We start from the raw sequence: 57,671 nt of genomic DNA, 5'->3' as shown, positions 1-57,671 counted from the left end.
AGCTGGTTTGATGGTATGATTTACATGAATCATCCCGAGAATTATCCGCTGCAGACCTTCCTGCAGACGATCATTATCAAAATGGATTTCCGCTTTATTAAACCTGAGAGGGCAGAATTAATGATCAAATTGTCCGATCGTACGAGCAGGGCAGCTCAAATATTCGTAGCAGCATTTCCGATTCTTATCGTGTATCCGTTCTTGCAGCGGTTCTTCATTAAAGGAATTGTGATGGGGAGTGTCAAAGAATAAAATAGGGCACTCAAACTATGACATTGCATTGCAGGAGAACAAACGATGAAAATCCGATTCTTGATTAAAGATTCCTCTATATTCCAGAAAATAATGGCTGCCTTTCTGGCAGCCTTGTTTCCGCTCATGGCGATTACCTGGTTGATTAATGAGAAGGGTTCGGACAATATTCGGAGTGAAATTTCCGAGTCTATTCTAAATACGACTCGCTTCTATCTGGATTCACTCGACAAGGAAGCAGACCGGATCAGCCGTTATTTGCCGAACTATGTGATGGACAAAGACTTGATGGAAATTGCAACTACAGGCAATTACATGAGTTATTACGATCGTGCGCAAAAAATATTAGATATCCAAAGACGGCTTGAATTGATGAAGAACTCAAGTCCATTTATTCAAGAAGCAAGGGCGTATATCCCTCTTATCGACCGAACGATTCTTAGCAATAAATTTGAAACTTCGATGAATAAGCAGGAATATGCTTCTATGCAGCAAAACAAGAGATTATACGAAGAACCTTTCATTTACTGGAACGATCGATTATTTATTTCCATGCAATACCCCATTAATACCGTTAAAAATCCGATTTATATCGTAGCGGTTGAATTATCGACTATCAAAATCAGAGAAACGTTATCTCAAATCGGCAGCTCGCGTGGTGGACAGAGCGTATTGCTCAATCTGGAACGTGGTTGGGAGATCGAGAGTGACATGGATCCGGAACTGCTGGAACAAATGAAATCCTTCGCTGCGGATAAGCGGGAATTGCAAAAAGACGAAGGATACGAAACGATTATGTATAATGGTAAGCGGTTTCTTACGGTATATAAATACTCCAGTCTCTGGAATTCCTATTCGATTATGTGCATTCCCGAAGAGACGATTTTGGGTTCTCTTGAGATCTATCGAACATTGTTCTGGTGGGCTTGCGCGCTAGCTGTGGGTATTGTCGTTTTCTTCTCCTACTTTCTATTACGATTTATCTATCGGCCATTAATGAAACTTGTGCATTCCTTTCGGCGCGTTCAGCAGAATAGGCTGGAACCGATCGTGATCGATCGTGGAGCAGATGAGTTCGGGTATTTGTACCAAGCTTTTAATAATACGATCCGATCCTTGAAAACACTAATCGAGGAAAATTACGAGCAGCAAATCAGGAACCAGCGTTCCGAACTGAAACGATTGCAATCGCAAATTAATCCTCATTTTTTATATAACTGTTTTTTTGTATTGTGCCGGTTAATTAAATCCGAGAATCAGAAGGAAAAGGCTTATCAATTCTGCCTGTACATCGGACAATATTTTCAGTTCATTACTCGTGATGACGAGGATGATATTCCGCTGGGGCTGGAGGTCAATCATTCTCGCACGTATGTAGACATGCAAACCATATGTTACGGAGACCGTATTCAAGTCAAGTTCGAAGGTGATGTTCCCGATCTCTTCGTGCCGAGGCTGATTCTGCAGCCGATCATCGAAAATGCTTATAAGCATGCCTTGGGCAATATGATTCAGCAGGGTGAGCTATGGGTTCATTGTGAGCGGGTGGGTGATGTCTTCTCCATCTATGTCGAAGATAATGGCCGAAGCATCTCCGATGCGGAGATCGAACAGCTTCAGAAGCGACTGCGTCAATCCACCACTCGGATGGAGGAAACAACCGGAATCATAAATGTGCATCGCAGAATACAGCTGCGGTACGGTGAGGAATATGGCATTACAGTGTCACGTTCTGCTCTTGGTGGACTTCAAGTAAGAATCAATCTAAGCGCGAACTAGAGGAGGAATCAGCATGTACCGACTGCTAATCGTCGATGACCTTCCCATTATTGTCGATGGTCTTCTGGAGCTATTCAATGAGACCGATCATTTACAACTCGAGGTTATGAAGGCATATTCAGGTGAAGAAGCACTGGAGGTACTGTCTCATCATCGTATTGATATCGTGATTTCCGACATTAAGATGCCTGGACTGGAAGGGATTGAGCTGCTTCGGGAAATCAAATCCCAGTGGCCGGCCTGCAAAGTTATTTTCTTAACAGGATACAATGATTTTCATTATGCTAAGAGCGCAATTACGTACGGTGGGTTCGATTATATTCTGAAGGTCGAAAGTGATGAGAAAATTATTCAGTCCGTAGAACGGGCGATTGAGAAAATTGAAGAAGAAAATAACCAAGAACAGATGATCGCTAGAGCGCAATCCAAAATGAGACTGGCATTGCCCTCCCTGCAAAAAGAGTATGTGTGGGAGCTCTTTCAAGGCAAGCATGTATCGGATAGCCAATTAAAGCAGGCGTTCAAAGAAATCGATATCCGGCTTGATGCGACATTGCCGGTTTACTTGCTCATAGGCAGGGTAGACGCATGGAAAGAAATGTTCACGACGCCGGATAAAGCGTTATTGACTTACGCCGTACAGAACATTTGCGATGAGTATTTGTCCACGCAGGTCAGATGCTATTCCGTTGTATTCGAGTTATCCAAAATCGTCTGGATGATTCAACCGAAAATCCCGGATGGATCGTCTATCGAATATGGGGATCAGGATTGGATCAGAGCTCATCGGTATACGAGCGGAATTCTGGAGACTGTGCAGGGAAATTGCAAGAGATTGCTGAGTTTATCGGTTTCTTTCCTTCTTGGAAGTGAAGCAACGACATGGGATAACATATCTGATCGGTTTCACTCGATCAAATACGGCCTGGTACAAGGACATGGATTATTTAATGAGGTCATATTGACCGATAAAGACATTCAAAGAGAAGTGAACGGTGATCTGAGTGGGAACTACCACGATGCCTTCTATCACGCCCGTGTTCAATTGCTGATGTCTTGTCTCGAGAATAATCATCGGGAGCAATTCAACAAGCTGTATGCCGAACTAACGTCTATTTGGAATGATGAGGAGTCGCCGAATGAGCGGAAGATCGAACTGTATCATTCGCTTTCAGCTATTTTTCTGTTCTATATCCATAAGAATCGGGAAATTCGGGATTACATCAATACGCTGATGGATCTGGATAAGTTATATCGCTATGGAGATTCCGCATCATGGTCGGAGCTGATTCAATACTTCTCGCAAATGGCGGATTGCTTCTTCGAATGGAATGCGCTGCGGGGTACGCAATTGCCGACAGAGGTCGTGAATAAGGTGCATCGATATATTGAAGAACATATTTCCACTGATATTTCCTTAAATGCGCTGGCCGATTACGTGAGCTTGAATCCATCGTATTTGTCCCGACTTTATAAGCAAATCACTGGAATGGGTTTATCTAAATATGTGAACGACTATCGTAACCTGATCGCCAAAGATATGCTGCTCAACACATCGATGAAAGTGAATGAAATTGCTGCTGCCCTGGGGTACAACTCAGCACTTGCATTTATTCGCTTCTTCAAGAAGCAGAATGAAACAACTCCGCAAGATTTCCGTATGGCAAGGACTCATATACAGAATCAAGGTCAATAAATGTATATGAAATGTCAGTAACGATCTCTTTTGCCTCCGTTCCTACCGCCTTACAATGGAAGTACACTAGGTGCGCAAGAGGAGGAGTAGTCTTGAGAACATTAACAGCTGTATTACTTGGCGCTGGCAGTCGAGGAAGATATATTTATGGGCCCTACGCGGAGAAGTTCCCGAATGAATTAAAGATTGTTGCCGTAGCTGAGCCGGATGATGAACGTAGAAATCGATTTGCAGAGATTCATAGAATTGCCCCAGAACATGTCTACGATTCTTGGGAGAAAGTATTCGATCAGGGTCAAATTGCGGACGTGATGATAATTGCTACGCTCGATCGGATGCATTATATACCAGCGATGAAAGCGATGGAGCTAGGCTATCATGTCATGTTAGAGAAGCCGATGTCTCCTTCCATGGAAGAATGCATCGAATTGGAGCAAGCTTCGCTTCGGTATAAGCGATTGCTCGTCGTAACCCATGTCCTGCGATATTCCCCGTTCTGGTCTGGGATCAAAAAATGCATCGAAGACGGTGAACTCGGAACGATAGGTACGATTCAATTAACCGAAAATGTGGGCTACATGCATATGACACACAGTTATGTCCGCGGGAATTGGCGCAATTCGGAGGAGACTAGTCCCATGATCCTGGCCAAATCATGCCATGATCTGGATCTCATCTCATGGCTTATGAATCAACCGTGTACAAGCGTGAGCTCGTACGGATCATTACTGCATTTCAGGGCGGAGAACGCTCCGGAAGGCTCTGCGGATCGCTGTATCAACGGCTGTGAGGTTGAGAAGGAATGCGCCTTCTCGGCGATGAAAATATATATTCAGCCCCCGGAACACCCTTGGGCACGCTATATGACGAATGATTTGTCGCAAGAGGGGATCTTGAAGGCGCTGAAGGAAGGACCGTGGGGTCGCTGCGTGTATCGCTGCGATAATAATGTCGTGGATCACCAGGTAGTCAACATGGAGTTCGAGAACGGAGCGAATGCATCGTTCATCATGTCAGGGCTGACACAGAGCGGCACGCGCCGGGTTCAAATTATGGGAACACAAGGCGAGATCATCGGGGATATGGACAAAGGATCTTTCACGCTGTACCGCTATGTATCGGGCGAGAAGGTTGAGATTGGCTGCAATGTGGAAGGCGATGGCCATGGAGGCGGCGATGACCGTATGGTAAGCTCATTCCTGCGGAATGTGCGTCAATTCGACAGCAATCCATCGCAAGGTTTGACCTCGGCGACGGCATCCCTGCAGAGTCATTTGATCGCATTCGCGTCGGAACATTCGAGATTGAACGCAGGTCAGGTAGTCAAGCTTTCGGACTTGCAGAAGAAAGGAGAAATGTCTGTATAAGATCAAATGATACTAGGAAGCCTCTTTCGAAGTGATGGGATGCCGTCATGGAGAGGGAGGTTTTTTTGGTACATAATCTCAAGGCATAATAAAAGACCGCTCTACTGGAATGACTTCCGGATCTGCGGCCTTAGGACAAGATTCTATTATAGGGTCAATCTGTATCTAAAGGTGGTGAGATTAATGGAATTTAACAGTCTTGATACGAGCTTCTTCTTCATAGGTGAGTGGTTTTGGGGATCTTGGAGTGTGCAAGTGGCGTTGCACAGAATATTCCATTTTTTGATAATCCTCATTACCTGAATTCATCGTTGGATTCCAATTTTCCGTTACCCAATTTTTAAGTTCTTTAAGACCTGCTAGCATTTCCTCCAGCCTCCTTTGGCGAAGAAACAATATATTTTGTATTGTTCTGGTTACGCTTTCATTATATCATAGAAATTAGTTTTTTAAAGCTGTGTCCACGTGAAAAACACAGTTTTTAAGTGAACATTGTGTGTTAATTAGGGTTTGTGCTTCCTATGGAGAAAAGTGTCTCCTTGTAGGAGACACTTTTATTAGATTTAAAAGGATAATCTATTGCCCTTGCGAATCGCAAAGGATTTCTAATAATTACCAATTTGGCAGATGACTTTAAGGTCGTAGATAGTGTTACTCTGATCATAACTAGAGCTGCATATATCGTTCGATATTCTATTTTTAATTGGAAAATAAGGTCTTATTTTATGGGCGTTCACTTAAATGAAACTATTTTTCTAGTATGATTGTTATTCTGGTGGAAATAAATTTTATTTTTAAAAAAATAGAGAAAATAATTTACAGAACCAAATTTAAGTGATATCTTGAATATGTAGAAAAGAAACCGTTCACATCTTAAGGGGGATTATCAATGACACTCAACAAGTTCCACGGAATTATACCTGCCTTCTATGCTTGCTATGACGATCAAGGAAATATTTCCGAATCCCGGACACATGCCTTATGTGATTACTTATTTGAAAAAGGAGTTCAAGGTGTTTATGTGGGAGGTAGTTCTGGAGAATGTATCTACCAGAGTCTGGACGAACGCAAAGCGGTACTTAGCTATGTAGCTAGTAACCTGAAAGGTAAAATGACACTGATTGCTCATGTAGGAGCCCCTTCTACTAGAGATAGTATCGAATTAGCAAAACATGCGGCGAGCTTAGGATATGATGCACTATCCGCAATCCCACCTATATATTTCAAATTACCTGATAGTGCAGTAACTAAATACTGGAGCGATATTATGGAGGCAACTCCTCTACCGTTCATTATCTACAACATTCCTCAGACTACGGGATATACACTAACTCCAGCTTTATTCGAGAAACTGCTTACTAATAAAAAAGTTATCGGCGTTAAGAATTCTTCTATGCCATCTATGGATATTGAACGCTTCAAAAGAGTGGGTGGAAAAGATGTAGTGGTCTTTAATGGACCGGATGAACAGTATGTTGCGGGAAGAATCATGGGAGCCGATGCTGGCATTGGTGGTACTTATGCAGTTATGCCGGAGCTGTTCTTGCAAGCTAATACATTTGTACTTGCCGGCAAGTTTGAGGAAGCAGGACAACTTCAAAGTGAGATCAACGATATCATCATCGCGCTTTGTTCCCTCAAGGGTTCTATGTATGCGGAAATTAAAGAGGTTCTGAGATTAAGAGGCGTAAACATTGGTAGTGTAAGAGCACCGCTTGAAGGGGTAGCCGCTGAAGATGCTGGTCCAATCGCAGATATTATGAAATTGATTGATCAAGCGATCGAAAAATATTGTGGTTAATGCAATGAAGAGAACCATCGTATGCTTTGGTGATTCCAATACTTGGGGCTACGACGCAAAGACGGACCAAAGGTTTAATGATGAAATACGTTGGACCGGACTTCTACAATCAGAACTGGGCGACGCTTATCGTGTCATAGAAGAAGGGCTTCCTGGTAGAACCAGTGTTAGTGACGATCCGCTATTTGAAGGGTTAGCCGGAATAGCTTATCTCTATCCATGCCTCATGTCACATGCACCACTTGATTTGGTAGTGATCATGCTTGGGACGAATGATACGAAAGAAAGATTTGCACTAACTTCTTATAACATCGCACAAGGTATTGTTAGACTCGCTCATAAAGCTAGAGGGAGCGGGGCAGGTCCAGCCGGAAAAGCTCCAGAAGTGCTTGTGATCGCTCCTCCTCCCATTGGGGCAGAGTATTTGAATACTCCTATTGGTAAGCCAATGGGAAGTAATTGTAGCGAGAAATCTTTGGAGCTCTCTCAGCATCTTGCAGCTTTGCTTTCGGGGACAGATATCCACTTTATTGATTCCAGAGAATATGTATCGATGAATGAAATAGATTACATGCATCTTGATATACAAGGACATCGGAACATGGCTGATTTAGTGAAATATCATGTCAAACGGATACTAGAATAGGGGAGGATTTAAAATGAAGAAGAAACGTTTACTCTCGACAATGGTTGCATTAATGGTAATTATTTCACTGATTTCAGGATGCTCTGGTAACAACGCAGCAAGCTCTAATACATCCGATAATACGGCTAAATCTGGCAAGGAAAAAGTGGCGATTAAAGTATGGCTGACCCCTCAGTGGAAGGGTGTTGTGGATGCAACGGAACAAGGAGCTGACTATGATAGCTTCCTTAAGGCTGCAGCTGAGAAATTCAAGGCACAATATGATAAGTATGATGCTGACATTCAGGTAGAAGTCATTGCCGGAGATCAGCGCGACCAACTCCTCAATGTTAACTTGAGCGGAGGAACGCCACCAAATGTCTTCTTTGAAAGCGTATTCCCAATGGGCGATTATGTTCACCGTGGAGCTTTGGAGCCTTTGACTGACATCATCGATGAGGACGCGAAAAGTGATATCGCACAAAATTACTGGGATGCAGTAACGTTCGGAAAAGATGTGTACTTCTACCCATTCCAACACAATCCAGGCACTTTGGTCTACAACGCAGACATGTTTAAAGCGGCTGGTTTAGAAAAGTTCGTCGGTGGAGAGTCCGAAATTAAGACTTGGAACTTGGATGAATATCAACAAATCTTGGATGGTCTGAAAAATAATCTTCCGAAGGACAAATATTCTAATGCCTATCCAATGGCACTGTACGCTGTGAATAACCAAGGAGATACGTGGAACCTTGCATACTTAAGAATGTTCGGCAACAAGTTCTTCGATGACCAAGGGAACATTGTTCTGAATGATGCGAATGGAGTTAAAGCTGCTACATGGTTGAAAAAATTATATGACGGTGGATATACAAATCCGGGTGCTGAATCTGTATCCTCCAATGATGCCAATGCCATGTTCCAGAATCAGCAGCTAGCGATCAGTTTTACCAATCCAATCTTGTTCAATGGAACAAAAGCAAATATGGAATCCGGCACGTCTCCAAAGTTTGATATGCGTCTTGCTAATATTCCGTCCGAAAGCGGAGATCCTCTATCCTTTACTTATGTAGTGGGTGCAAGTGTATTCAAGTCCAAAGATGCGAAAAAGACTGAAGTCGCTAAAGATTTCGTGAAGTTCTTTTCAAGTGATCCTGAATTAGTTAAATCCTCTAAGAATGGTATTCCTGTGAGAAGCTCCGTGGCTGAACAACTTAAGTCAGAGAATCCTCTCTTTGCTGCTTATGATGCCAATTCAAAATATTTGTTCAACTTCACGGGCAACGTTCCAGGATATAGCCAATTAAGAGAAGTTTTGTACCCTGATCTACAGGCGCTTTACATGGGAGCAAAGACACCAGAACAGTTTGTACAAGATTATCAAACCAATGGTAATAAAGTGATTGATACGAATAAAGCTAGCTCTGTCATTTTCCAATAATCTAAGAACAGGTAAACAATAAACGATTAACAGCCTTTAGAGTCTAAAGAGGCTCAAAGGGCTGTTAATTAGAAAGGTAAACGATATGAAACTACGTAGTAATTACCTAAAAGAGAATATTACAGGTTATCTGTTTATTTTACCTCAGATGATAGTATTCTTAGCCTTTCTTGTCTATCCGATCTTAGAAGGGATGCGCCTGAGTTTATACCAAATTAATTATGATAGTGAGAAGTTTGTGGGTCTGGCTAATTACACCACATTGTTTAATGATCCGGTATTCTTCAAGGCGATCTTCAATACGATTATATTCGTAGTCTTTATCGTCCTACTTACAGTGGGCTTTGCATTATTTGTAGCCTCGGCTGTATTTGATAAGAACGCTAAGTACGTTTCCTTTATAAGAGGGAGCTATTATATCCCGGTCATGGTATCCATGGTTGTAATGAGTATGGTGTGGAGTTTCCTGCTGAATCCTGCTAATGGACTTATTTCTTTTATATATAAAGATATGGGTCTTGGGACAATCAATCTTCTAGGAAATCCAAAGACAGTTTTGCCAGTGGTGATCTTTGTGACCTTCGCGACTAACGTGGGCCAAGCCATTATTCTGTATATTGCTTCGATGATTGGTGTATCTAAAGAGCTTTTTGAAGCAGCAGAAATCGACGGTGCAAGCAGATGGCAAGTAATTTCGAAGATCCTCATTCCTTCTGTAGGACCAACAACGACCTATATTACGATTATCAATATTATTGCTGTTCTAAAAATATTTGTAGTCATCCAGTTATTAACCGGCGGCGGACCGAACAACTCATCGGTAACTTTGATGTACTACCTCTATAATAATGCCTTTAAGTACAACCAACTCGGCGTAGCTTCTGCGGTAGGCGTTATCATGTTCGTGATTACTTTGTTATTATCTGTGCCTCAGCTACGAAGCATGATTAAGGTGAAGTGAGGGGGAATACAACATGTCGAAAATAAGAAATAAGAAGAAGAGAGAGAAGTTTGATGTGATATCGAATGTGATCATTGTCCTCTTCGCGCTCCTTAATCTTTTTCCATTGTATTGGTTATTCACTAGTTCGCTTAAGAACAGTTCAGATGTTGTGAAGATGCCTCCAGACTGGTGGCCTAAATCGATTACATTCTCCAACTATGTGGATGTGTTTCAGAACCAACCGGCTTTGAGATGGACGTTTAATAGTATTTATGTCTCAGGCGTATCTACGATTATCGTTATTATTGTAGGCGCTATGGCTGCCTATGCATTCTCAAAGATCAATTTTAAAGGTAAAGATATCATCTTCATTATTTTCATATCGAGCTTGATGATTCCTAAGGAAATTATGATCGTGCCTTTATTCCGGATTACACAGCAATTTGGAATGGTGAATTCGTATAACGGTATGATTTGGCCGAACGTTGCGGGTGCATTTGGAGTCTTCCTATTAAAAGGATTCTTCGATTTAACCCCTAACGCTTTAAGAGAAGCCGGAAGAATAGATGGTGCAAATGAATGGAGAATCTTTACTCGCATCATGGTGCCTATTATTAAACCTGGTATTGGAGCCTTATTTATTCTAAATTTCGTGCAAGTCTGGAATGATTATTTGTGGCAGCTGGTTATAGGCCAAGAGAACAAAATGAAAACATTAATGGTTGGTACTGCAACCTTAATGCAGGATCTGAATCCTAATTTCGCATATAAAATGGCCGGAGCCACCATTGCTGCAATTCCGATGTTGCTAGTGTTCATGTTATTCCAACGTTTCTTCACCAATGGAATTACAGCAGGAGCAGTCAAAGAATAAATAAAAATGTGGAGTGGGTTACTGATGAATACTGAAAATAATGTACTTAAAAAGATAAAACATAAACTAGTCGTCTCCAGTCAAGCCTTACCCGAAGAACCGCTGCATAGTCCGTTTATAATGGGAAGAATGGCTTATGCAGCATACTTGGGCGGTGCTTCAGGCATTCGGGCAAATAGCGTAGCGGATATTCAAGAAATTAAGAAAACAGTGGATCTACCTATCATTGGGATCATCAAAAGGGTATACGAAGGTTCTGAAGTGTTTATTACACCAACCCTGAAGGAAGTAGATGAGCTTTACCGCGAAGGGGTAGATATCATTGCTATGGATGCGACAGACCGGACTCGTCCGGATGGATCAACCATCTCAGAACTATTTCCTCACATAAGAGAGACCTATAAAGATCAACTGTTTATGGCAGATTGCTCTACATTTGAAGAAGCTGCTAAAGCCGTTGAGCTGGGGTTTGATCTTGTGGGAACTACCTTAAGCGGATATACAGAATACACCAAAGAGCGGTCACTTCCAGATTTCGAGCTAGTTAAACAAATCGTAAGCAACTTCTCTGTGCCTGTGATAGCTGAAGGCGGTGTTTCCACTCCTGAAGAACTGAAGAAAATGTTTGATCTAGGTGTTTTTTCAGCAGTAGTCGGCTCAGCGATTACAAGACCAATGGAGATTACCAAAAGGTTTGTAGACGCTATTCAGTAGATTGCCGGAGAGGGTAGATAAGGATGAGAATTCTCGCTGTAGATATTGGCGGTACCAATACCAAGATGTGTATATGCGATAAACTTGGGAATGTTCATAACTTTAAGGAGCATGCAACTGAGAGCCACTTGGGAGGGCCGCATGTAATCTCAAGATTGCTTGATAAAATTGCAGAAAATGATGATTTTGATGCCATTGCTATAAGTACGGCCGGTCAAGTCAATGCTGAAGAAGGAATTATAGTCTATGCTAACGAAAATATACCTAGATATACAGGGATGAAGATTAAGGAAATTGTAACTAATCATTTTCATAAACCTGTTATGGTAGAGAACGATGTGAATTCAGCAGCATTAGGCGAGGCTCATTATGGTGCTGCCCAGAACTTTAACAATTTCTTATGCTTGACGTTTGGCACGGGCATTGGTGGTGCCATTGTATTGAACCGCCAAATCTATAAAGGAGCAGATGGGGTGGCGGCCGAATTTGGTCATATCCTGACACATCCATTGTCAGATGCGGTGGAGGGACTGCCTTTTTATGAGAAGTATGCTTCAACCACTGCTTTAGTCAAGATGGCTCAGCAGGCAGATCCCGAATGTACAGACGGAAAAGTCCTTTTTGATAAAATTCACAAAGGGGACGAAGCTCTGAAACAGATCTTGGATTCATGGGTAACTGAGGTGTCCGCGGGTTTAGCCTCAATTATTCATATTTTCAATCCATCCGCTATAATTATTGGGGGCGGTGTTATGGAGCAAGAAGATTTAGTTCAAAGGGTAGAGGAACGGACGAAGTCTTTAATTATGGAGAGTTTTGCGGGTGTAAGAATTGTTAAGGCCTCACTTGGGAATAAGGCAGGCTTGCTTGGCGCTTCCTCTTTATTCGCACATTAAATTATTGTAAAGGAGGGGCTTATTTGCGAACAATCAGTATTTTTTCTTCTATTCATTCCAAGTACAATAATTTGACGAATACGGAGAAGAAGGTAGCGGACTACGTCCTGGAGAACACGAGAAGTGTTGTCTATATGTCGATTACTGATCTTGCAGATGCGTGCGATGTAGGTGAATCAAGTATTTTTCGATTTTGCAAATCTTTAAGTTATAAAGGGTATCAAGAGTTCAAGATTGCACTCGCTCATAGTATCACTGTAGAGAATGAGATCCCGCAGCTTACGGATCAAATTCTAATGGACGACACTACTGAAGCTGTGGCTTCCAAAGTGCTGACCACAAATGTAAGTGCACTGAACGAGACCTATAATTTAATTGATATACAGAAGATCAATGAAGCTATTGATTATATGATAAACGCGGAACGAGTATCATTTTTCGGCGTAGGCTCTTCATTAATCACGGCGATGGAAGCCAAAATTAAATTTATGCGCATTACAAACAAAACGGAGTGTTTGATGGATTCACATCTTCAGATGATGTCTGCGGCGCTAATGTCTAACCGAGATGTAGCTGTAATCATTTCTTACTCCGGTTCAACGAAAGATAGTATCGAGGTTGCAAGAAAGGCGAAGGAACGAGGCGCTAAGGTGGTGTCCATTACGAGATTTGAAAAGTCACCTTTAACGTCGTATTCGGATCTTACCTTACTTTGTGGTGCTAATGAGGGTCCTCTGCAGGGCGGTTCATTATCTGCTAAGATCTCACAACTCTATCTGCTGGATATTTTATATGTGGAATATTTCAAAAAGACTAGTGAGCAGTCCATTATCAATAAAGAAACAACAGCTGCAGCAGTTAGTGAGAAGCTCCTATAAGTGCGAGTTCAAAAAGTATGGTTTTCAACACCGAGAAGATTGGATGAAGGTAGAAACTGAAGAGCGGAGCGTAGTGGAAGCTACGTGAGCACCGGAAGTTTCGCCTGAATTCAATATTCGATGTCGAGTAAGCTTCTTGGGCTACTTCGTGATCAAAAGCGGACTTTTTGAACAACCTCTGTAAGATAATTGAGATGTGGGGAGAATCAGACATTATGATCTTAGGTTCATTGTCATCTTGGGAAGAGCATAGCAGATACGAGAATTCAGTCATTGTAGAGACTATTGAGGAATTGAAAGTCATCTTACAACACGAACCTGATCTTGGGCGAATCGAGATCCGCGGTAACGAGATATACGTTTCGATTATGGCGCTTGAGGCGAAGTCGCTAGAGGAACAGGTTGCTGAAAAGCATGAGGCTTATATTGATGTGCATTATCTGATCGAAGGTGAAGAAACGATCGGTTGGTCCCCTCTGCAAGAAGGGATCGAGGCTACTAAGCCTTACGATGCCGAAGCAGATTATGCACTTTATCCTCCGTCATCCGATGAAATTTTGTTAACTTTGAAGCCGGGGATGTTCGCTGTCTTTTTCCCGCATGATGTACACAGACCTGGTATGGGTCAACCGGGCATGAAGATTAAGAAGGCTGTTATTAAGATACATGTAGGGTTATTAAGTTCATAGAATCTAAGCAGATGACTTCTGAAATCATAAGGAGTCATCTTTTTTATTGCATAGGAGATTATACAATGAAAAAAGATCACTTTCATGGATTCGTGGAAATACACGGTCATCGTCTGCCAAGGGATGTGCAGCTTTCTATTTCTCTATATCAGGGTCAAAACACTAGAATTATAGGGAAAAACTCCTTGTAATTCTATAATATAAGGTCATATCGATAGAATATAGGGAATTGTTCCCTATAATTCAGCTGAACCGGCTGTTTTTAATTGAAATTGGCAAATATACAGGGAGAAATTCCGTATAACCTGTTCAGATAACAGCTGTGATCTAATTTATAGGGAGGTTTTCCCTGTAACACGTTCTACCTAAGCAAAATCCTCCACCAACACTAGAGTTCTTACTCGCCAAACCACTGAAAATCCCTGCGGAAAATACAACAAGTGCTCCGTAAGCTATAAATTCAAACTAATAAATGCCTATTAATCCGACAAGGTGATTTAGTTTTTATATATAAACATTATAACGTTATATTTACTTAATGCACTATTCGTGGTATTTTAAACATTATAATGTTATATGGAAAAAGGTGAGAACAATGGATGAAAGATACGTGCTCCGTCAGGTGAAACGGGTAAGCGGAGAAGAGATCGACATTGTAATCGAAAATGGCAAGATCGCTGAGATCACCCCGGCAGGTGAGGCGCATGGGGAGCAGGAGTGGGAAGGTTCAGGCGCGTACGTATCCAGTGGCTGGATCGATATGCATGTGCATGCCTTTCGCGAATTTGATCCGTATGGTGACGAGATCGATGAGATCGGTGTCCGGCAAGGGGTGACCACTCTAGTCGATGCCGGTAGCTGCGGGGCGGATCGGATAGGTGATCTGGCTTTGGACGCGTCTCAGGCTAAGACGAATGTGCTGGCTTTCTTAAATATCTCGCGGATCGGACTGCTAAGAATTGATGAATTGTCCAACTTGGAATGGATTGATAAGGAGAAGATCCTGCAATCCATCCGAACCTACGGGGAGATAATCGTGGGATTAAAGGCTAGGATCAGCAAAAGCGTTGTGGGTGCCAGCGGGATTGAACCACTGCATATCGCACGAAGCCTTTCAATGGAGACGGGGTTGCCGTTAATGGTACATATCGGTTCAGCACCGCCAGATATCAGAGAGGTTATGCCCCTTTTGCAGCGTAAGGATATCGTGACCCATTATCTCAACGGAAAAGAGAATAATTTGTTTGCTGCGGATGGTCAGCCGCTTCAGGTACTGACTGAGGCCATTGAACGGGGAGTTCATCTCGATGTGGGACATGGAACAGCAAGCTTCTCTTTTAAGGTAGCTGAGGCTGCTAAACGTAATGGTATTGGACTGAATACGATTAGCACGGATATCTATCGAGTGAACCGAATGAAGGGACCTGTCTTTAGCATGTCTAATGTACTTTCCAAGTTTCTATGTTTGGGCTATGCTCTGGATGAGATTGTGGCAGCGGTTACTTCCAATGCGGCGGAATGGCTGGGCAGGCCGGAGTTGGGCCGAATTCAGGTGGGAGATCCTTCAAACTTGACTCTCTTCACCCTGCAGCATAAGTCTGCAGTGCTTGTTGATTCTGAAGGAGAAGAAAGAATGACGGATAAAGTAATCCATGCAAAAGGAGTGGTTATAGGTGGGGAATTCATTGAATGCGAAATACGGGCTTAAACGCGTAATCAATGCAAGCGGCAGAATGAGTATCCTGGGGGTGTCGGCTCCGTCTGATACAGTGATGGACGCGATGAAGCAAGGCGGACAGAGTTATGTGGAAATAGCGGATCTGGTGGATAAAGCCGGAGATTACACGGCACGAATTCTCGGCGCTGAAGCAGCGCTTATCGTTAACTCAGCCTCCAGCGGTATTGCATTGTCCGTTGCGGCGCTAGTGACCCAAGGCAATCGGCGCCGCAGTGAACGTTTGCACCAAGAAGCCATTCCACGCAATGAAATCATCATTCTGAAGGGGCATAATGTACAGTACGGAGCTCCTGTGGAAACGATGGTCTATCTAGGCGGTGGGAAGCTAATTGAGGTCGGTTATGCGAATGAAGGCCGAGCCGAGCATATAGAGGATGCCATTTGTGAGCAGACGGCTGCCATTCTATACGTGAAGTCCCACCATGCGGTGCAGAAGAATATGTTATCCGTCGAAGAAGCATGGGAGATCGCAAAACGTAGGGGCATTCCACTAATCGTAGATGCCGCAGCGGAAGAAGACCTCTGTAAATATGTGAAATACTCTGACCTGGCGATTTATAGTGGTTCTAAAGCTATTGAAGGGCCTACATCCGGTATTATCGCCGGCAAACGTAATTATGTGGAATGGGTTAAGGTCCAATTGTATGGAATAGGACGCAGTATGAAGGTTGGTAAAGAAACTTCCTTTGGTCTGCTGCAAGCACTAGAGGAATACATGGTCAAGGAAGACAAGAGTGACACCGAGAAAGCATCTTTGCAGGGATTGATGGTGTTGAATGATCTTCCGGGAATTCGTGTAACCATTGTGCAGGACGAGGCGGGCCGTGCCATCTATCGCGGCCGGGTTCAGGTTGATCCACAGCAGGCCGGAATTACGGCGAAAGAATTGGTAGAGGGGTTGCAGCAAGGCGAAATTGCGATCTATACCCGCGATTATGGAGTGAAGCAGGGATATTTCGATATTGATCCACGGCCGCTTCTGGGGGATGATCTGCACGTGATTGTAGACAGCATTCATAAATTAATAGGGGGACAATAAGATGACGATTTCACAACGTTTTTATAAGGGCCGCACCGCATTAAATGTACTCGCTAAAGATATCGCTAATGCTAAAGAGATTTATGAAGCGGCGGAAGGATATGTGCTGGTCGGTGTGCTCTCTAAGGATTATAAGTCGGTAGAAGAAGCCGTAACAGCCATGAAGCAATATGGTCAAGAGATTGAAGATGCGGTATCCATTGGCCTAGGTGCAGGAGATAATCGCCAAGCGGCAATTGTGGCCGAGATTGCTAAGCATTATCCGGGTAGTCATATTAACCAGGCATTCCCGGTGGTTGGAGCTACACGCGCTAATCTTGGTGGGAAAGACAGTTGGATCAACAGCATGATCGCCCCTTCTGGTCACGCTGGTTATGTGAATATTTCTACAGGAGTCTTCAGCGCTGCGCAGAGTGAAGCGGCGATTGTACCTATAGCATCGGCAATTGCGCTTGTTCGGGATATGGGTGGTAATGCACTGAAATATTTCCCGATGGAGGGATTAAGCCGTGAAGAGGAATACCGCTCTGTCGCTAAGGCCTGTGCTGAGGCAGGGTTCGCACTCGAACCAACCGGTGGAATTGATATGGACAATTTCGAGGCTATTCTGGAGATTGCGCTTGAAGCAGGGGTGCCACAAGTGATTCCGCATGTCTACTCATCCATTATCGATAAAGAATCGGGCCAGACCCGGACCCAGGATGTGCGTGATTTGCTTGGAATTATGAAGAGGCTGACAGATAAATATGCCTAAACGAATCGGGGCATTCGGAGAAGTGATGATGCGTCTGCAGGTGCCGGGAGTTCAGCTGCTATCCCAGGGAAACAGCTTAAACTATTCATTCTCTGGTACCGGGGTTAATGTCAGCGCTGCACTGGCACGCTTCGGGCATGAAGGTTATTTGATTTCCCGTTTGCCGACTACTTCCTTGGGAGAGGCCGCCGCCGCGTATTTGCGGAAGCTGGGCATCTCTTCTAGCCTCGTTATACGAGGAGGAGAATATCTGGGCTTGTATTTCTTGGAGAACGGATTTGGTGCACGTCCAAGCAAGGTAACTTACAGCAATCGTCTGGAGAGTAGCTTCAATACGGCTCCTGAGGAAACTTATAATTATGAAGAGATTGCGCGAAGTCTGGATGTGATCCATTTCTGCGGCATTACGCTGGCTATGAACGATAGTGTACGTCATCATATGAAATCCTTGGCTAGAGCTGTCAAGCAGCAGGGTGGGACTGTGATCTTTGATTGCAACTATCGTCCGTCCTTGTGGGGACCGGAAGGCTATTCACAAGCGAAGCCGCATTACGAGGAGATGCTGCAGCTGGCCGATATCGTAATGATGAATGAGAAGGACGCAATCTTTATCTTGGGGATCAGCACTGAACAAGCTGAACGTGAAGAGCAGCTGATCGAACTGATTCCAGCAGTTGCGAAGCATTACGATATCTCGGTGATCGCAGGCACCCATCGCAGTATTCATGGCGACAACTCACATTCACTGCGTGGGTTTCTTTATAAGAATCAGAGCTTCTTCTTTTCGGATACGCTGAGATTTCTCGTCTATGATAGAATAGGGGCTGGAGATGCCTATACGAGCGGAATTGTGCATGGCGAGCTAACAGGATTTACACCTGAGCAGACAGTACGGTTTGCCGCTGCCGCTAGTATGTTAGCCCATACTGTCGAGGGCGACACTCCCATGGCTTCAGAAGCGGATATACTTCGAGCTATGACTCTATCCGTAGGCGATGTAGAAAGGTAGTGAACCTCTTGAGTTTGTCCCGAAAAGATAAGCCCTTATATATGCAAATTGCAAATATTATAAAGGATCGGATTCTACACGGAGTCTATCCTATTGGATTGAATATTCCTTCCGAGCCTCAGCTAGAGCAGGAATTCAATGTCAGCAAGATCACTGTACGCGGTGCCATTCAGGAGCTCGTCCAAGAAGGATTTCTGGAAAAGGGGAGCGGCAAGGGGACGAAGGTGATCCGTAATACCTCATCATCCAAGCTGTCCAAGTGGAAAAAATTCACGGAAATTCTAGTGGATGAAGGGCACCAAATTCGGAAGCAATGGCTGAAGGCGGAGCGAGTATATAATGAAGTCGAAAGCGAAGCCTTTCGTTTATTCGGCGAACGTTGTATACGCTTGGAACGCATATATAGTCTCAATGATATTCCATACGTTCATTACACGCATTATTTAGTAAATGGTATGGATGATTTGGATCTACTGGACTTAAATGCCCAGTCCTTGTATGAACTGCTTGAAGAGCGGAGCGTTTCCTTAGAGAAACTGCGTGATGAATTTTCCGTTGCCGTTCCTCCGCCTGATGTAGAGGAGATATTGCTCCTTGATAAGAAGTGTCCCTTGCTGATGCGAACTCGTTATTCTTATGATGAGCTGGGCAAGGTAACTGAGTATAGTGTAGGCTTTTACAATACAGAGCTGCAGAATTATGTAGTGAACTATGAGGTGTAGTTAAAACGACTCGTGATATCGCGGGTCAATGATTCATTAGCAAGAAAACCATGCGCAATCACATCTCCAACATAATGCAGAAATTAAAAGTTAAAGGCCGTTCACAAGCGGTTGTCGAGCTGATTAGGCTTGGAGAGGTTTTTTGTTGTAGAGGAAAACTAAACCAAGCGATTGCTGTCCACTGATGGATGTCATCGCTTGGTTTAGTGTTTAAGATCGATATTCATGGTGTCAAAATCAACCTTGCATTTAGCTCTTATCATAAAATCAATACCAACAATTCCATCAAAGCCATAAGGCTCTTGTATCGAACCAAGCTGAATTGGTAAATCAGTCAAAGTAATATGTTCAACGAGTATGTCAGGAATCTGCTGCTCATAGCAAATTTCGCTAGTCCCCCCAACCCCATACATTCGTTTTGCTCGTCCATTAATAAAAACAATATGGATGCCTATTACAGCTAATGCATCGGTATCAAAGACGGTTGCCGCACTCCTAAAAAAAATTCTTCTATAACCTCAACGTCGTTTCTGCTCGTATGAAATACATACAACTCACGCGTCGGATGAAGCTTGTGTAGTTTTTTGTAGCCGCTCCAAGCTTCTTGCGGATTATCGTAGTCTTGAATGATCGATATATAATGGAAGTGAATGTTATAATTGTAGTTATATGTGCGGTTGATAAGACCTACATAAATTTCTTATATCTGAATCAATACCATATAAGCGATTGTACCGAATGCTATGGATAATAGCATATTTCTTCGCCAGAGATGAAGCAACGCGACGATTGCGACGGATATTAGCTCCGGTAATCCGTGATTACCGGACAATACGTTAGTGTTCTTTAGGCTATAAATAACAAGGAGTCCAATCGTTGCTGATGGAAGAACTCTACCTAGGTATTGAATGTACTTTGGGGTTGGACGTCCAGGTGGGAAAATAATGAACGGAATAAAACGTGTCATCATCGTGCCTAGCACAACCATGGCAATTGTAATGATCTGCTGAAAAGTAGACATCGTCATGCGGTTTCACCTACCGGTTCCTGTTGTTTACGAGTGATCGTAAGTGCTGCAATAATCAGGATCATTGCGGGGATCATGAAGCTGTCACGTCCAAATATGATAAGGCACAGTATGGAGATAACAACGCCTACTAGAGCACTTCTATGGGTCGATCCACTCTTCCATTGCTCAATAAAGATAACAACGAATAGTGCTGTCATCACAAATTCGAGACCTTCCATATTCATGTGAAAAATCGATCCGAATACTCCCCCGATACAAGCGCCTACGACCCAGTAGCAATGATTTAGCAGCGTGACGAAGAACATATACCAACCGCGATCCACTCCTTCAGGGATCTTCGCGGAATAATTGATGGTGAATGATTCATCACAGAGACCAAAAATCAAATAAAGCTTCTTCAGCCCCGTACCTTTAAACTTCTCCAGCATAGATATGCCATAAAATAGATGTCGTGCATTAACCATTAAAGCAAACAATAATGCATTTAATGGATGATAAGCACCTAATAACAAGTGAACCGTTAGAAATTCCACCGATCCAGCATAAATAAGCGAGCTCATTAGAAAGGTATAGATCACATGAAACCCTGATACATTCATGTAAATTCCGTAGGCGATCCCCAAGAATAAAAAAGCGGCAAGAATGGGAAAGGTAGCGGGAGCCGCGGTGCGGAATGCTACATAAAGTTTGTTATTGTTACGCATGTTACTTACAACCCCTTAGCTTATGTCCATGTCATTGTAGCAGTGCGAATCCATACAATCAACGGTATAATTGTATGGATTACAATTTTGTGGGAGGACAATATGCCGATCAATTCTTTTGTTAATTACCCGATGTCGTGGCGACCTGACAGACATACTCTGAAGCGTCCGATCTATCATTCCATAGCCTCATTGCTTGAACAAGATATAGCTAGCGGTCTTTTGGTACCCGGAACGAAGCTTCCCCCTCAACGTGAGCTAGCGGATTTTTTAGATGTTAATTTCACAACAATTACACGCGCTTATAAGCTATGCGAAGCTAAAGGACTCATCTATGCTATTACAGGAAGTGGTACCTTTGTGGCAACGAATGCAACGCGCTCGATAGCAATATCGAAGGACAAAATTTCTCATGACTGTATTGATCTGGGGCTTGTTGCTTCGTTTGAGCAGAGTAACTCGATCGTAGCTCAGGTCGCAAGAAGGGTTATGCATAGAGGCAATATAGAGGAACTATTAAATTACAATGATCCTACAGGAATGCCACATCATAAACTGGCAGGCCTATCATGGATGCAAGCATTTGGGATACAGGCAAATATCAATAACATCGCAATTGCATCCGGTGGACTGAATGCGTTGGTCATTACGTTATTTGCTCTCTTCGAACCTGGACAACGGATTGCCGTTGATGTATTCACCTATTCTAATTTTATTGAGCTTGCCCGAATGTATCGTATTCAGCTTGTTCCGATTCCAGGCGATGCCTCTGGAATGCTACCGCAAGTGCTGGATAACCAGTGCCAGCTGCTGGATATACGTGGTATATTCCTGATGCCTTCTTGTACGAATCCTACAACCGTTATGATGACTGATGGGCGGAAGCGTGATATTGCTAACGTTATCCAGAAACATAACTTGCTGCTCATAGAAGATGATATTCATGCGTTCTTAACGGCAGGTCATTTAGAAGAATACAAACAACCGATGTACTCATTGCTTCCTGATCAGACCATCTATATTAGCAGTACGACAAAATCTATTTGCTCTGGACTTAGGATCGCTTATATCGTATTTGGAGAGAAATTCAAAGAGAGAATTGAGCGGGCTATTTTCAATATTAATGTGAAGACATCCTCCCTAGATGCCGAGATTATTTCTGAGCTTATTGTATCGGGTAGTGCTGCTGAGATTGTCGCATATAAAAAAGAACTGGTCCAAGCTGCGAACAAGCTATTTTCGACATATTTTCCACAAACAGCAGCAGAAGGGCACCCCTTAAGTTTTTTTAAATGGATTCCCTTATCAGGATACCGTACAGCCGCTGAACTGGAGTCAGAACTGTTACAACAAGGCGTTCGAATATTCCATTCCGATTGGTTTCTTAGTGGTGCCAGCACACCGGACAAGTATGTACGTGTAGCCTTATCGTCGTCATCCTCATTGGATGAGCTGGACACTGGACTGAAGATTCTGAAGCAACATATGTCCTTAGACTAGGATATGTCTGAAAGCTCAGCTTACAGAGAGATTCTCTGTGGGCTGATTCGGATTTTTTGCATCTTAGTATGTGATAAATATAACTATTTAAATTTATGAATATACAAGCTGTGATGACTGATGTAAAATTACACTACCTGAAGCGTTCTGGAACAGCTTAAGGGCTTTTTGCATGCTCTTTTGCAGATTGCAAAGAATAGGGGCATGTCTACTATAGAAAGATTAATGGAGGTAGGAGAGTTTTATGAAGAAAAAAGCATTAAAAAGAATGTTGATGTTGTCGATGATGGTCGTTGTCGTCGCTGTAATTGCAGTAGGTTGTGGTTCAAAGAATAACACGAATACAGCATCGACAGAGGGTAACGCAGCAGAGGCCTCAAAAGAAGCTGTTACTTTGTCGCTTGGCTTACTGCCTTCGATTGATGCGATTCCTTTTGTAATTGCTCATGAGCAAGGTTTTGATAAGAAGCATGGAGTGAACCTAGATATCCAAACGTTCAAGAGTGCAAAAGACCGTGATGTCGCCTTTCAAGCAGGCAAGTTAGAGGGGATCAGTGCTGATTTGGTTGCAATTTCTATCTACAATGAAGCCGGGCTGGATGTGAAGATCACTAGCACAACTTTTGGTGAATTCGATTTATTGACTGGGAATGACGCCATCCAAGATGTGAAGGATCTGAAAGGCAAAACCGTGATTTTGTCCAAAAACACTTCCACACAATATACTGTGGCGATGATGCTGAAACAAGCGGGTTTAACGGAAGATGATATTACGGTAACTGAGGTTCCGCAAATCCCTACCCGTTTAGAATTGCTTAAGAACAATAAGGCGGATGCAGCTATTTTGCCTGAACCATTTGTAACTATGGGTAAAGCTTCAGGCTTGCGCGTGCTTAGCTCCACGCATACAGCGGGAGTGAATCCATTTGTACTGGCTTTCCCACAAACCGCTATTGATGCTAAGGCAGATGCGATTCGCAACATGTATGCTGCTTATGACGAGGCTGTAGCGTATATGAAATCTCATGATCAATCCGAATATATCGATCTTGTGATCAAAGAAGTTGGTTATCCAGAAACGTTGAAAGATGAGATCAAGGTACCTGATTATGTCCCTGCCAATCAAGTGGATGTGAAAGAAGTAGAAGCCGCATTTGCATGGGCACGGGAAAAAGGTTTGCTTAGCAAAAATATCTCGGCTGAAGATGTGATTTCTGATGTCCAATTCAAAAAATAAGGGACTCGTCATTAAGGGTCTTAAAGTAGAGTACAAGACAGGTCAACTGGCCTTAGGAAAGATGGATCTATCTTTACCGGAACATGGGATTTACACGATCATCGGACCCTCTGGCAGCGGAAAATCAACTTTATTACGGGCGATTGCGGGCTTGCTGCCAAGCTATATGGGGCAAATTCTTTTTAATGAAAAATCCGTGCATGATAAAGAAACTCTGATCGGCCTGGTACCGCAAAACTACGGGCTTCTTCCATGGAAGACTGTACATGATAATATTCAAATCGCGATGAAAATCTCGCATACTGCGAGCACTTCCAAGCAAGAACGGGAGAATCAGATTAATCAGTGGCTGTCATCGATGGGAATCTCTGATTTAGCTGATCGTTATCCTCTTTCTCTTAGTGGAGGACAGCAGCAAAGAGTGGCAATCGCCAGAGCGTTCGCCATTTTGCCCACTATTTTACTGCTGGACGAGCCATTCTCCGCACTGGATGCGATTACTAGGGAAACGCTACAGATTCTCTTTTTGGATAACTGGTTAGCGCATCCGGCGACTACCTTATTTGTTACCCATGATGTGGAAGAAGCTATTCTGCTGGGGCAGAAAATTATTGTTATGCCGTCTAATAAAAAAGAAGCTCCGGAAATGATCGATAATCAATTAGTGTTTCAGATGAAGCATGAGGATAAGCGGGACAGTGTAGATTTCTTTGAGCAGACTAAGCGAATCAGAAAGGTAATGCAGGAGATATGGTGAGAAAAAATCGGATTCATCACATAATAAGACTGTTGTTTGTGTTCTTTTGTATGAATGTGGTTTGGTATATTGCCTATTTGCTTATGAATCATTCGATTTTGCCGAGTCCATTCGCGGTATATAACGCTATGTTTCACTTAGGTGGTCAGGAGATTGCTTTAAATGTAGGGTATAGCTTGTTCAGAATTTTTGCAGGTGTAGTGCTGGCGTTAATCATTGGACTGCTCATTGGTCTTCTGATGGGACGTTCGCTGACCTGGAATAAGCTGCTTGACCCTGTGGTCTACTTGACCTATCCTGTTCCCAAAATCGCCCTGCTTCCCGTTGTGATGCTATTCTTCGGACTTGGTGAAACGTCCAAAATCTTAATGATCATGCTGATTCTCTTGTTCCAGATTATTATCTCCGTTAGGGATGGTGTGAAGGCTATTCCTGAGAATACCTATGATGTCTTAACGAGTATAGGGGCAAGTACAGTGCAGAAATTCTGGCATGTGACACTGCCGGGTGCACTGTCGGTCATTCTGAGTACGATTCGTATTTCACTTGGAACAGCGATATCTGTACTCTTTTTCACGGAGATTTATGGAACTGAGCATGGCATGGGCTTCTTCATTATGGATGCTTGGTTAAGACTGGATTATCCGGAGATGTATGCGGGAATTATGTTGTTCAGCTTGGTGGGGTTTGTCCTCTTCTTACTTGTTGATTATCTTGATTACAAGTTTATGAAGTGGCGGAATTAAATATAGTTGAAGATATAACTATAGCTTTCCTTTGTCGATTTTAGGCAAGGGGGAGCTTTTTTTGTGTGATTTTAGAGTGGAAACAAAGGGGCTTCAAATTAGTATATCAATTCGGTTAAGATGGATAAGTAATCGATAAACTGTATTAAATATACCCATCCAAACTAAGGGAGTAAAACGATGAATAAGCGCACATCGGGATTTGAGCACGGCACAGCAGCCTTTGCTGAGAAGAAAGTTACCTGGCTGGAGCTATTTTATGATCTGCTTTTTGTGGCTGCAGTTTCAAAAGCGAGTCATGTCTTGTTGCATGTAGAGGCGGGTACAATTCCACTTGAATATTTATCTAAATTTATCTTAATATTCATTCCGATCTGGTGGGCCTGGGTGGGACAATCGCTTTTTGTAAATCGGTTTGGACAGGACATCTTTTCACACCGAATATTTCTGATTCTACAATTATTTTTTGTATTAATCATGACGGCCAGCTTATCGGTTAACTTTGATCAATACTATATGCCATTTCTAATCGGTTATGTTGGCTTAAGAGCTATGACTGCCATTCAATATCTTACGGTAAATAAGAATGAAGCAGCTGATAGAAAGGACACTGCCCGTTATCTGGGAAGTCGTTTTTGGATTGGATTAGTGATCTCTGCTTTATCACTTTTCTTTGACTCTTGGATACGTTATGTAGTTTTGTATGCGGGAATTACTGTAGACATTTTGCTTCCATTAATCGGTCGGAAATACTTGGTGAAAAGCCCGATAAATACTCATCATTTATTAGAGCGTTTCTCGTTGTTTACCCTCATTCTACTTGGTGAATCAGTGGTCAGTATACTTGCAGTCCTACAGTCTAGCCACTGGACGTGGCAATCTATTTTATTTGCATTATTAACTTTTTTATTAATCATAGCTATGTGGTGGCAATACTTTGATAATGTTGAAAAGAAAGTGGACAAAACCATAGAGACTGCCGGGCAAACCATAATTTATGGGCATTTATTTATTTATGTATCCTTAAGCATGATTGCAGCTTCAATCCAATTGCTATTTTTAGAACAATTAAATTACACATTTATGGTATGTTTTATTTTTGGATCGGTCCTGCTCTACTTCTTCTCTACCTCGTTGGTCTTCCATAAATACAGACGTTTACAGCAAAGATTAGGGATGTTTCATTTAGCGTTATTATTAGGTCTACTTGGCGTTTTTTTCGCAGTAGATTTGTTGTTCCTTATACCCAATTACCTGATTATTGGAGAAATGGTGTTATTTTTTGCTGTGTATGCAAAATTAACGACTTGAGCTTCGTTGTATCGAAGCTGAATAAATTGAAGAAGGAAGCCGGGTCATTGCAACCCGGCTTCCTTCTTTCATAATGGGAGTGTGCGGTATCCCCCTGTCGTTATTGCCCAAGAAGCGCTGGCACGATAAATCGGCCGAACACATTAGCTGGTGAGCCTTTCTTGTATTTATCCGCAGTAATGACTGCAACCAGCTCATAGGATGGAACCACAATAATATGCTGGCCCATGAAGCCAAGCGCAAAATAATAAGGGATCTCCTTTGGCTGCTGCTCCGTACCTGCATTGAATGATGATACCCACCAGTGCCATCCGTAGAAGCCCTTCTGTGGTAGCGTGGCTGCGACATAGGGGCGAGTGGACTTCTGAACAGTACCCGAATGAATGAGCTGTTGATCCTTCCAGCGCCCTTCTTGCAAATAAAGGAGACCAAATTTCAGCATATCCTCAGGCATCATATAAAGGCCAAACCCACCAGTATGTATGCCTTGTGGATCACTGTCCCAGCGATAGCTTTCGATGCCAAGCGGCTGAAATAGCTGATCTTCAGCAAATGCTGCAACGTCTTGTCCAGAACATTCACGCAGGATAGCGGATAAAATCTGGGAGCAGCCGGAGTTATAGTTCATCTCAGTGCCTGGCGTATGAGATAGCGGCTGGGCGAGCACAAACTTTATCCAGTCTGCGGTTCTAGTCATAGTCGGAAAGGAATTTTGCCCCCCAAATTCTGTCCAGTTAAAGCCTGCTGTCATTGTTAATAAGTGACTGATAGTGATTTCTCTTTTTCGTTGATCTTGATCCTCTTTTAATAAAGGGAAAAATAGAGAAATAGGTGTATCAGGTGGCGGAACGATTTGTTTATCTATGGCTATGCTGACTAAGGCGGCGAGCACGCTTTTGGTGCATGAGTTTATTTTACCTAGCTCTTTAGCGATTTCAGGCTCACGATAATGCTCCAGTATAGGTTTTCCATGTTGAACGATTAGACAACTGCGAATTTCTAGGCCAGTAATACCGTCTATAAGCGGCTGAAGGTTCCAATCAGTGATGTGAATGGCCCCCTTTCATAGATGATTAAGCTGTAGCTGCCTACCATTATAGCTTATATAGGATGCATTACATAAACCTTGTAATTTCCTGTCGTTAATTAAATATGGAAAATATAAGTAATTATCTGTATAATGTTATGAATCACGTGTTAGAGGAGGATGAATTCTTTTGAAAAGCAATAATACTCACTTTGTTCATCAGACAGCTAAAACGGTATTGATTACTTCAGTGGCGCTCGCGTTATTATTACCCCCTGGCTTGGCCGCAGCCGATTCTACATCTGTTAGTAGTAACACTACGGTAACACAGGTTAGCGCACAAGCACCGGTGACTACAACGAACTCTGATGCAGATCTTACAAAAGTGAAATTCACGCAGGAGCAAGCGATTGCGAAGCTAAGAGAACTATTCCCATCCCTAAAAGATGCAACGGTAAACAATGTTCAACTGGGATCTAACCAAAGCTACCCCCCTCCAGCCAATCAAATGATCTGGAATATTCAGTGGCAGATTCAAGAGGGGAGTATGGGATATGGCTTTAGCAGTGAGGTAGATGCCATTAGTGGAGATATCATTAGTACGTATATTTCATACCCACGTGAGAATAACGAATCCTATTATCCTCCGAAAATATCGCAGCCTCAGGCACTGGAGATCGCCAAGGCTTTTGTGGCTAAGGCAGCCACATCGGTTAAGAGCAGTGATCTGCAATTAAATGAGAATGCTGGTTATAATTATTTTTCGAACACTTTATTCGGTCCTGTTCAATACAGCTATTACTTCAGTGTCATGAAGAATGGTCTTCCTTCTGGATCGGATAACATTAACATAGCTGTGGATGGCAACGGTAATGTAATTCAATTCACTAAGTTTTCTCAAGGGCTTGAGTATCCGTCTGCACAGCCCAAGATTACCTTGGAGCAAGCACAGAAGCAATTTGCGGAACAGTTTGATGTAGGCCTTTTTTTCACTCCTATTTATAAGAACGGAAAACCTAACAACTGGATCCTAGGCTGGCGTCCAGTGGATCAGTCTCTATATCCTATCGATGCATTGACGGGCAAGAGAATAGATTATGAAGGAAAAGAATACGCATCTACCCCAGTCGTGTATTCAGATGTAGCAAAGGGTAAGGATGTCTTTCAAGCAAGAACTTCAACTACAGAGCTTACTGCAAAAGAAGCGGAACAGCTTGTAAAGAAGGTTGCATATATTCCAGCAGATCGTAAATTGATCTCTCAAAGCTTAAGAAATGACTATCAGGATACGAATCGGAAGATCTGGCAGTTATATTGGGGTAGTGCTAGTGGAAATGAACGTTACATTGGTGCTGGCTTTCCAGAACAATCCTCTGCTGAGATCGATGCAAAGACCGGTGAAATATTACAGTACCAGATTCAAACATATGGTGCTACTCAGGATAATAAGAAGGAAGAACCGGCTCCTACTGGAGGGAAGAAGCTTAGTGAGGCTGAAGCTAAGACTAAAGTACTTAGTATAATTAATAGCCTGTATCCTCAGGCGAGCCAGAAGCTAAAGCTTTTAGAATATGGAGATAACTCAAGCGTGACTTCAGACGGAACAGGATTTAGATATCAGTTTATTAGATATCATCAAGGGATTCCTGTGAGTGACAGTAACCTTACGGTAAGCTTGGATCTTTACGGCAGACTGATTTCTTACATGGGGAATCGGATAGACGGTATCGATGAAATTACACTATCGCCGAAGGCTACAATTTCCAAGAAGGAAGCGCTCGAAAGTTATAAACCTAAATATCAGACTAAGCTAAGATACACTCAGGTTGGAGGATACTATAGTTATAATAGCTATGCCGCGCCAAAGGTGAAGCTGGTATATGATACAACTTTTGATGAATCTAATGGATTATATCAGGTTTTAGATGCAGCCACTGGTAAATGGGTTGCGGTCTATGATTACCTCGGTCAGCAAGATGCTCAAATATCTGCAACGGATATCAAAGGTCATGCAGCAGAACAACCATTATCAGAATTAGTAAAATATCATGTGATTACTCCGGATGCCGATGGTAAAGTAAACCCAGATCAAGAAATAACAGTTGGCGATTGGTTAACCTATCTTGCCAAGGCTTCTAATCCGAATTTCAGCAGTTATATTGCTAATAATGAACGGAAAACTGTGGCAGGTGTGAAGCCTGAGAATTCATATTATGATGTTGTTACTTATGCAGCAGATCGTAAGTGGATCAACAAGGATCAAAGCCTGCAAATTGATAGTAAGTTAACCCGGGAACAGCTTGCTGTTCAGCTGGCTAATTTTTTGAAATACAACAAACTCACAGTCTATCTTGATAAAGATGTAACGGTAAGTCAGTTCAGTGATAGTGCATCTATAAACAATAAGGGTGCAGTGGCTCTTGTTGTGAAATTGGGAATCCTAAAGGATGATAACGGCAAGTTTAATCCGCAGCAGACGGTAACGAAAGCACTGGCGGCTACGGTGATTATGAAGCTAGTGGAACTGCAAGGTAAGACTGATCAGATTATAGGTCAATAAAAATATATAATGCAGAGCCTGCTTCCCATTTGATGGTGGAAGCAGGCTTTTCTGTATGAGGAGCAAAATAGGGAATAAAAGAAAACAACCCGAAAGACAAACACCTTTACAGAAGGGGTGTGTCTTTCGGGTTATATTTGTTTTTGCTATTCAAATACAATTAATGGAGCTGTTTATCTACTTCTTTAACTGGATTCTCGTTAGCGTTCTCTTCTACCTTGCTGCTCATAAACCAACCGATTGCAGCGATGAGCACGAGTACAACATAGAAGGTAACCTTCCAAATGGTACTATGCGCGAAATCCTCGGAAAGAACACCAAGTGAAGGGTGTGCCAAGGTAATGACTGCGAGCTTAACGCCGACCCAGCCTACGATGAAGAAGGCTGCAATTTCAAGACCTGGACGGGTGTGAAGCAGCTTAACGAAGAAGGAAGCTGCAAAACGCATAATGACCAATCCGATAAATCCGCCGGCAAAGATGACGAGGAATTGTCCACCGTCAAGGCCTCCGATTTTTGGAAGACCACTTGCAGGTAGTGCAACCGCAAGTGCAACTGCGGCTAGGATGGAATCCACCGCGAAGGCGATGTCAGCAACTTCTACTTTAAAGACAGTAAACCAAAAGCTGGATTTCTTTTTGTTGACTGCGCCGTCTGTACCACTTTCAGCTGCTTCATCCGTAACGGGCTTCTTGATTAATAGTTTTCGGAAGATATGGTTCCCCGCGATAAACAGTAAATAAAGTGCGCCGATGGCTTGTACTTGCCAAATATCAACCAGGTAAGAGATGACAAATAGTGAACCGAAGCGGAACACGAAGGCTCCGGCTAATCCGTAGAATAGTGCTTTTTTTCTTTCCTCATCAGGAAGGTGTTTAACCATAATTGCCAATACCAGTGCGTTATCTGCGGCTAGTAGTCCTTCAAGTGCTACAAGAACTAGTAATACCCAGCCGTACTCTAATAATAATCCCCAATCCATTACTGTTGTCCTCCCTTTTCTTATGCAAATATCTACTAAAAGATACTTACCTTACCATTTTAACCAATTTTATATAAAAAAGACCTTTACCAAACAGATTAGCCTTTGGAATAAAGGTCTAACCTGATTGGTAAAGGTCTCGCTAACAATGTTGAATTGCCAATAAAGCCGGAGAATATCCTCATATTCTCGTATTGACGACTTTATTTAACAGCTACTCCCCTTTACGGGATATATTAAATTTTTGATTTAATTCGTTGTGATTTTGCCTAAGGAGATCATATACGAGTTGAAAGTTAATGTCAATAAAATGTTGGAGGAATAAAGCTAGAGTTCTCCACGCTTTTTATGTTAGCCCTTAACCGCTCCAGCGGTAATTCCTTTTGTCATCTGTTCTGTGAAGAGCAGATAGATCAGGATGGTTGGGATCGCAATGATCGTCATAACAGCAAACTGAGCACCGTAGTTGGACGAGTATTCTCCGGCGAATTTCATAATGGAGAACGGAATGGTTTTGAGATCCTCCGAGGTGAGGAAGGTGTTCGCCATAATAAATTCATTCCATGTGCTGATGAAATTGAGTACACAGATGGTAGCTAATGCGGGTTTCGTAATAGGGAAGATGATGCGGAAGATCACACCGTAAATGCCGCAGCCATCGATAACCGCTGACTCTTCAATCGCACGAGGGATAGTCTCTAGAAATCCAGTCATGATGAGCACACTCATTGGGATGACAATAGCCGAATAAGGCAGAATCAGCGTGTACATATTGTTCAGCATTCCGAGCTTGTTAAACAGGATAAAGTTCGGCAGCAGTGTCGCGTGAATGGGAATAATCATGCCCATCATGATAAGTGACAACACGATACCACTAAGCTTCCATTTCATACGGGTGAACGCATACCCCATCATCAGTGACACTAGTGCGGACAGCGCAACGGTAATTACTGTAATGATAAGACTGTTGGCAAAATAGCGTGGTACACGCCCATAGGTAAAAGCGTTTCTATAATTCTCCCATTGCGGGGGGGATGGCCATTTCAGAAAAGAGCTTCCGAAAAAATCACCACTCTTTAGCAGGGAGTAATCGATCAGCCAGATGAGCGGAAATAACTGAATCAAAGCAATGAGACAAAGAAACACCATCATTAGGATTTTGCCAGTTGTAGGTTTACTGCGCTTCTGTTTATGAAGCTTCAGATTGAGGGGCGAAGCGGCAGGTGCTAATGAATTATTCATATGATTTCCTCCGGTTACAGGGATTCTAAAACTCTCCGATATCTTTCTTCAGAACCTTGTTGAGTATTACGGTCAGTACAAGGCAGAACACAATAAATAGGATGGATATGGCATTACCGTAGCCGTAAAGCGACGATGAGAAGGCTGTTTTATAAAGGTAGTTCCCTAAGAATTGCGTGCTGTTCGCCGGACCACCGTTGGTCATTAAGAACACGGTTTCCATTTGCTTAAGACAGGTTGTAACCGCGATGATAATGGCAACTCGCATCATAGGCGAAAGAAGCGGTATGATGATGCGCGTGTAGAGGGTATAATTGTTCGCGCCATCGATCTTTGCGGCTTCGCTTAGATCACTTGGAATGCCTTGCAGACCTGAATAATATAGCAGCAGTGCGTATCCAAAACCTTGCCACATTACAACAATGATGATGCACCAGATCGCAGTCTTCGGATCTCCAAGCCAATCATGTGTGAGTGAATCCAGCCCAACGCCGCTAAGCAACTTGTTAAGCAATCCGTAATTGGGATGAAAAATCCCGCTCCACAGCTTGGCTGTAACTACAACAGAAATTACTGCGGGGATGAAAAAGATCGTCCGGAATATTTTTTCGTATTTACCGGAATTGGTCAGGAATATCCCTATGAGAATTGCAAAGGGATGCTGTAAAAATACAGTAGCGGCGGTTAGTAACAGGGCATTGCCCAGTGAAGTCCAGAATACTTTGTCATGAAATAGGATTTCGCGATAGTTATCAAAGCCGATAAAATTGTACTTGCCGATCCCGCCCCAGTCCGTAGAGCCGTAATAAGCGCTCATGAAGATAGGGATGCAAATCATAAAAGCAAACAGGAATAACCCGGGTGCGATGAGTAGAAATATCGCTTTTTTGTCGCTTAACACTCTGTGCATGGAAATCTCCGTCCTTTGAAAGAGTAATCTATCTACTACCATCGTAACGGGAAGCCAGACCCTGGAACATGCCGTATATTTCAGATGATTGTACACATTTTTTAAATTATGAAATGATAAATTCGTTGACGGCGAAGGCGTTTATACTCGAACAACAAACCCCCGGCCTCTGGGGGGAGTCGGGGGTTTGTACGCTACTATTTATGATGCTAATTCAGAAGCGTCAAGATTCATGTTCTTAGTAGTGTTAGAGCTTATTTACCAGCCAATTTATCGGACGCAGCGTCAAGCGCTTTGGCGAATTCCGCTGTATTCATAGCGCCGGAGAGCAGGCTTTGGTGAGCCTCCATTACCTTTTGCTTGAACTCGTCGTTACCAATATCCTGTAGCGGAGTTCCGCTAGAAGAGGTCATCGAGCTGAAGACATCGACTAGTTCTTTTTGGAGTTGAGTTTCATTACCAGTCAAGAATTCATCGAATTTTTGCGCAGGTGTACCCGCGCCTGCTTGCCATAACATCTTGGACCAGTTCTCAGGAGCGAAGAAATATTTCAAGAAATCAACAGCAGCTTCAGGATGCTTGGAGTTTTTACTTACGGCATATCCACCACCGTACCAAGCAGCATCATCCGTTGATTTACCTTTATCTGAACCAGGGAAAGCGAATGCGCCTACATTATTGCGGAATTCTTCAGAGAAGTTCACATCTGTAGCTAGGCCAGACTCCCAAGCGCCCATAAAGAACATAGCGGCTTGTCCTTGTCCGAACAAGTTACGCGCTGCGCCGTAATCGGCGGTCAGCCAGCCGTCGGCAAAACCTTTAGCATTTGCGAAATCTTGCATTTCAGTTGCAGCTGCAACAAGACTAGGATCATTAAAGGATATTTTACGAGCAACAGCTTCATCCATCTTATTAAAATCACCATTTTGACGTTGAGCCACAAACTCATACCAGATTGGCAGCGTCCATGCATCCATACCATTCATAGCGATAGGGTTAATCTTGTTGGCACGCAATGTTTTGACAGCTGCGAGCAGGTCAGCCGTAGTCTTTGGAACCTCGATGCCGTTGTCAGCAAAGATTTTTTTGTTATAAAACATAACCATATAGTCGGCACTACGTGGCAATCCATACAGTTTGCCATCTTTGCTGAAGCCGTCCATGGAACCAGAAACAAACTGATCACCTTCGAAGTCAGCGCTGTTCAGCTCAAGCAGTAAGTCATTATCGAGCAGAGGACTCAAGAAAGAAGGCTGACCCCAAGCTTGAATGATATCAGGCATCTGATTGCTGGAAGCATATACTTTGATTTTTGATTTATAAGGTTCATCTTGAAGCGCTTCCACTTCTATCTTGACGTTAGGGTGCTCTTTCATATAAGCATCGATAATGTCTTGCTCCACCTTGCCTGAACCGTTTGCCCGATCCGCAAGTGCGGTGAAGAACTTCAGTGTAATTTTTTCGGCTGGTGCGTTCGCTGTGGCCTCGGCAGTAGCTTCGGCTTTGTCATTTGCAGGAGCGTTTGTAGCTTTCGCATTGTTATTTCCGCCACCACAGCCTGCAAGCAGAGCTGGAAGCATTAGACTCATAAGCATTAGCTTGATTCCTTTACTTTTCATCAAAAACCCACCTTTTTAGAATGATGTATTTTGAAGAAACGATTGTTATCCATCAAGGAAGACGACAACCTCGTTTCTTCTTGAAATATAAGAATGTATAAGTTTCACGCTATACATTATCCTTATATTTCTCGCATAAACGCTGACCGTCTATAAGAGACGTCGAAGGCGTTTTTGCTTGCATCCTCATCTTAAGAGTTTCTGGCTAATAGAAACATGGTTCATATTTAAGAATGATGTAGGCATTTTTTAGCGAATGTAAAAAGCCGGTTCAGGGTGTAATGATTTCAGTTATACTTGGTTTACACATCTTTCTAGTATATAAGAAGGTGGTTCACATGAATCGAAACTTTCGCTTAGTCAGCCGTTATCGCCATCTTCCGCTCCAATTTAAGCTGTTGTTATGGTTCGTCCCCCTGCTTCTGGTGACCATATTCGCTATGGGCTGGAACTCGTATCAGATCTCTTCACAGCAGGTGGTGGAGAAAATGAAACAGTCGCAGGATCATCTTACCAAAAAAACAGCAGAGCAGATCGATGAGATGGTGCGAGGCATGATATCTTTTTCGAATACACTCTTTCTGGATGAAAGTGTGCAGCGGCTCTTAGCATCGTCTGAAGCACAAAAGGAACGTAATTCTGTATTTAAGACCGTTACCAATCTTATGGTTGCAGGCAATTCAATTCAATCGCTGATTCTGTATTCTTTAGACGATAACAATGGAGCAGAGCCTTTTGCTGCGAATCAGGCAGGATTGACGACAGGTATGAAGTACTCAGATTTTATCAAAACCTCGTATTATAAAGAAGCTATTAAAGCAGCAGGTAGCCCAACCTTTGGACTCTCCAGGCCGACTGACGGCATTTTTGTAGGCGATCATTATCATAAGATTGTGCTTTCCAGAATCATCATGAATATTTACACCTTAAAGCCGGCAGGACTCGCTGTGATCGGTGTGGATGCAGGGAAGATTGGGAGCCAATATCTGGACAATGCTGAAGATGATGTAGATATGTTCGTAATTGATCGGGATGGGCTGATTATTACGGCTTCGAATCCGAGCTGGATTGGCAAAAGAGATCTGGAACTTCCGTATTTTGCGGACAGCGACCCTAAGCTGACTGTGAAAAAAAGGCTGGAATCTACAGCGGATCATAAACAGTGGATTGTGTCACATCTGCAGTCGGAGACGACAGGCTGGTATGTGGTGGTGGCTCATTCCAAGCGGCAGCTTGTTAAAGAGCTCGGTCAGATTTTACAGGTCACGATGACGATTGCTGTTCTGTGTTTAGTAGTTAGCCTAATGGTTACCTGGCTGGCAGCTGCCGCTATCACGAAACCACTGAAGAAGCTTTCCCGTTCGATGCGCAGACTACAAACAGGTGATTTCACGCAGCGGGTATTTTTTGAAGGAAATGACGAGATCGGCTTACTCGGGCATGGTTATAATCTAATGGTGCAGCGGATTAAATCGCTCATCAATGATGTATACGCCTCAAGAATGAAGCAACAGGAAGCAGAGTTGAAAACGCTTCAAGCCCAAATCAGGCCTCACTTTTTATATAACACGTTAAATACAATCTGTTGGGAAGCTGAGAAGAAGGGAGATAAAGAAATTGCCGATATGGTGTATTCTCTCTCTCAAGTGTTCCGACTGAGCTTAAATGATGGACGGGATACGTTTACTTTGGAGCAGGAAGTAGAGCTGGTGACCAATTACTTGTTCCTGCAGAAAAATCGCTTTAAGGAGCGTTTTGAATTCGAAATTTCTCTGGATGAGAGTATCAAGGATTTCACAGTACCAAAGCTGCTGCTGCAGCCACTAGCCGAGAACGCAGTGATTCACGGGATTGAGCCGCTGTCTGGAAGTGGGCTGATATCCGTTCGAGCTTACCGTATAGAGAAGACTATTGTGCTTGAGGTACAGGATAATGGTGCAGGGATCACGGCAGATAGGCTTCTAGAGCTACATCAACGTTTAGCGAGGGGAAATTCTTTACCTGAGGAAGACAATGTTGGACGCACAGGATTTGCGCTCATGAATGTGCAGGAACGACTGGCCTTATTTTTTACAGGAGCCTCTTTACAACTAGAGAGTGTGGAAGGGGCAGGCACACGTATTATTATTCATATCTCTGTGGAGGGGCCATAAATGATGAAGCTGCTGATTGCTGAAGACGAAGATACGATCCGTGAGGGCATTGTGAATATGATTGATTGGAAGTCACATCAGATTGAGGTCATGGGTGAGGCGGGGAACGGAAGTGAAGCGCTGGCTTTGATGGAGAATGAACAGCCCGATCTTTTGTTAACGGATATTCGTATGCCACAAATGGGTGGTCTCGAGCTGATTGAAGTCGCACGGCGTAGAGGTTACGGCTTCCGGTCGATTATTTTATCCGGGTATAACGAGTTCTCTTATGCGAAGCAAGCGATCTCCCTGGGTGTTGTTGATTATGTGCTGAAGCCATGCCGACCTGAGGAAATTCTGAAGACGGTACTGAAGGCCAAGGAACTTATTGAAAGACAACGATATCAGGAGGATGAACAGCTTAAAAGAGATCGTTCTTGGCATAAAAATGCACCGCTTGTCAAAAGCCAGGTTCTGTCTCAATGGATTTATCATCCCCCGGTTCCGCTAGAACGGCGACAGGAGCTGATCGGCGAGTTATCTATGGCGATTGGCTTTGAAGGACCACAAATTGGTCTGGTCAGTTTTGATTTTGACCCACCCTCTGCTACAGGAACAGGACAGGATTTTGTACTTCTACGTTACGCAGCGTTAAATATTATCAGTGAGACCTTGTCTCCTATCTATAGAGGAAAAATAGAGACTTTTCATGATGGCAATAACTTGCTATGGATTGGCAGCGGATTAGCCGGAACCGATTCTCGCAAGCCTTACCGAGCGCCCCTCCAATTGAAAGAGCAGATTGAGAAGCTGCAGAGTAATTTGGAGAAATATCTCAAACTGTCGATCAGTATTGCCGTTGGCTCCTGTCGTTCGGATATTTCTGAAGCGCATCTGTCGTATAAAGAAGCCCTTCAGGCGATGGAATCGCGATTTTTGAACGGAAAAGGCGGTGTCTATTACTATACAGAAGGAACAGGAGTAATAGGTGGCGCTCCACAGGAAATCGGGATTTTAGATGATTCTGAATTAAATGTGCTGGAGGATGAAATGCTTGTGGCGGTGGGGGCTGGGAGTAATGAGCTCGCGCTCGATCTGCTGGAGAAATGGCTGGATCGTTTTCGTAGCAATCCTGGATGTCTTAAGCAAGAAGTGAATATTCGGGCAACTGCTTTTGTAGTTCGATTAAAGAGACTCGCGCAGGAAAAACAAGTCGCTGGCTTCGAATGGAAGCAGCATTTGGTCAATTGGATGGAGCAGGCTCCACAGATAGAGACGTTGGAAGAATTGTCTACGATTTTGAATAAGGTCATGCAGAATGTGGTGGAGGCTTTTTCTAAACATCGTCCACTCCATCGTACAGTAGTCACTGCTATGGAGATCATCCGCAATAAATACAATACCAATCTGACACTAGAGTATGTCGCGAAAGAAGCCTATGTTTCTAATACTTATTTAAGCTCACTTTTCCGTCAGGAGCTTGGTGTGAATTTTCTCGATTACTTGCACCAATACCGGGTAGAAGAAGCGAAAAAGCTGCTCCGCCAAAATCTAAAGATGTACGCCGTTGCAAAATTGGTAGGGTACGGTGAAGAGCGTCACTTCAGTGCTACTTTTAAAAAATGGACTGGACTTACACCTTCACAATATCAAAAGGGATTAGGGAAGTAGGGGGGATTTGTTATCTACTAGGCTCTGTGTGGTTAAACTCTACATATAGCTAAATAGGAGGTAACCGAGTTATGAACCCCAAATGGTGGAAAGAAAGCGTCGTGTATCAGATTTATCCGATCAGCTTCATGGACAGTAACGGAGATGGAATCGGAGATTTGCAAGGTATTATATCCAGACTGGATTATTTACAGGATCTAGGTGTAGATGTGATCTGGGTCTGTCCTATTTATAAATCACCTAACCATGATAACGGGTATGATATCAGTGATTACTGTGACATTATGAAGGAATTCGGTACGATGGATGATTTTGACCGGTTGCTCAGGGAGTTGCACGCACGTGGAATGAAGCTGATGATGGATTTGGTTCTGAACCACACGTCACATGAGCATCCTTGGTTTGTAGAATCCAGGTCGTCGAAGGACAATCCTAAACGGGACTATTATATTTGGCGAAAAGGTAAAAATGGCGGCCCCCCGAACAACTGGGAGTCTTATTTCAGTGGCTCTGTATGGGAGCTTGATCCGCGGACGGATGAATATTATCTACATCTCTACTCCAAATACCAGCCCGATCTGAACTGGGAGAATCCTGTGGTCATTGATAAGCTGCATGAAATGGTGGAGTGGTGGCTGAAGAAGGGTGTGGATGGATTTCGTTTTGATGCGATTGCACATATCGTGAAGACGAAAGGGTATCCAGATGCAGACAACCCGAACGGAACACCTACGGTAAGGGCCTACGGTATGTTCTCCAATCTGGAGGATGTGCATACCTTGCTACAGAATCTATACGATAAGGTGTTATATTTCTACGATATTATGACGGTAGGAGAGACTTCGGGACTCGGACCAGAGCAGGCGCTGGATTATGTAGGTGACGGACGCCGGGAGCTGAATATGACTTTTCAGTTTGAGCATATGTTTCTGGATGCCGCTTCGCCGGGTAGTGGGAAATGGGATGTGGTTCCCTGGAGTCTACTTGAACTGAAAAAGATCATGAGTAGCTGGCAGACAGTTTTACATGAGAGAGGATGGAATGCGAACTATTTATGTAACCATGATCAGCCGCGTTCGGTGTCTCGGTTCGGGAACGATCTCTTTTACCGGATTCCTTCTGCAAAAATGCTTGCGACCTTTATTCATATGCTGGAAGGCACACCTTATATTTATCAAGGAGAAGAAATCGGCATGACGAATGTCTGTTTCGATTCCATTGATGAATACCGGGATGTGGAGACACTTAATTATTATGAAGAAAAGCGAAAAAACGGTGTTCCAGAAGAGCAGATTATGTCTGCGATTCATCATAAAAGCCGGGACAATGCCCGTACCCCTATGCAATGGGACGATGGACATGCAGGTGGCTTTACAACAGGAACACCCTGGATTGAAGTGAATTCCAACCATATGGAGATTAACGCTGGCAATGCGGTTAAAGATCCGGATTCTATCTACAACTACTATAAACAGCTGATAGCGTTAAGAAAAAAATACAAGGTGATCGTGTACGGATCATATGAGCTACTGCTTGCAGAGCATACTGAGATTTATGCGTATTCCCGAACTTTAGAGGATCAACGATTGTTGGTTATTTTGAATTTTTTTGATAGAGAGCCTGAATTCGAATGGCCAGCGGGGTTCGATCCCGATCAGCTGGAGTTATTAATCAGTAATTACCCGGAGTCAAAAGATCAGGATATTCGTTCTTTCAAGCTTCGTCCTTATGAAGCAAGGGTATATTTGCAGCAGCGTGTGTAAAGGAAGTTTCAATAAGAGTTGTCATTAAAGCCCAAGAGGTCAAGATGATGACTCTTCTTTGAGTTTGTCAGCAAAAGACTGTACAATGGCGATACATTAGCATACATGAAGTGGAGTTGCGGGATGACGCCTGTAGGAGGAGAGACAACATGACTGAATGGTATGAAAAGAGCTTCGGAGAGGATTACCTGATCGTGTATAAGCACCGGGATTTCGGTGGAGCACGTAAAGAAGTAGATCAGATGATCGCCTGGCTGAGACTGCCCCCAGGTTCGAAAGTGCTGGATTTATGTTGTGGGATGGGACGTCATTCTCTGGCACTTGCGAAGGAAGGGTACGAGGTTACCGGAGTGGATTTGTCGGAGGTCTTGCTGCGTGAAGCTCGGTCTCAAGTCGGGGCGGAGAAGGTAACCTGGATCCGTTCCGACATGCGCGATTTACCACTAGATGGAGGATTCGATGCCGTAGTTAATCTGTTCACTTCTTTTGGTTATTTTGAAAAAGATGAGGAGCAAGTAAAGGTTCTGCGTGAAATCTATCGTCTGCTGAAGCCAGGTGGCAAGTTCGTTATTGATTTTTTGAATCCTGCGCATGTGATTCGTCATCTGGTGCCGCATTCTACGCGTGAGGACGGAGAGAATTTGATAGATGAGTCACGCCGGATTGAGGATGGTTATGTGAAGAAAGACATCATTCTAACCACTAAGAATGACCCTACGCCTCGTCAATATCATGAGCGTGTGAAGCTTTATTCACTGGAGGAGTTCAAGGAAATGATTGAGAAAGCGGGCTTGCAGCTCGAAGCTGTACATGGCAGCTATGAAGATGAGGTTTATGATGCAGAAAGGTCCACGCGGATGATCTTTGGTGGAACACGTCCCTAAATGGTTTCCGGAAAAAGATTTAAAGGTGGTGTACGCTCCATGTCTAAGGCAGAGCTTACTTCATGGGACAAGAACATTCTCCAAGTCTCGGTACCCATGGACTCGCCTCTTCGTCAAGTGAACAGCTATATCCTCTCGGATGAAGATGGTAGAGTAACTATTATCGATCCGGGCCCGCGCAGCCCGGATACAGAGAATTGCTGGCTCGGGATTTTGCAGGAGCTGGACTTGTCGTGGATGGATATACGGGATATCGTCGTTACGCATCACCATCCCGATCATTACGGATTAGCCGGCTGGCTGCAGTCGCAGAGTGGTTGTAAGGTGTGGATGACGGAGCGCGCCCATGCGGAGGCAAGGTTGATGTGGGGCTTGGGCACTGTTGAAGATCTGGGGAATGACGTGGATGAAGATCCAGGTGAAGATACGGGTGAAGATACGGGAAATGGCGTAGACAATGATGTAGGCATAAATGAGATCTTACCGGATTATTTCATCCGGCATGGGATGACGGAGCAGTGGTCGAACGGGATTAAAGCCCACTTGGAAAGCTTTAATTCCCAAGTGGAGCCGCAGCCTGCCGTTTCTTATTTCAATGTAGCGGAGCCCTTCAAGATGGGCGGCCGTGAATGGCAGCTCATTATTACCGGCGGACATGCACCGGGGCATGTGAGCCTGTATCATGCTGACAGCGGGCTTATGATCTGTGGGGATGCTGTGCTCCCGCAGATCTCGCCCAATGTCAGCCTGCTGCCAGGCAGCGATCCACAGCCGCTGCAGACGTTCCTTCAGGGGCTGCGGGAACTGGGCAGCTACCCGGTCAGCATGGCGTTCCCGGGTCATCGCGAGCCCTTCGCTGGCTTCGCGCACCGGGTAAACAGCCTGCTCGCTCATCATGAGGAGCGGCTGGATACAGCGGCGGCGCTGCTCACCAGCGGCCCTCTTAGCGGATTCGCGGTGTGCGAATTTCTGTTTCGCAGCCGAGTAACGACTGTTCATCAGATGCGCTTTGCGATGAGTGAGACCCTGGCGCATTTGGCGGAATTAGTGCGCCGGGGACGGGCAGTCATGCTGGAGGCAGACGGCGGTTATTTATTCGCCGCAGCTGAAAGTGTTGGAGAACATATTAGCTAGCGTATCTTGCAAGATCGAAGTGAAGTAGATGAGTATAAAGTTTAAGAGCAGTCCTGATTGTGGGGACTGCTCTTTTTGTATTTGAGTAACCTTGCTCCTCCTTCCCTCTTTCCATCCTTCGATCGCTTCCATATTCATGCGTTAGCGTATGTATTCGGACTCAGATGACGCTATTCGTCGATTTTGGGGCTTTTGAGGTTAGTATCGGACCGGAAAGGCGTTATTACTAGTGCAGAGTAGTGGTTTTGGTCATTTTTGAGCGAATAGCGTCTCTGGAGTCTGAAAGTGTTCAAATTAAGGGTGATTAGTGAGTATAGCGTCTGCTGAGTCCGACAACGTGTGCGAAACGCTTCTTATGTAGAGTAACTAACTGTTGGTAGTTATTAAAGGGAATTTCACCCTGTAATTTTGGGTTTAATGATTCTAGAGCTGTTTTTAGGGAATTTCTCCTTATAATTCTACTGATTTGGCTATAAATTGAGATTTTCATAGAGATTATAGGGAAGAATTCCGTATAATCTCTATATTTGAGCCAAAATCGTTATTTTATAGGGAGGATTTCCCTGTAGCCAACGAGCCACCGTAGAACCCCACCGTAGAATTCCCACAGCAGAACCCTCCATAGCCCCCCTCCAACTACCCACAAAAAAGCGATTGTCTCAGCAGCCCGCAGGGCTGTGAAACAATCGCTTTTTCCTCAGAGTTTCATATAGTCGATCTGAAACTCATCATTCTAGTGTACCTAAAACTCCTCACTCCGGAGTTTCATCATATTCCGCAAGTTTCCTAGCGGCCTCTTCGCGATCCTCTGGTGTGTGAGGCAGATCCAGCTCAATTTCGCGCTCCGCTTGCTTGCGGTGTGCGATTCGGCTACTGGCTGCCGCCGCCACGGCTCCAACGATGTCGTCGAGATAGGTGTGGATTTGTCCGGTACTTTTGTCATTTAGCCTTTGAAGAACGCCTGGCTTCAGCTTGTCCACATAGCCATAGTTGGTAAATCCGATACTGCCGTATACGTTCACGATAGAGAAGGCAAGAATCTCATCTACGCCGTACAATCCCTCATCATTTTCGATCATATCTTGAAGTGGGGAGAACAGCTTGCCCTCTTCTGCCAGTACATCTAATTGAATGCCTGTTAGTACAGCATTTTGTACTTCTCGCTTGCTAAGCACCATCTCTACATTATGGATACATTCATCCATCGTTAAATTCGGATAGTATTTCTGTTGCAGGAACATAACGAGTTCCGCGATTTCTTCCAGGGTTACTCCACGCTTGTTCAGCCAGAATTTGGTCGCATCTGCGACGGCCTTGCTGTTCAGACTGTACGGAATTTTTTCGATTTTGTCATCAGCCATGTTCAGTCACCTCGTTGTTTAGTAAGTCATTTCATTACAGCAAACGTTAGTATGATGTTAAGGACTGTTGTTACCTCAGATTGTACGTTTACTGGAAGTATTTGTCCAGCGAGGGAAGTTTCAGCGAACTGAAATCCAGGCCCTACTTGAGATGAAGAAGTAGTTCACAGGCTTTTCCAACAATTTAGGATAAGCTGTTGTTATTTTTTGGACAAAGGTCTCGTATACATAGCAGTACAAATGATATCTAACCTTGAAAGGGGTAATAAATGATGAAGCCTATGCAACAAATCCGCGGAATCTCCGCAGTATGCTTACTCGCAGTTCCACTGGCACTGTCCGGCTGTGGGCTGTTTGGTTCAGAATCGGCATCGATTGATGCTCCGCCACCAGAGGTTGAAGCACAAATGTTACAGACTAGTGGAAATACTACGTTGGATTCAGGTGTATTCGGTCCTGTGACACAGGATGATACACAGACAGCGGTTAAAGGCAGCACCAAAACTTCACAGGGCAATGCTTCCGGAGATCGCACAACTGTATTTTTGGAAGATGGTAATGGATTACTCGCTCCTGTATCCCTAAGCTTGCCAAAGAGCAAAGATTCCAGCGCACTCAAAAACTCGTTAATGGCATTAGTGAGCAAGGGAGAATATGCCTCATCAGTGCCTGAAGGCTTCCTAGGCGTTCTTCCAGCTGGAACGGAAGTTCAAAATATTACGGTAGATAAGAAGTCGAATTTAGCTGTCGTGGAATTTAATAAAGAATTCAATAACTATGATCCTTTAGAGGAACGTAAAATCCTCGAAGCTATCACTTGGACGCTGACCGGTCAAGATGACATTAAAAGTGTACAGCTCTGGGTAGATGGTAAAAAGCTCACAGAGATGCCGCTTCAAGGAACTCCGCTGGATCGTCCATTAACCCGCACAATGGGCATAAACTTGCCGAAGCAAGGTCCACTTCTGATGAACTCCAGTGCGGTTACTGTTTATTTTTCCACAACATCTCCTGACGGTATTCAATATTATGTACCTGTAACCCGCTTTGTACCCGCCGGACAAGAACAGCTGACTGCTGCTTTGAACGAATTGATTGCAGGTCCTGAATCCGGAAATGGTCTGGAAATGGTCATGACACAGGGGACGATACTTGATTCCGTTGATGCTGGGCAGAACGGTGTAGTTACCGTGTCCTTGACGGATGATATGTTCACAGATGGTAAAGGTGTACCCGCTGAAATGCTGGAATCGGTCGTACTGACGGTTGCGCAAAATTCGGATGATTCTCTGGTACAAATTCGCTTGAACGGCAAGGAATCGATTACGGATACAGATAATGTGGACTACAGCAAACCTGTTTCCGCACCTGAATATTTGAATGAGATCCCGTTATAGAATGACCCTGTAAGGTTTAAAAGATGCTTTTGTGCCTCCTCTTTGGTAGAATAAAAGTTGCTCAAAAAGACGTTACGTCCCAAGCATTGTGCTACTCGGTATTTATGACGGGAAAATGGGACTCACGCTAAACTTTTAGCTATACGATGTAGGAGGCAGAAAAGATGAGATCAAACGGGCGAAACGACGACCAATTACGGCCGCTGACAATAACAACCCAAACGAATAAATATGCTGAGGGCTCCGTGATCATTGAAATGGGAGATACCAAAGTCATTTGTACGGCTACTGTGGAGGAAAAAGTGCCTCCGTTTCTTAAAGGACAAGGAAAAGGCTGGGTAACCGCTGAATATTCGATGCTTCCTCGGGCAACTCAATCCCGTAATCAGCGTGAAGCTGCACGTGGTAAGCTTACCGGACGGACTATGGAGATCCAACGGCTGATCGGACGAGCGCTTCGTTCCGTAGTGAATTTACATGCGTTAGGCGAGCGTAGTATTACGCTGGACTGTGATGTGATTCAGGCGGATGGTGGTACGCGGACCGCTTCGATTACAGGTGCTTTTGTTGCTATGGCATTTGCTATTAACAAAATTGCACTTCAGCACAAGTTGCCTGTGTTTCCTATAACAGATTTCTTGGGGGCAATCAGTGTCGGTGTTGTAGGGGATAAAACGCTGCTCGATTTGAATTATGAAGAAGATTCCAAAGCAAAAGTAGATATGAATGTAGTTATGACTGGCGGCGGTGCCTTTGTTGAACTTCAAGGGACTGGCGAAGAAAGACCGTTCACTCGTCAAGAGCTGGATCTTTTGCTGGGTCTAGGTGAGAAGGGAATCTATGAATTGATTGCTGCGCAGAAAGAAGCGCTTGGAGCGATTGCTCTCAAAATCCCTTCCGGCCAGCCGGGCCAAGAGGTGTAGCATGAAGTCTGACGGCGGTATTCTTATTGTTGCGACGAAGAATAAGGGGAAAGTACGCGAATTCGAGCATGCTTTTGCCCCGTTAGGGCTGACAGTGAAAAGTATGTACGACTATCCGGATCTGCCCGATGTGGTGGAAGACGGAGCCACTTTTGCCGAGAACGCCTTTAAAAAATCCAAAGCCGTAGGTGACGCCCTTGGAATCCCGGTACTCGCTGATGATTCGGGTCTTTGCGTAGACGCTTTGGATGGCCAACCGGGTGTGTACTCTGCACGTTACGCAGGGGAAAATGCAGGAGATGAAGAGAACAATCTGAAGCTGCTTAGCGAACTTGAGAAGCTAAAACAGGGCGAGGATACCGGACAGCCTTTGCTAAGTACAGCTCGGTTTGTCTGTACATTGTCCTTATACGATCCAAGCTCAGGACGGGAGTTAACCGCTGAAGGTGCAGTGGAGGGATGGATCACATCCGAACCTGCTGGTGGTGGAGGCTTCGGCTACGATCCGTTGTTTTACTTGGCGGAATATGAAAAGACAATGGCCGAGCTAACGCTCGAAGAGAAGCAGCGGATTAGCCACCGAGGAACTGCGCTAAGGTCGCTGACTGAGAAGCTAGCTGCTGCTAACGACTTGAATTCCTAATCTAAGCGCTCCATGCGGTCGCATGAGAGATAAAATAAAGAAGCTTGCAAATCCAAGATACATATCTTGGTTTGCAAGCTTCTTTTGGTTTATTAGGTGAAACTTATCATATTAATGGATTAGTTCAGCTTCCAGAGTGCAGGTGTTGCTGTCGGTTCCCAGCCCAGAAGTGAAGTGTGGGGCTGCAGACATGTATACGTTAACCCGTTGTAGCTAACCTTATCACCCGCTTTGTATGCTACTCCTGCTGCCCAGGCAGATATTCCCGGACTCGGTGTTGCAGTTGGCGTTGGTGTTACGGTTGGTGTTGAAGTAGGTACTGTAGTTGGTGTCGGCGTTGGTGCAACGGTTGGCGTTGGAGTAGGTGCTATAGTTGGTGTCGGTGTTGGTACAACGGTTGGTGTTGGAGTAGGTGCTATGGTTGCAGTCGGCGTCGGTGTTACGGTGGGCTTCGGTGTTGGCGTTGCGGTTGGCGTCGCCGTTGGTGTTGCTGTCGGTGTCGGTGTTGTCGTAGGTGTAGGTGTAGGCGTTGGAGTGATGCCTCCATACAGTTTGTCGTATTCCTGCTGGGACGAGCTTCCGTTCAGCGTAATTCGCTGCGGACCACCCGAGAAATTCAGCTTCATCATGCCTGGAACTTCCAGTGTGGCTCCGTTTGCAATCGTTTGAGATGCAGTCCCGGTAATACGATAGCGATTAAAGTCCCAATCCGTAGAGATTTGCTCTACAGTACCGGCTCCCCATGCAGAGGTCAAGGTTGTTGTTGTCGGTAGATCGAATTCCAGCTTCCAGCCACCGGAGATATCCGCGCCTGTGTTATTCGTTATTTTCAGGGAGTAGGTATAATTCGGATGATCGTAAGCGCCACTGAAGCTAAGACTGAAGTTCGTAGGTGCAGGTAGTTGTGGCTTCGGAGTTCCACCTGGCAGAGAGGCTGTCTTAAGCTGGTCATAGGCAAAATCGGTCAACGAGTTGCCGTACGTAAAGGTGCCATCACTCTTTTCAGAGTAGTCGCCGGTCAGTTCCCAGAACATCATCCCTCCCAAGCCTTTTTGCTTGATATAATCCAGTTTGTAGCCCAGTGACTCCTTATCTTCATACGTAAGAAAGACCTTCTTGTCTGCGTTAAATAAGTATGGAGTTTTGGTAACGGGATCGAAATAACGTTTGTTCGCTGGATCTTTGAGCAGATTCAGCACATGCCAGATTGGATTTGCGCCAGCCGGCTGCTCTGGTGCAGGATCATTCCAGATTCCGTATACGCCGTCGGCTCCACCTCCGGTTGTAGGAGCTGTACCATAAAGACCGGTGTTGTTGATGCCTCCATTTACATTCTTCCAGCCACGTGAGTAATAAGGAACTCCGATGACGATTTTTTCTGGAGGAAGCGTACCCAAATAGTATCGAACGGCCCAGTCGGTATTCAGAACCGGAGTGCCCAGCGCAGCTGTTTCAGTATCACGAGAATCCGGGTACAGGGCGGAATGCGGCCCAACATATCCATTCCAAGCGCCGTGGAAATCATAGGTCATAAGGTTCGCCCAGTCCAAATACTGGTTAGCTTCCCCTAGCTTCATTCCGCCCAGAATCCAAGAGGAGGCGGTTGCGGCGATGGTTAGGTCATATTTCTGATTGTCCTGTGCGCCTGCCTGATCCAGCTTTTCACGAAGCTTTTTCATGAGGAGAACATAGTTGTTGTAATTCACTGTGCGCAGCGGCTCAGCCACACCGAAGTCATTCGGGTTACCTGATTGACCAGTACCGGATGGGTACTCCCAATCAATGTCCACACCGTTGAATTGGTAGGTACGTAGAAAATCCACAACACTGTTGGCAAAGGTCTCGCGGCCAGCTTCCGAATTGGCCATGTTATAAAAACCACCAGAACCCGACCAACCACCAACCGAAATCAGGGTGCGGACATCGGGGTATAACTGCTTATACTTTACGAGTTGATTAAAATGTCCTTTATACGGCAAATTAGTTAATTGGTCAGGGTAGTCTTTTTCGATAGCTGCTGTACGGTCCATCAGATCAATCTTGTTCGTTTGAGGGTTTACCTTGGCGAACGCATAGTTAATGTGAGTGATTTTGCCCCACGGTATTTTATCGACAGTATAAAATCCTTTGTTCTCCTGATCTCCCCACTCCGGGAAGTAAGCTACAATTTTACGCGGATGATCTGCAGCCGGAGCTGGAGCAGTAGGCGTCGTCCCTGCTGCTAAGACTACTTGCGACGATCCACCTGCACTTGTGTATAGCGGAAGCAGAATGATGGCGCTCATTAAGGCCGCAATGTAGCGTGCGGATTTACTTCGCCTATTACGTGTACTTATGTTCATTTAACATTCCTCCAAAAGGGATAATATAACTGCGGGAGTAGATTAGGAACGGTGATCCTTTCGCGTTAATAATGAGTCTTAATTCAGCTTCCAAAGTGCGGGTGTGGTCGCTGGTTCCCAGCCTTGAAGTGAAGTATGGGGCTGGAGGCAAGTATACGTTTTGGCGTTGTAGATAACGATATCACCCGTTTTGTAAGCGGTTCCTGCAATCCAGCTAGAACTCCCAGGGGTCGGTGCTACAGTTGCGGTTGGAGCCGGAGTTGCTGTCGGTGCTACTGTTGCGGTTGGTGCTACTGTTGCTGTCGGTGTTACAGTGGCCGTTGGTGTGGGAGTTGCGGTTGGTGCCACTGTTGCCGTCGGAGTCGGAGTTGCTGTCCCGCATACGTTGATGAATTTCCAGACTCCAGCAGCACCGCTAAGGTCGGGACGATCGCCTTGAGTCCACCACTTAGCTTCATAGACTGAACCGTTGTAAGAAACTTGCTGGCCGCCAGTATATACGGCAGTCTGGTTCCACGCCGCTGCGCATTGTCCTGGAGTAGCCGTTGGTGTTGGAGTTACCGTAGGAGTCGGAGTTGCGGTTGGAGTTGCGGTTGCCGTAGGCGATGGTGTGGGAGTTGCTGTTGCGGTTGGTGTCGGTGTCGGCTGTACCACTCCTCCGCCAAGGTCGGCGTTCAGCTTGTTGGTCAGAGTTTTGTTCCGGTCACCACTTGTCTCCCAGAACATGGCACCCGCTAGGCCTTTTGATTTGAGATAACTGATCTTATGGCCAAAAGATTCTACGTCGTCATAGCTGATATAAGTTTGGTTCGTTGGATTATAGAGATAAGGCACTTTAGAAATGTCATTCCAATAACGGGTATAGCCGTTTTTGTTAATGTAATTAGCTTCGAGGTCATAGAAGTCATAACTCCCCTTTTCCCATGTACCCGTGGACGAAATGCCAGCGGACAATTGATATTGGCCATTTCCTGCGGCAGGAGCACCCCCCCAACCACGGCCATAGAATCCCATACCAAGCACTAACTTGTTTGCCGGTACGCCATTGGCTAAATAGCTGGTTACCGCTTTATCGACGTTGAAATTTTGCGGTTCGGTCAGGCCTGATGCAGAAGCGGCTGGATCATAGTACAAAGGAGCATTGTGACCGGTGGTCTTATTCCAGCTCCCGTTGAAGTCATAGGTCATAATATTGATCCAGTCAACAATGGAAGCAATACCTGCAAGATTATTGTTATTGACGTACGTCGGTCCTGCACCGGAAGCAATGGTCAGCAGGTAGGTTTTGCCGTCGGTCTGACCGGCAGCATTTAGCTTCTCACGGATTTTTTGCAATAGAAGTACATAGTTTTCCTTATCTTCGGGACGATAACTGTTACCTGCGAGCCCACCGCTGACTGGGTACTCCCAGTCGAGATCGACCCCGTCCATTTTATATTTACGAATAAAGTCTACCGCTGAGTTGGCAAAAACCTCACGGGTTACGGCTGTAGCCGCCACATCCGAGAAACGGTTCGACCAGGTCCAGCCCCCAACGGAGATCAACGTTTTCAGGTTCGGGTTCTTTTCTTTCAGCTTCCATAGCTGCTTCAGATTACCTTTGATGGGGTCATCCCATTTGTCATCTCCGAAGCTCTTTCCGGTGTCAATCCACGGGTCACCCAGAACAATCGTGCCGTTCGGAACGTTAATGGTCTGTGCTTGCTCATTTTGACAGCTCCATGTTACCGGATTAGGGCCGGTAGGGTCAGGGTTGCCGTGAATGCCATTCCAACAAATATCTGCGAAGGCGTAGTTAATGACATTCATTTTGGTAGGATCGATATCTGATACATTGTAAGCCCGCCCGTAAGCGGCCCAAGAAGCGTAATAACCAACCAGTTTATAATCCTGTGCGGCGTTGGCCGTTTTGGCACTACTACCCAGGGCTGAAAAAAGTGTAAGAACAAGCGCGGCGATCATCGCGATCGCAAAGGTCTTACGTGAACTTTTTTTCGTGAATATCATTGATTTTATACCTCCAAGGTTCAATGTGTAGTTCGAAATTCTTTTCGGCAAGAAACCCTACCTTCACCTCCCATAATTTGAAATTCACCTGTACCTTCACCCTTGCATATCTCTCATTCTACTGACACCCATTTCATAGATTTAGCAGCAAAAAAATAGCGGTCCACATAAAGCTCACACAATAAGTAAGCGCTTTCTAAACTGCTGTTTTAAGGATTCCTTTTTGATAAACTTGTAGATGTAACATTGTTGAAGGGGTGTAGGGTGAGTAGAAGAGTGGGTTTGGAGTTCAATAATTAGGATTAATTTCTTATTTATGGGTGAAGGCATTTCTTATTTTCAAGCATAGAGAGCGATTATGCTAGGGATAAAATTCAGTAATATAGGGGGACATTTTTCTAATTCATGGATACTTGTTTAGGTGAACTTTGATAGAAAAGGTGTATGTCCTCTTTTTAAGGAAACTCATGCAGAACACATAACCTCCGATGTTATGAATATAAATTATATACATGCCTGCAATATTTTTACGGAATTACGCAACGCATCGCTGTTTCTTTTCGTTATAGTAGTATCATAAGGAAGGTGGTGGGTTCACCGATGGTTGTGTTTTGGTTGATCGCAGCCGGTGTCCTGTTTGTTGTAGAGATGATGACGCTTACTTTTTATCTGCTATGGCTTAGTATTGGTGCGTTGGCCGCAGGTGTGGTGTCGATGATTGTTCCTGAAGCCATTTTGTTTCAGGTGATCCTCGGATCACTGGTCGCACTTGGTCTGACTATATTCTCGAAACCACTGGTTTCTAAATTTCGCAGTTCACGTGGGTTCAAGGATACAGGCACAGAAATCGTAGGCAGGCAAGGAGTCGTCATTGAGCCGATTGAGCAAGGGCGCTATGGGCAAGTGAAGGTAGGCGGAGATACGTGGAGCGCGAGCTCTGACCAGTCTTTGGGCAAGGACGAAGTAGTCAGAGTAGTGAAGAGAGGCACGACCATTATCGAAGTAGAACGATGGGGGGACATGAACTAATGGAATGGGCAATTATCGGAATTATTCTTGTCGTGGTCGTAGTTTTTGTGGCATTAACGATCAAAATCGTACCGCAACAACGGGTAGGTGTAGTGGAACGTCTGGGTAAATTCAATCGTCTACTGACGCCGGGTCTGAACATTCTGATACCTGTGATTGATCAGGTGCGTACTTACCATGATCTAAGGATTCAACAAGCGAATGTGCCTCCGCAAACGGTGATCACGAAGGATAACGTGCAGGTGCAGATTGACACGATTATTTTCTATCAGGTAGTGGGACCAGAGGAAGCTACGTATGGCATTTCCGATTATGTATATGGGGTAAGAAACATTTCAACGGCAACTATGCGGCAAATTATTGGTAAGCTGGAATTGGATGAAACGCTGTCTGGGCGTGAAAAAATCTCAACTGATATTCGTCTGGCGCTTGATGAGGCTACAGAGAAGTGGGGCGTAAGAATCGAGCGTGTGGAAGTCATCGATATCAAGCCGCCGCTCGATATTCAAGAAGCAATGGATAAGCAGATGAAAGCGGAGCGGAGCAAACGGGCGATTGTTTTGGAAGCGGAAGCTGCCAAGCAAGATATGATCCTGCGTGCTGAAGGGGATAAGCAGAGCAAGATTCTGAAAGCGGAAGGCGACAAGGAAGCACGTATCCGCCAAGCAGAGGGTTCAAGACAAGCACAGGAGCTGGAAGCTCATGGTGAGGCGAAAGCAATTCAAGCAGTGGCTGAAGCAGAAAAATCACGCATTGAGCTGATTCGCTCAGCAGGTCTGGATGAGCATGTGCTCGCATATCGCTCCTTCGAGGCTCTGGCTGAAATCGCCAAAGGTCCTGCAAATAAAGTATTCTTGCCAACAAGCGCTGTTGAAACGCTGGGAAGTCTTGGGGCGATTGCTGAGGTATTCAAAGCGAGCAAGGATAGTAAATAGATTTTACAATTCGTGCTTCTTCCGTTAAAGTAAAAAGCAAAAACAACCCTATGCATACGAAGCTATTGTTGCTCATGCAAACTTTGAAGGAGAGAAGCTACCGTGACACAAAAAGAAATCTCACCGTTAGTTGAACTGCTCGGATTACAGCCCCATGTTGAGGGCGGTTGGTACAAAAGACTTTGGAACTCCGAATTTGAAATTCCGCAGGAAGTGCTTGGGGATAACTATTCCGGATCGCGCCATTCGGCATCTTCGATTTATTTTTTGCTACACGAGGGGGAACAATCTGATTGGCATACTGTTTTGTCCGATGAAGTTTGGTTCTGGCATTCCGGTAGTCCAATAGTGCTTAGTCTCGGAGGTAATGGAGATAAGCCTGAGAATGTGCAGGAAGTTATTCTGGGTCTCGATATTGCTGCAGGTCAACAGCCGCAGGTCGTAGTTCCAGCAGGGGTATGGCAGGCGGCTCGTCCGTTAGGATCAGAACCAGTACTGGTATCCTGTATCGTTTCTCCTGAATTCCATTTTGATGATTTCAAACTGATTGAGAAATAAAGAAGAGCGGGGGCTTTATATATGCCTCCGTTTTTTTATGAGGATTTTGGGAATGATGAAGCAGTCTGCTATACTTTTGTGGTAGCGCTTGCTTCTGAAGCGTGAATTTAGGTTAAGTAAGATTAATGAAATAACAATAAGCTTGGAGGGTTAAGCGATGAGTGAATTGAATGCACCGTTCTCGGGAGGTCCGACTTTAAATGATGGAGTGACCATGCCGTGGCTAGGCCTTGGCGTGTATCAGACTAAAGATGGGGAAGAGGTTATTCACGCGGTCAAGACCGCAGTGGAGCTTGGATATCGTAGTATTGATACGGCTGCTGGTTACAATAACGAAGAAGGTGTAGGTCAGGCTATTCGTGAATGTGGAGTGGCCCGTGATGAACTGTTTATTACGACGAAAGTGCGCAACCCTGATCAAGGCTATGAATCAACGCTGAAAGCGTTCGAAGTTAGCCGGCGCAAGCTGGGGCTGGACTATATAGATTTGTATCTCATACATTGGCCGGTGGCAGGAAAGTATCGGGAGACTTGGAAAGCTCTGATTCATCTGCAAAAAGAGGGTCTCATCAAATCTATCGGTGTGAGCAATTTTCAGATTCATCATCTGAAGGATATCATCGAGGACACTAGCGTAGTTCCAGTGGTAAACCAGGTGGAATTCCATCCGCTATTGACTCAGCGCGAGTTGCTGAAGTATGCCAATGAGCAAGGGATCCAGCTTGAAGCGTGGAGTCCGCTTATGCAAGGAAACCTAGATCTCCCCCTTCTTAAAGAGCTGGCTGGAAAGTATGATAAGACCCCTGCTCAAATTGTACTTCGTTGGGATTTGCAACAAGGCGTAATTACGATTCCAAAATCGGTACATGCGGATCGAATTAAGGAGAATGCGGGATTCTTTGACTTCACGCTTAGTGATGAGGATGTTAAAGCCATCGAAAATTTGAACAGAGACCATCGTTTCGGTCCGGATCCGGACAATTTTAATTTCTAAAAATTACGAATACAAGCCAAACAGCAAGCCACCGATACGGGGACTTGCTGTTTGGCTTGTCGCTTACTGGATGGAGACGTTATATTTACGCAGCCAGAGATCTACTTGAGCTAGGTAAGCAAACAGCTGAGGACCGGACATGAGCTGACCGAACCAAGGCAGATTGGTAGAGGATTCTGGGGAAGCGGCGATCTCACGGATTTTGGCGGCATCGATTAAAGGAAGTATTGGCGAAGTAGAGTCATCTAGAATGTTCAATACTTGTGTTCGTACTGCGTTTAAATAGGCTGGATTGTGGGTTTTCGGGTAAGGACTTTTTTTACGATATAGCACATCATCTGGAAGAATTCCCTCAAGCGATTTGCGCAAAATCCCCTTTTCACGACCGTTCAGGTTCTTGATTTCCCAAGGAATATTAAAGACATATTGAACGAGCCGATGATCACAATAAGGAACACGTACCTCTAGTCCGGCGCCCATACTCATTCGGTCCTTACGGTCGAGCAAAGTAGGCATGAAGCGGGTGATGTTTAAATAGGACATTACACGCATTTGTGCTTGTTTACCTGTCTCCCCATCCAATGTTGGGACTTCGGCTACTGCATCACTGTATCTGTCACCCAAATATTCCAGCGGCCGAATCCATTCATTAACTTCAGGGGATAATAGACTTGCACGCATTTTAGGAGCAACTGACCAAGGAAAAGTGCCCGAGGAGAGCATCTCCTCCCGATGGAACCAAGGATATCCGCCAAAAATCTCATCGGCAGCTTCGCCGGAAATGGCTACAGTAGCATTCTTTTTAATCTCACGGCAAAATAAATACAAAGAAGAGTCCACATCGGTCATCCCAGGTAAATCGCGTGTGTACAGCGCATTATCAAGTGCTTCTACAAGCTCTGGCGTATCAAATGAGATATAGTGATGGTTCGTATTTAATTCATCGACCATTCGCTTAATCCATGGACCATCTGCTCCGGGCTGAAAAGTATGGCTCTTGAAGTGCTTGTCGTTGTCGACATAATCGACAGAATACGTATCCACTCGTCCCTGGCCGTTTCGGTTGTAGTAATCCACTGCAAGTGCTGTCAGCGCACTGGAGTCCAGCCCTCCTGATAAGAGCGAGCAGACAGGAACATCTGAGACCAGTTGGCGTTCGAGCGTATCCTGCAGCAGTTCACGTACTTTAGCGGCTGTCTCTGCTTCATTGTCAGTATGTTTTGCGCTTTCCAGCTTCCAATAAGCGTAACTACGCAGACCTTCGCGACTATAGATCATGGCATGCCCCGGACGAAGTTCCTGCATATCCTTATAAACACCGTGTCCCGGCGTACGGGCTGGACCGATAATAAAAATTTCCGCTAACCCTTCGGGCCCGACTATTGGCTGTACCTTGGGGTGCTGCAGCAGCGCCTTAGGCTCTGATCCGAAAACTAAGACGTCATCCACTTTACTATAGAACAGAGGCTTCACACCTAAGCGGTCACGTGCAAAAAAGACCTGATCCCGAAGTCCGTCCCACACTGCAAAGGCAAAGATCCCATTGAGCTTCTCTGCACAATCCGGTCCCCATTCGATATAGGCATGCAGCAGAACCTCGGTGTCACATTGGGTACGGAATTGATGACCCCGCTGCTTAAGTTCTTGTTTGAGCTCGGGTGCGTTATATAATTCGCCGTTGTACACAATCGCGTATACCTGTTCGTCATGGCGGGTGATCATAGGCTGCGCGCCGTTTTCTGGATCGATAACGCTAAGTCTGCGGTGACCGAATGCGCAAGGACCTGAAATCCAAGTTCCAGCTGCATCGGGTCCGCGGTTTGCTAAAGTTTCAGTCATTTTGACCAGCAACTGCGAGTGCTGCGTGAGATCTCCGCGCCACTGGATAAATCCGGTTATTCCGCACATGATGGTTCATCCTCTCTTTTTGTGCGATTGTTGTCCTTACTTTTTTGCCAAGTAATACAGATATATGCCGAAGGAAGGCATAAAATGTATGTCCTTATCCGAACACTAGGGGAGAGAGGAATTTGCCAGGAGGGAAGGATGACAGGTGTATTATATTAAAGATGCCAAAATTCGCAGAATGATGGAGTATGACGGTGCGCCTTGTGCAGAAGTAGGTGTATTGCCAGGTGCTGTTAGTGATCCTGCGCTTTTGGTGTATATCGTAGAAGATCAGCGCGAAGAAGGCTATGAGATTGTCCGTATCCTCACTAACGACGCAGACACTTCTACCGATTGGTTTGATAACAATATGCATGATGCTTTTAAAGATGTGACTTCGAGCGCGTTTACAGGCAGTATGATTATGACACCTGATGATGAGCGTTCTAAGTTTCAGCGGGAATTAATGACTTATGGTGATTTGAAAAAGCAGCTGGGGGAGCGTTTTCGGAATCTGGAGTAATATGAGTAGAAATGAGGGTATCCGTAAGCTATGAAAATAGCTAGGATACCCTCATTATTATCAAATTAGGATTAAGATTACTTATTTTCCAAAATGTTTGATCTTGAAAATTCTGCTGAATAAGGTATAATAAATATCGTTGCGTCAATACATATCATTAATTCTTATGTGTCCCGGTAGCTCAGCTGGATAGAGCATGCGCCTTCTAAGCGCACGGTCAGGGGTTCGAATCCCTTCCGGGACGTCAAGTAACAGTCTTCCTTCGGGAGGGCTGTTTTTGCGTGCAGGGAAAGAGAAGCCCGGGTGGTTCGTCGGAGCATAAGCATCGATAGGATCAGCTTCGCAGTCAGCCCGAAAGGGCTGCATCCCGTTCGGGACAAGTAACAGCCTTCCTTCGGGAAGGCTGTTTTGCGTGCAGAGAAAGAGAAGCCCGGGTGGTTCGTCGGAGCATAAGCATCGATAGGATCAGCTACGCAGTCAGCCCGAAAGGGCTGCATCCCGCTCGGGGCAAGTAACAGCCTTCCTTCGGGAAGGCTGTTTTTGCGTGCAGGGAAAGAGAAGCCCGGGTGGTTCGTCGGAGCATAAGCATCGATAGGATCAGCTACGCAGTCAGCCCGAAAGGGCTGCATCCCGCTCGGGGCAAGTA

At 44.5% G+C, this 57,671-nt stretch carries 50 protein-coding genes, 1 tRNA gene and 1 pseudogene (1 of these 52 only partly in view); 39 read left to right on the top strand and 13 right to left on the bottom strand.

Features of this window, described 5'->3' with window-relative positions; translation table 11 throughout:
* The 4 genes from ACQKMP_RS21150 to ACQKMP_RS21135 form a co-directional block, all read left to right on the top strand.
* Positions 1-252 carry the final stretch of a carbohydrate ABC transporter permease gene (locus tag ACQKMP_RS21150; RefSeq protein ID WP_042191389.1) on the top strand. It extends 633 nt beyond the left edge of the window, so 252 of the gene's 885 nt are visible here — the last part of the coding sequence; the start codon falls outside the window, past its left edge; its stop codon occupies positions 250-252.
* 45 nt (positions 253-297) lie between these two features.
* Positions 298-2,031: a sensor histidine kinase gene (locus ACQKMP_RS21145; RefSeq protein WP_076286024.1), complete on the top strand. Its 1,734-nt coding sequence runs from the start codon at positions 298-300 to the stop codon at positions 2,029-2,031.
* A 13-nt stretch (positions 2,032-2,044) separates the two neighbouring features.
* Positions 2,045-3,727, top strand: a complete 1,683-nt coding sequence (locus ACQKMP_RS21140) for a response regulator (protein WP_339243363.1) — start codon at positions 2,045-2,047, stop codon at positions 3,725-3,727.
* 92 nt (positions 3,728-3,819) lie between these two features.
* Complete coding sequence (locus ACQKMP_RS21135; RefSeq protein ID WP_427470846.1) at positions 3,820-5,094, top strand: Gfo/Idh/MocA family protein; 1,275 nt, start codon at positions 3,820-3,822, stop codon at positions 5,092-5,094.
* Positions 5,095-5,274: 180 nt separating this feature from the next.
* Here ACQKMP_RS21135 and ACQKMP_RS21130 read toward each other — a convergent pair whose 3' ends face one another.
* Positions 5,275-5,460, bottom strand: a complete 186-nt coding sequence (locus tag ACQKMP_RS21130; protein ID WP_042130754.1) for a hypothetical protein — start codon at positions 5,458-5,460, stop codon at positions 5,275-5,277.
* A gap of 523 nt (positions 5,461-5,983) precedes the next feature.
* Here ACQKMP_RS21130 and ACQKMP_RS21125 point away from each other — a divergent pair.
* From ACQKMP_RS21125 to ACQKMP_RS21055, 15 genes and pseudogenes are all read left to right on the top strand, one after another.
* Positions 5,984-6,895 carry a dihydrodipicolinate synthase family protein gene (locus tag ACQKMP_RS21125; RefSeq protein WP_427470844.1) on the top strand — a complete coding sequence of 304 codons (912 nt, stop codon included), beginning with the start codon at positions 5,984-5,986 and terminating at the stop codon, positions 6,893-6,895.
* A 4-nt stretch (positions 6,896-6,899) separates the two neighbouring features.
* Positions 6,900-7,541, top strand: coding sequence for an SGNH/GDSL hydrolase family protein (locus ACQKMP_RS21120; protein WP_427470842.1), 642 nt, complete (start codon positions 6,900-6,902; stop codon positions 7,539-7,541).
* 13 nt (positions 7,542-7,554) lie between these two features.
* Positions 7,555-8,961 (top strand): ABC transporter substrate-binding protein, encoded by a 1,407-nt coding sequence (locus ACQKMP_RS21115; RefSeq protein ID WP_427470840.1) that lies wholly within the window; start codon positions 7,555-7,557, stop codon positions 8,959-8,961.
* Between the two features lie 85 nt (positions 8,962-9,046).
* A complete protein-coding gene (locus ACQKMP_RS21110) occupies positions 9,047-9,922 on the top strand; it encodes a carbohydrate ABC transporter permease (RefSeq protein WP_042191374.1) in 876 nt (291 codons plus the stop codon).
* A 13-nt stretch (positions 9,923-9,935) separates the two neighbouring features.
* Positions 9,936-10,778 carry a carbohydrate ABC transporter permease gene (locus ACQKMP_RS21105; RefSeq protein ID WP_081390001.1) on the top strand — a complete coding sequence of 281 codons (843 nt, stop codon included), beginning with the start codon at positions 9,936-9,938 and terminating at the stop codon, positions 10,776-10,778.
* A 24-nt stretch (positions 10,779-10,802) separates the two neighbouring features.
* Positions 10,803-11,492: an N-acetylmannosamine-6-phosphate 2-epimerase gene (locus ACQKMP_RS21100; protein WP_042191372.1), complete on the top strand. Its 690-nt coding sequence runs from the start codon at positions 10,803-10,805 to the stop codon at positions 11,490-11,492.
* 23 nt (positions 11,493-11,515) lie between these two features.
* The gene (locus ACQKMP_RS21095) at positions 11,516-12,388 is read left to right on the top strand and encodes an ROK family protein (RefSeq protein ID WP_042191369.1); all 873 of its coding nucleotides are present in this window, start codon (positions 11,516-11,518) and stop codon (positions 12,386-12,388) included.
* A gap of 23 nt (positions 12,389-12,411) precedes the next feature.
* Entirely contained in the window at positions 12,412-13,266 is an 855-nt protein-coding gene (locus tag ACQKMP_RS21090) for a MurR/RpiR family transcriptional regulator (RefSeq protein WP_076300453.1), read from the top strand.
* A gap of 215 nt (positions 13,267-13,481) precedes the next feature.
* Entirely contained in the window at positions 13,482-13,955 is a 474-nt protein-coding gene (locus ACQKMP_RS21085; RefSeq protein ID WP_341129078.1) for a YhcH/YjgK/YiaL family protein, read from the top strand.
* Positions 13,956-14,550: 595 nt separating this feature from the next.
* Complete coding sequence (locus ACQKMP_RS21080; RefSeq protein WP_427470836.1) at positions 14,551-15,663, top strand: amidohydrolase/deacetylase family metallohydrolase; 1,113 nt, start codon at positions 14,551-14,553, stop codon at positions 15,661-15,663.
* Complete coding sequence (locus tag ACQKMP_RS21075; protein ID WP_427470834.1) at positions 15,629-16,732, top strand: DgaE family pyridoxal phosphate-dependent ammonia lyase; 1,104 nt, start codon at positions 15,629-15,631, stop codon at positions 16,730-16,732. The genes ACQKMP_RS21080 and ACQKMP_RS21075 overlap by 35 nt, the downstream gene beginning before the upstream one ends.
* A gap of 1 nt (position 16,733) precedes the next feature.
* On the top strand, positions 16,734-17,486 hold the full coding sequence (gene dagF, locus ACQKMP_RS21070) for a 2-dehydro-3-deoxy-phosphogluconate aldolase (RefSeq protein ID WP_339243357.1): 753 nt from the start codon (positions 16,734-16,736) through the stop codon (positions 17,484-17,486).
* Entirely contained in the window at positions 17,479-18,495 is a 1,017-nt protein-coding gene (locus ACQKMP_RS21065; protein WP_042191359.1) for a sugar kinase, read from the top strand. Before dagF ends, ACQKMP_RS21065 begins: the two co-directional genes overlap by 8 nt.
* Before the next feature lie 8 nt (positions 18,496-18,503).
* Positions 18,504-19,217 carry a GntR family transcriptional regulator gene (locus ACQKMP_RS21060; RefSeq protein WP_341124246.1) on the top strand — a complete coding sequence of 238 codons (714 nt, stop codon included), beginning with the start codon at positions 18,504-18,506 and terminating at the stop codon, positions 19,215-19,217.
* A gap of 2 nt (positions 19,218-19,219) precedes the next feature.
* Positions 19,220-19,402 (top strand): annotated as a pseudogene (locus tag ACQKMP_RS21055) (LuxR C-terminal-related transcriptional regulator); the annotation flags it as partial.
* A gap of 18 nt (positions 19,403-19,420) precedes the next feature.
* Here ACQKMP_RS21055 and ACQKMP_RS21050 read toward each other — a convergent pair.
* From ACQKMP_RS21050 to ACQKMP_RS21040, 3 genes are all read right to left on the bottom strand, one after another.
* Entirely contained in the window at positions 19,421-19,630 is a 210-nt protein-coding gene (locus ACQKMP_RS21050) for a hypothetical protein (RefSeq protein WP_427470830.1), read from the bottom strand.
* Between the two features lie 287 nt (positions 19,631-19,917).
* Positions 19,918-20,244 carry a branched-chain amino acid transporter permease gene (locus tag ACQKMP_RS21045; protein ID WP_042191355.1) on the bottom strand — a complete coding sequence of 109 codons (327 nt, stop codon included), beginning with the start codon at positions 20,242-20,244 and terminating at the stop codon, positions 19,918-19,920.
* Entirely contained in the window at positions 20,241-20,951 is a 711-nt protein-coding gene (locus tag ACQKMP_RS21040; RefSeq protein ID WP_427470827.1) for an AzlC family ABC transporter permease, read from the bottom strand. The genes ACQKMP_RS21045 and ACQKMP_RS21040 overlap by 4 nt, the downstream gene beginning before the upstream one ends.
* A gap of 102 nt (positions 20,952-21,053) precedes the next feature.
* Here ACQKMP_RS21040 and ACQKMP_RS21035 point away from each other — a divergent pair, with 102 nt between their 5' ends.
* From ACQKMP_RS21035 to ACQKMP_RS21015, 5 genes are all read left to right on the top strand, one after another.
* Positions 21,054-22,451: a PLP-dependent aminotransferase family protein gene (locus tag ACQKMP_RS21035; protein WP_339266870.1), complete on the top strand. Its 1,398-nt coding sequence runs from the start codon at positions 21,054-21,056 to the stop codon at positions 22,449-22,451.
* Between the two features lie 244 nt (positions 22,452-22,695).
* Positions 22,696-23,688 carry an ABC transporter substrate-binding protein gene (locus ACQKMP_RS21030; protein WP_427470825.1) on the top strand — a complete coding sequence of 331 codons (993 nt, stop codon included), beginning with the start codon at positions 22,696-22,698 and terminating at the stop codon, positions 23,686-23,688.
* Complete coding sequence (locus ACQKMP_RS21025) at positions 23,669-24,445, top strand: ABC transporter ATP-binding protein (RefSeq protein WP_341129076.1); 777 nt, start codon at positions 23,669-23,671, stop codon at positions 24,443-24,445. The genes ACQKMP_RS21030 and ACQKMP_RS21025 overlap by 20 nt, the downstream gene beginning before the upstream one ends.
* Positions 24,439-25,191: an ABC transporter permease gene (locus ACQKMP_RS21020; protein ID WP_042191349.1), complete on the top strand. Its 753-nt coding sequence runs from the start codon at positions 24,439-24,441 to the stop codon at positions 25,189-25,191. The genes ACQKMP_RS21025 and ACQKMP_RS21020 overlap by 7 nt, the downstream gene beginning before the upstream one ends.
* A 180-nt stretch (positions 25,192-25,371) precedes the next feature.
* Complete coding sequence (locus ACQKMP_RS21015; RefSeq protein WP_427470823.1) at positions 25,372-26,502, top strand: low temperature requirement protein A; 1,131 nt, start codon at positions 25,372-25,374, stop codon at positions 26,500-26,502.
* Positions 26,503-26,602: 100 nt separating this feature from the next.
* Here ACQKMP_RS21015 and ACQKMP_RS21010 read toward each other — a convergent pair whose 3' ends face one another.
* Positions 26,603-27,550 (bottom strand): serine hydrolase domain-containing protein, encoded by a 948-nt coding sequence (locus ACQKMP_RS21010; protein WP_427471194.1) that lies wholly within the window; start codon positions 27,548-27,550, stop codon positions 26,603-26,605.
* A 169-nt stretch (positions 27,551-27,719) separates the two neighbouring features.
* Here ACQKMP_RS21010 and ACQKMP_RS21005 point away from each other — a divergent pair, with 169 nt between their 5' ends.
* Positions 27,720-30,089, top strand: a complete 2,370-nt coding sequence (locus ACQKMP_RS21005) for a YcdB/YcdC domain-containing protein (RefSeq protein ID WP_427470822.1) — start codon at positions 27,720-27,722, stop codon at positions 30,087-30,089.
* Positions 30,090-30,249: 160 nt separating this feature from the next.
* Here ACQKMP_RS21005 and ACQKMP_RS21000 read toward each other — a convergent pair whose 3' ends face one another.
* The 4 genes from ACQKMP_RS21000 to ACQKMP_RS20985 form a co-directional block, all read right to left on the bottom strand.
* A complete protein-coding gene (locus tag ACQKMP_RS21000; RefSeq protein ID WP_042191342.1) occupies positions 30,250-31,071 on the bottom strand; it encodes a TerC family protein in 822 nt (273 codons plus the stop codon).
* Positions 31,072-31,422: 351 nt separating this feature from the next.
* Positions 31,423-32,313, bottom strand: coding sequence for a carbohydrate ABC transporter permease (locus ACQKMP_RS20995; RefSeq protein WP_081393202.1), 891 nt, complete (start codon positions 32,311-32,313; stop codon positions 31,423-31,425).
* A 25-nt stretch (positions 32,314-32,338) separates the two neighbouring features.
* Positions 32,339-33,223 (bottom strand): carbohydrate ABC transporter permease, encoded by an 885-nt coding sequence (locus tag ACQKMP_RS20990; protein WP_042130723.1) that lies wholly within the window; start codon positions 33,221-33,223, stop codon positions 32,339-32,341.
* A 254-nt stretch (positions 33,224-33,477) separates the two neighbouring features.
* On the bottom strand, positions 33,478-34,842 hold the full coding sequence (locus tag ACQKMP_RS20985) for an ABC transporter substrate-binding protein (protein ID WP_042191338.1): 1,365 nt from the start codon (positions 34,840-34,842) through the stop codon (positions 33,478-33,480).
* A 338-nt stretch (positions 34,843-35,180) separates the two neighbouring features.
* On the opposite strand from ACQKMP_RS20985, the gene ACQKMP_RS20980 reads away from it, so the two are divergent.
* From ACQKMP_RS20980 to ACQKMP_RS20960, 5 genes are all read left to right on the top strand, one after another.
* Positions 35,181-36,995, top strand: a complete 1,815-nt coding sequence (locus ACQKMP_RS20980; RefSeq protein WP_427470819.1) for a sensor histidine kinase — start codon at positions 35,181-35,183, stop codon at positions 36,993-36,995.
* Positions 36,996-38,645 carry a response regulator gene (locus ACQKMP_RS20975; protein ID WP_076300464.1) on the top strand — a complete coding sequence of 550 codons (1,650 nt, stop codon included), beginning with the start codon at positions 36,996-36,998 and terminating at the stop codon, positions 38,643-38,645.
* Positions 38,646-38,716: 71 nt separating this feature from the next.
* Positions 38,717-40,408, top strand: a complete 1,692-nt coding sequence (locus ACQKMP_RS20970; protein ID WP_042191334.1) for a glycoside hydrolase family 13 protein — start codon at positions 38,717-38,719, stop codon at positions 40,406-40,408.
* 149 nt (positions 40,409-40,557) lie between these two features.
* On the top strand, positions 40,558-41,292 hold the full coding sequence (locus ACQKMP_RS20965) for a class I SAM-dependent methyltransferase (protein WP_076286049.1): 735 nt from the start codon (positions 40,558-40,560) through the stop codon (positions 41,290-41,292).
* Positions 41,293-42,426, top strand: coding sequence for an MBL fold metallo-hydrolase (locus ACQKMP_RS20960; protein WP_427470816.1), 1,134 nt, complete (start codon positions 41,293-41,295; stop codon positions 42,424-42,426).
* A 752-nt stretch (positions 42,427-43,178) separates the two neighbouring features.
* Here the strand turns inward: ACQKMP_RS20960 and ACQKMP_RS20955 are convergent.
* Entirely contained in the window at positions 43,179-43,787 is a 609-nt protein-coding gene (locus ACQKMP_RS20955; RefSeq protein ID WP_339798329.1) for a phosphatidylglycerophosphatase A, read from the bottom strand.
* Between the two features lie 272 nt (positions 43,788-44,059).
* Here ACQKMP_RS20955 and ACQKMP_RS20950 point away from each other — a divergent pair, with 272 nt between their 5' ends.
* The 3 genes from ACQKMP_RS20950 to ACQKMP_RS20940 all read left to right on the top strand — a co-directional run bounded on the left by ACQKMP_RS20950 (position 44,060) and on the right by ACQKMP_RS20940 (position 46,750).
* Positions 44,060-45,184 carry a GerMN domain-containing protein gene (locus tag ACQKMP_RS20950; RefSeq protein ID WP_339248666.1) on the top strand — a complete coding sequence of 375 codons (1,125 nt, stop codon included), beginning with the start codon at positions 44,060-44,062 and terminating at the stop codon, positions 45,182-45,184.
* A gap of 164 nt (positions 45,185-45,348) precedes the next feature.
* Positions 45,349-46,107, top strand: a complete 759-nt coding sequence (gene rph, locus ACQKMP_RS20945) for a ribonuclease PH (RefSeq protein ID WP_076286052.1) — start codon at positions 45,349-45,351, stop codon at positions 46,105-46,107.
* 1 nt (position 46,108) lies between these two features.
* Entirely contained in the window at positions 46,109-46,750 is a 642-nt protein-coding gene (locus tag ACQKMP_RS20940) for an XTP/dITP diphosphatase (protein WP_339243345.1), read from the top strand.
* A 119-nt stretch (positions 46,751-46,869) separates the two neighbouring features.
* Here the strand turns inward: ACQKMP_RS20940 and ACQKMP_RS20935 are convergent, their stop codons facing one another.
* On the bottom strand, positions 46,870-49,092 hold the full coding sequence (locus tag ACQKMP_RS20935) for a glycosyl hydrolase family 18 protein (protein ID WP_427470813.1): 2,223 nt from the start codon (positions 49,090-49,092) through the stop codon (positions 46,870-46,872).
* A gap of 78 nt (positions 49,093-49,170) precedes the next feature.
* Positions 49,171-51,099, bottom strand: coding sequence for a glycosyl hydrolase family 18 protein (locus tag ACQKMP_RS20930; RefSeq protein ID WP_427470811.1), 1,929 nt, complete (start codon positions 51,097-51,099; stop codon positions 49,171-49,173).
* Positions 51,100-51,699: 600 nt separating this feature from the next.
* Here ACQKMP_RS20930 and ACQKMP_RS20925 point away from each other — a divergent pair.
* The 4 genes from ACQKMP_RS20925 to ACQKMP_RS20910 all read left to right on the top strand — a co-directional run bounded on the left by ACQKMP_RS20925 (position 51,700) and on the right by ACQKMP_RS20910 (position 54,615).
* Positions 51,700-52,128, top strand: a complete 429-nt coding sequence (locus ACQKMP_RS20925; RefSeq protein ID WP_149644740.1) for an NfeD family protein — start codon at positions 51,700-51,702, stop codon at positions 52,126-52,128.
* Complete coding sequence (locus ACQKMP_RS20920) at positions 52,128-53,063, top strand: SPFH domain-containing protein (protein WP_283908822.1); 936 nt, start codon at positions 52,128-52,130, stop codon at positions 53,061-53,063. Before ACQKMP_RS20925 ends, ACQKMP_RS20920 begins: the two co-directional genes overlap by 1 nt.
* Before the next feature lie 102 nt (positions 53,064-53,165).
* Positions 53,166-53,621: a cupin domain-containing protein gene (locus ACQKMP_RS20915; protein ID WP_427470808.1), complete on the top strand. Its 456-nt coding sequence runs from the start codon at positions 53,166-53,168 to the stop codon at positions 53,619-53,621.
* A 157-nt stretch (positions 53,622-53,778) separates the two neighbouring features.
* Positions 53,779-54,615, top strand: coding sequence for an aldo/keto reductase (locus ACQKMP_RS20910; RefSeq protein WP_339266836.1), 837 nt, complete (start codon positions 53,779-53,781; stop codon positions 54,613-54,615).
* A gap of 63 nt (positions 54,616-54,678) precedes the next feature.
* Here the strand turns inward: ACQKMP_RS20910 and asnB are convergent, their stop codons facing one another.
* The gene (gene asnB / locus ACQKMP_RS20905; RefSeq protein ID WP_339266835.1) at positions 54,679-56,523 is read right to left on the bottom strand and encodes an asparagine synthase (glutamine-hydrolyzing); all 1,845 of its coding nucleotides are present in this window, start codon (positions 56,521-56,523) and stop codon (positions 54,679-54,681) included.
* Between the two features lie 145 nt (positions 56,524-56,668).
* On the opposite strand from asnB, the gene ACQKMP_RS20900 reads away from it, so the two are divergent.
* Together ACQKMP_RS20900 and ACQKMP_RS20895 are read left to right on the top strand one after the other, a co-directional pair.
* Positions 56,669-57,025, top strand: coding sequence for a hypothetical protein (locus tag ACQKMP_RS20900; RefSeq protein WP_042191315.1), 357 nt, complete (start codon positions 56,669-56,671; stop codon positions 57,023-57,025).
* Positions 57,026-57,195: 170 nt separating this feature from the next.
* Positions 57,196-57,269 (top strand) — tRNA-Arg (locus ACQKMP_RS20895).
* Positions 57,270-57,671 lie beyond the last annotated feature (402 nt).

The organism is Paenibacillus sp. NPDC101420, assembly GCF_050277435.1.
GTDB lineage: Bacteria > Bacillota > Bacilli > Paenibacillales > Paenibacillaceae > Paenibacillus_AQ.
The sequence above is the reverse complement of the archived record's forward strand: the minus strand, read 5'-3'. Positions and strand labels throughout refer to the sequence as shown.

Excerpts from the sequence above, each read along its gene's own strand:
- ACQKMP_RS21145 (WP_076286024.1), top strand. The coding sequence starts at position 298 with ATGAAAATCCGATTCTTGATTAAAGATTCCTCTATATTCCAGAAAATA.
- ACQKMP_RS21140 (WP_339243363.1), top strand. The coding sequence starts at position 2,045 with ATGTACCGACTGCTAATCGTCGATGACCTTCCCATTATTGTCGATGGT.
- ACQKMP_RS21130 (WP_042130754.1), bottom strand. The coding sequence starts at position 5,460 with ATGCTAGCAGGTCTTAAAGAACTTAAAAATTGGGTAACGGAAAATTGG.
- ACQKMP_RS21125 (WP_427470844.1), top strand. The coding sequence starts at position 5,984 with ATGACACTCAACAAGTTCCACGGAATTATACCTGCCTTCTATGCTTGC.
- ACQKMP_RS21120 (WP_427470842.1), top strand. The coding sequence starts at position 6,900 with ATGAAGAGAACCATCGTATGCTTTGGTGATTCCAATACTTGGGGCTAC.
- ACQKMP_RS21115 (WP_427470840.1), top strand. The coding sequence starts at position 7,555 with ATGAAGAAGAAACGTTTACTCTCGACAATGGTTGCATTAATGGTAATT.
- ACQKMP_RS21110 (WP_042191374.1), top strand. The coding sequence starts at position 9,047 with ATGAAACTACGTAGTAATTACCTAAAAGAGAATATTACAGGTTATCTG.
- ACQKMP_RS21105 (WP_081390001.1), top strand. The coding sequence starts at position 9,936 with ATGTCGAAAATAAGAAATAAGAAGAAGAGAGAGAAGTTTGATGTGATA.
- ACQKMP_RS21100 (WP_042191372.1), top strand. The coding sequence starts at position 10,803 with ATGAATACTGAAAATAATGTACTTAAAAAGATAAAACATAAACTAGTC.
- ACQKMP_RS21095 (WP_042191369.1), top strand. The coding sequence starts at position 11,516 with ATGAGAATTCTCGCTGTAGATATTGGCGGTACCAATACCAAGATGTGT.
- ACQKMP_RS21085 (WP_341129078.1), top strand. The coding sequence starts at position 13,482 with ATGATCTTAGGTTCATTGTCATCTTGGGAAGAGCATAGCAGATACGAG.
- ACQKMP_RS21080 (WP_427470836.1), top strand. The coding sequence starts at position 14,551 with ATGGATGAAAGATACGTGCTCCGTCAGGTGAAACGGGTAAGCGGAGAA.
- dagF (WP_339243357.1), top strand. The coding sequence starts at position 16,734 with ATGACGATTTCACAACGTTTTTATAAGGGCCGCACCGCATTAAATGTA.
- ACQKMP_RS21065 (WP_042191359.1), top strand. The coding sequence starts at position 17,479 with ATGCCTAAACGAATCGGGGCATTCGGAGAAGTGATGATGCGTCTGCAG.
- ACQKMP_RS21050 (WP_427470830.1), bottom strand. The coding sequence starts at position 19,630 with ATGTATGGGGTTGGGGGGACTAGCGAAATTTGCTATGAGCAGCAGATT.
- ACQKMP_RS21045 (WP_042191355.1), bottom strand. The coding sequence starts at position 20,244 with ATGACGATGTCTACTTTTCAGCAGATCATTACAATTGCCATGGTTGTG.
- ACQKMP_RS21040 (WP_427470827.1), bottom strand. The coding sequence starts at position 20,951 with ATGCGTAACAATAACAAACTTTATGTAGCATTCCGCACCGCGGCTCCC.
- ACQKMP_RS21035 (WP_339266870.1), top strand. The coding sequence starts at position 21,054 with ATGCCGATCAATTCTTTTGTTAATTACCCGATGTCGTGGCGACCTGAC.
- ACQKMP_RS21030 (WP_427470825.1), top strand. The coding sequence starts at position 22,696 with ATGAAGAAAAAAGCATTAAAAAGAATGTTGATGTTGTCGATGATGGTC.
- ACQKMP_RS21025 (WP_341129076.1), top strand. The coding sequence starts at position 23,669 with ATGTCCAATTCAAAAAATAAGGGACTCGTCATTAAGGGTCTTAAAGTA.
- ACQKMP_RS21020 (WP_042191349.1), top strand. The coding sequence starts at position 24,439 with ATGGTGAGAAAAAATCGGATTCATCACATAATAAGACTGTTGTTTGTG.
- ACQKMP_RS21015 (WP_427470823.1), top strand. The coding sequence starts at position 25,372 with ATGAATAAGCGCACATCGGGATTTGAGCACGGCACAGCAGCCTTTGCT.
- ACQKMP_RS21000 (WP_042191342.1), bottom strand. The coding sequence starts at position 31,071 with ATGGATTGGGGATTATTATTAGAGTACGGCTGGGTATTACTAGTTCTT.
- ACQKMP_RS20995 (WP_081393202.1), bottom strand. The coding sequence starts at position 32,313 with ATGAATAATTCATTAGCACCTGCCGCTTCGCCCCTCAATCTGAAGCTT.
- ACQKMP_RS20990 (WP_042130723.1), bottom strand. The coding sequence starts at position 33,223 with ATGCACAGAGTGTTAAGCGACAAAAAAGCGATATTTCTACTCATCGCA.
- ACQKMP_RS20985 (WP_042191338.1), bottom strand. The coding sequence starts at position 34,842 with ATGAAAAGTAAAGGAATCAAGCTAATGCTTATGAGTCTAATGCTTCCA.
- ACQKMP_RS20980 (WP_427470819.1), top strand. The coding sequence starts at position 35,181 with ATGAATCGAAACTTTCGCTTAGTCAGCCGTTATCGCCATCTTCCGCTC.
- ACQKMP_RS20975 (WP_076300464.1), top strand. The coding sequence starts at position 36,996 with ATGATGAAGCTGCTGATTGCTGAAGACGAAGATACGATCCGTGAGGGC.
- ACQKMP_RS20970 (WP_042191334.1), top strand. The coding sequence starts at position 38,717 with ATGAACCCCAAATGGTGGAAAGAAAGCGTCGTGTATCAGATTTATCCG.
- ACQKMP_RS20965 (WP_076286049.1), top strand. The coding sequence starts at position 40,558 with ATGACTGAATGGTATGAAAAGAGCTTCGGAGAGGATTACCTGATCGTG.
- ACQKMP_RS20960 (WP_427470816.1), top strand. The coding sequence starts at position 41,293 with ATGGTTTCCGGAAAAAGATTTAAAGGTGGTGTACGCTCCATGTCTAAG.
- ACQKMP_RS20955 (WP_339798329.1), bottom strand. The coding sequence starts at position 43,787 with ATGGCTGATGACAAAATCGAAAAAATTCCGTACAGTCTGAACAGCAAG.
- ACQKMP_RS20950 (WP_339248666.1), top strand. The coding sequence starts at position 44,060 with ATGAAGCCTATGCAACAAATCCGCGGAATCTCCGCAGTATGCTTACTC.
- rph (WP_076286052.1), top strand. The coding sequence starts at position 45,349 with ATGAGATCAAACGGGCGAAACGACGACCAATTACGGCCGCTGACAATA.
- ACQKMP_RS20940 (WP_339243345.1), top strand. The coding sequence starts at position 46,109 with ATGAAGTCTGACGGCGGTATTCTTATTGTTGCGACGAAGAATAAGGGG.
- ACQKMP_RS20935 (WP_427470813.1), bottom strand. The coding sequence starts at position 49,092 with ATGAACATAAGTACACGTAATAGGCGAAGTAAATCCGCACGCTACATT.
- ACQKMP_RS20930 (WP_427470811.1), bottom strand. The coding sequence starts at position 51,099 with ATGATATTCACGAAAAAAAGTTCACGTAAGACCTTTGCGATCGCGATG.
- ACQKMP_RS20925 (WP_149644740.1), top strand. The coding sequence starts at position 51,700 with ATGGTTGTGTTTTGGTTGATCGCAGCCGGTGTCCTGTTTGTTGTAGAG.
- ACQKMP_RS20920 (WP_283908822.1), top strand. The coding sequence starts at position 52,128 with ATGGAATGGGCAATTATCGGAATTATTCTTGTCGTGGTCGTAGTTTTT.
- ACQKMP_RS20910 (WP_339266836.1), top strand. The coding sequence starts at position 53,779 with ATGAGTGAATTGAATGCACCGTTCTCGGGAGGTCCGACTTTAAATGAT.
- asnB (WP_339266835.1), bottom strand. The coding sequence starts at position 56,523 with ATGTGCGGAATAACCGGATTTATCCAGTGGCGCGGAGATCTCACGCAG.